Below are 52,335 nucleotides of genomic sequence, written 5' to 3' on the forward strand. Positions count from 1 at the left end.
TATCGGTCATGGGCGCTGTAAAATTCCAGATGCGACCACGGTGAATCCCACGCATGCTCGCAACGACACCGTCCCGATGCCTGATCGTAATTTTTGCCGTGACCACCGACTGTATGGCTTGCGCCGCCAGCAATTCACGGCTGTTCACGAATTCGAATTTGGCAGGAACCTTGACCCAGCGATCTTGCCAGCCTTGAATCATTTCCCCGCTTTCGGGGTCCTGAACCAGCACTGGCTCCTGAATGATGATTCGATGCCGCAGTAGGCCAGCTCGCATAATCAAGCCTCCGGAAGCGCGGCACCGTAGAAGTTTCTGCAGGTGAAAAGCAGGCTTTCAACAGACAGTGGGACCTGCGCCGTAATGGTGCCGGTCACCACTGCTTCGCGATTCGCGAACCAATGCGCGACCAGCATAAGAACTGCCTGGATCATGCGAGCCGGCACCTTATCCGGCGTGTCGATCAACGGGTCATCGCAAGTGAACAAGCAGTAATCCAACGCAGCCTGGCAGTACTGACGAAGCAGCAGGTCGTGATCCTCATGATCGATCTCGCACTGAAGGCGCAACGTTTCAATCTGGACCACGGCCAGCGCATCTATCGCCACCATTTCAGCTCTCCTTTTTCTTCGATTTTGTGGTCGTGGTGGGTACCGTTTCAGATGCCTGCTCATCCTCGACCACTTCTGCCAACTCCATCCCGACCAAAGCTTCGGCGTATTCGTCCTTCACTTCACGAACTTCGAACTGGTCGAAGTTTCCGGCGTGGTAGTGCGAGAACTGCCGCAGTGCGCGAATTTTAATCATCGTGAAACCGGGGCAGTTGCCTGCCCCGTCTCCTGGTTATGGTGCGGTTGCGAATGGACCGGTGATGATTGCAGTTGGACGGTAGTGAGCCAGCGCCAAGCGCTCTTCGCAGAGTATGGTGAGCATGTTCTTGACGAAGTTGTCACGGTCTTCACGGCTGACTTCAACGGTTGCGTCCATGCGATCCCATACCTGGGATGCCAGATCGAAACCGCCGACGGTGAATGTGCCCAGCGCCTGCGCCTTGGTCGCGACCACCGGCAAGCCCCACATCACTTTGGCAGCGAACGCAGCCGGTCCGCCGAAAATGTAGCGGCCGTTCTCATCCTTTAGCAGCGCGATGGCGTGCCAATCGCGCGGATTGAGAATGATGCCAGAGGCTTCAAACTCGGATTCGCTGGTCTGGAAGATTGCGTGAGCGATCTTGTCGGCACGGGTGTCACCAGTGACGTTCAGGGCGGCGTCGTACGCAGTGGCTACCTTGTTCAGGCCGGTCAGGTTGTCGCCGGTACCGTCACCGTTCAGCAGCTGACCTTCTTCGACCAGGGCGAGGCCGAACAGCAGACGGTTGTTCACGTAAGATTCGAGCATCGGCGCATCATCCATCACCTGGCGCGACGCCTGGATCCAGTGAGCAATGGTTTTGACGTTCGCCGTTTCCTTGGTGAAAGTCAGGTTCGACTCAGGCTTCAGAGTGCCCTCCGCCACCGGCGCCGCGCTGTTGGTGAACACATTCTCGCGAACATACTCGAGCGAGTTGGAACTGATGCGACCTTGGGCCAACAGGTCGCGGATGGTCAGCCGACGCAGGCCTGGCATCAGGATGCCTGCGTTGCGTTGCGGCTCGATCAGAGCGCCAGCCGAACCCGCACCACTGCCGAGTTGTTTGTTGAAGCTCTTGACGTCCACCTTGCCCGAGGACTTGCCGTCCCAGGACTTTTGCAGGTCGAGCGCAGTCTGCTCGGCAAACGACTTTTTGGCGTCAGGATTGTCCAGGTTGCCGGAAGCCAGCTTCTGCTCCAGATCGAACAGTCGAGTGCCGGATTTGGTTAGCTCTTCTTGAACGGTTTGGAGATCGGCCTGCAGCTTTTTGCTAACAGCGCCGGTCTCGGTGATTTCCTTTTTCTGCGCATCGAACAGTTGAGTCATGTTCGACTGCGCGTCTTCGATTGCCTTTTGGATCTGGGCCAATTCGGACATGGGTTATTTTCCTACAGTTGGGAAGGACTTAAGGCGATCCAGGATCGCGGTGATTTCGCCACCTTCGGAATCGCTCCGAACTGCGGACTTGATGCGGGCGATTAATGCCTGCGCTTCGGACTTGGAGAGGCCGGCCGATTCCCTCAACCAGCTTTCCGCGTCGCGGATGCTTTCGATGGCATCCATGCTCTTGAGCGTGGATACCGTGGCCTGCTCGTTCGCAGGGAACGTGCAGACGCTGATCTCGCTGAGGCGGGAGACATTCGTGAACGAGTAGCCGGTGGCAATTTGTGAGAAATCACCCTTGGCTGCTGAGAACCCGACAGACATCCCGCCGACTGTTCCATGAATCATTGCGGCCTTTAGAGCCTCAGACTGAGGATTGCCGGGCGTGAGTTCACCTTTCACGTGAAGGCCGGTGCTGTCTTCGGAGAGGCCAAGCCATTTGCCCACTGGGATCTCGTTTCGACGGTGATTAAAAAACATCGCCACAGCCCGTGACTGACTTTTCAGGGTATTTGCGAAAGCCCCAGGCTGAATAATGTCGCCGTCGCTATCGGTGATACCAAACACACTGGCGTAGCCCTCGAAAACACCTTGGGCGCCACCATCGGCAAACTTGATTGCGGCCTGCTCAAAGGCCAGTGTCTTGCAGATACTCGGCATTTCAGCCTCCAAAAAAACTAAACCCCGCTGGGTGCGGGGTTCGTTTGGCCAAGTTGGGTAAGCGGCACGTTCTGAGACTGCCGGGTGGCGACATCGCCGCCTGGGAGCGGCGGTCTGTTATCAATACGGCGGCCTTCGTTGATGGTCAGAAGACCCGTATCGACTTGTGTCTTCATGTAGTTGGCGCGAGCGGTCGAGTCACCGCTCAACAGACCAGCACGATTGTGCTCGGCGTGGATGCGACCCACGTCGGCTGGTTTTACGAGCCAGCGCTGAATGCTGGTCTCCCAAATCTCGAGGTATGGGTCGAGGGTGTACTGCAGAAACCCGAGATTCTGCTGCTCAATGCCAGAGCCCCAACTGGTGGACTTTTCAACGTCGCCCACCAAGTGAGGAGGCACGCCGAAAAAGCGGGCCAGTTCGCTGACCTGAAATTTTCTGGCGGCCATTGTTTCGGCATCTTGGGGACTCACACCGATTGCCTGGGTGGTGAATCCGCCTTCGAGAATCCACAGCCGCTTCCTGACCGGGCCGCCGGAGATCTCCTTGAAATTCTCCTCAAGCTGCGCACGCTGATCCTTGCTGAGAATCTTGCCGTCAGTCATGAGGAGCTGAGGTGACTTCGCGCCATTGGCGTAGAAGTCCCGCTGCTGGTCTTCCATGGCCACCGCGACACCGGCGGTCTTTGCGCCAAAGGCAATGGGCGACAGACCGACCAGGCCATTAAAGCCAAACCCCTTCAGGTGAAAAATGTCGCTCTGCTTGAAATCGGCGTACTCGCTGTCGCGGCGATATCTATAAACAATGCGCTTGCCTTCCAGCCGTACGTCCATGTTGACCGACATCAGCGGAACAAGGCTGATGATGTCCCCGGTAGAGTTGCGTTCGATCAGTGCATAGGCATTGCCGTAGTAGCAAAGCTGCATGGTCATGGCCACGCGAAAATCGAATGCTGTCATGAATTGGTTGGGGCTGTACCGAAGCAATCGAGCAAGCGGGTTATCCAGCCCGACTTTTGTTCTGTCATCACCTTTGGTCTCAAAAACATCCAGCGGCAGGCACGCGGTTACGCTGGAGATCAGTCGGACACAGGCAAAAACTGTTGAGATTTGAAGCGAGCGCTCATCGTTTACCACCGACTCTCCAACCACCCCGGAGGCTGAAACAGGACCGGTTTGCGATCCTTTTTCTGGAGTGACAAGCCGGCCGCCGACGAAGAAGCTCGCCATACGCGCCCAAAACGGGCTACGGGTGCGCAGGTCAATGCTGTAGTCGGTATCTGCCATCACATGCTCAATGGTTTGTTGAGGAAGGCATCAGCGCTGTCTACGTTGCACAGCAACATCGCCCGATTGACGCCCATGAGCGTGGCCACAGCGCCGTCGATTTTCTTCGCCGCCTTTTCCTTTCGAGGGAAGACGTTTTCGTTTGCGTCAGGTTTCGCGGTGACGTTGCCGAGCATCCAGGTGAGGATCGGGTTTCCGTCGTGGTGGAAACGACCGTTGAGGATCGCCCCGTTCATTTCCTTCATTGCCGGCGAGAAGGTCTTCGTGGTTTTGGGGATTTTCACAGGCGTGTGCCCTGCCCCTTCAAAGTCCTGGGCGATCTGAAACGCGCCCCATTCGTCGTGCGGAATCTCGGTGAGGGATACATTTTTGGCATCTGCCAGCAGATCGTCGCGCACCTGGTTGAAGCTCACCTCGGCGCCGTCGTGCGAAGTCAAAAGCCCCATGTTCACCCACTTCTGGTAGCGCTCTACGACCGACTTCTCGGTGCCGTACTGGATCGTCTGATCCGGCAGGTAGAAGCGCGGCGCCACGCTGTAGTAGTGCAGCACGCCGTCGATCACGCGGTAGAACAGGTTGATGCGGGCACACATGTCGGTCTTCGACGCCAGGTCGAGGCACATCAGGCATTCGCTGCCTTCGAAATCTTCCATGGCCAGCCCCGGATCAGCGCAGTCGCGCCAGGCTTCCATGTTGAAATACACCTCGCGGGCCGACACCCAGACGTTCAGGTGCTTCGTTTTGAAGGTGTTCTGGAAGCTGGCGTTCTTGATTGCCTTCTGTTGCTGGCTGATCAAGTAGTCTTCGTAAACCGATACCCCCATGTTCGGGTTGGCCTTGGCCATGACCTTGGGGTCGGTCCAGTCATCACCCTCGTCGATCGTCCAGACCCAGCCGAACAACTCGTCATCCGGGACGGTGCCCTCGAGCATTTCCACCACACGGCCGCGCATGTCGTAGCACGGGCCTTCGATGTTGCTCCCGGCGGTGGTGATGATGAACATCAGCGGTTGCCGGCGGGCGCCCATGCCCGTGAGCATGGTTTCGTAGAGCGCCGCGCTGTCATGCTCGTGATATTCGTCCACGATCGCGCAGCTCGGCGATGCGCCGTCACCCGGGTTACCGATGACGACCTCAAACCGCGCGCCATCTTCCGGCCGGCTCATGTTCGAGGCGTTGACCTCGATGCCAGCGGCCTCGATCAGCATCGGCGAGCGCTTCACCATCAACCTGGCCGGGCGGAATACCTCCCATGCCTGTTTCTCAGTGGTGGCGCCGCTGTAGATCTCGGCGCCGAACTCGTTGTCCGCGACGAACATGCCGATGCCTACTGCGGCGGCAATCACGCTTTTGCCGTTCTTGCGAGGCACTTCCCAGTAGCTTTCGCGGAACCGACGTAGACCAGACTTCTTTTTGACCCAACCGAACGTCGCGGCCAGGCCAAACTTCTGCCAAGGCTCCAGGGTGATGAGCTGACGCTTAAATGCCCACTCCCCTTTTACGTGCGGCATCAGCTGCGCGAGCGCCAGTTTCTTCTCGGCTTTCTTCGGATCGAACTTGTACGGGAACCCGGCCGACTTGCTTTTGACCAGGTCGTCCAGGTGCCGCTGGCAGGCGAGCTGCACAAATCGGCATGCGGGTTTCCGGCCTCGCACAACATCCCGCGCCCAGCGGTTCGCCGCCTCGACGTTGGGGTGCTTGTAGGCCATGGTTATCCGTTGAGAAGTGCTGAAAATTCGTTGGTGCCGGCCGGCTTTTTACCGCCCGTGAGACGGGATCGGCTCGACGGGTCGAGGCCGAGCAGTGAGCCGAACGTGACCATTTGCGCCATGGCCTCCTTTGCGGCGGTCAGGGCAGGGTTTTTGATGGGTGAGCCCATCGCTGACTGAACGACAATCCCGAACTCAGTTACCGATTTCTGAGCAGCCCGCCAGTTTGCATAGGCCGTGCAAAATGCCTCGACGTTATGCAGATCGGTTACACACAAAACCTTCTCAGCCAGGAGCGACGGAACAACCCTTGACCACATTTCTTGCGAGTTGGGACATAGCCACTCTGGGGGTTCAATTTTGTTAACGAGCGCAAAATCCGGCTCGTTCTTGTTGAGTTTTCGTTTGCCGGGATTACCGGCCAACTCCTTGCTGGCCGTGGGTTTGGGGCGACGGCCGGACCGCCCCTTTACCCCCGGCATCGGCGAGACTCCTAAATTTCATTTTTCGCGGTCGTGTGAATGAGACCTCAGCGCGGTCAGAGAGGCGAAAGGCCCAGACTTCTGTCCCACCCCCCTATCGATGGGGCCAGATCGATAGATTTCGCCATTTTTCGTGCATTCCGCATGAATTCCGGTCCTTTTTGACCTCATATGAGAATCATTCGCACAGATTCGACTCTCGGGCGGTCTTTTCTTTGTGGCAGTCGTGGTTGATGGCCTGAAGATTGCCCGGGTCGTCGGTGCCACCGTTCGCCTTGCCGATGACGTGGTCGACCTCGGTCGCTTCCCGCACTCGACCGAGGCTGGAGCAGACAGAGCACTGGCATATGTAGTGGTCACGCTTGAGGATCGAGGCGCGAAGGCGCTGCCATGCCGCACCGTACCCGCGCGAGGTTGTGCTGCCTGCCCTTCTCTCTCTGACCCAGGCACCGCGCTGTGTCGCGTGGTCATCGCAGAACCCCTGTTCGCCCTTCGACTTGACCAAGTTGGGGCAGCGTGTGGCTCTACAGGGTCTGGCTGCCATCGTTCTTACCCTCGGGTTGATTCGGTGGCGCTGGTCTGATCAGGCTCTTGGCCCGATCGATTGCTTCCTGCGTCCACTTGATCGCCCGAGCACGTCGAGCAGTGCAGCCTGTACATGCCATCAGTCCATCCTCTCGACAGTCACGGTACCGCGTAAGCGACGGGTGTAGACCTCGCCACGTCTGCGAGCGATACGGACAGAACACGGCAATACCCAGCGATGTGTCACACCAGACAACGCGCTCGATCTCATTGCCGTTGATGTAGACACGACGCTTACCGCGACCGTCATTGAAGTGGTGAAAACTATCGGGGCGGGCCATCACTCAGTGCGCCGAGGCAGCTTGAAGTCGGCAAAGCGATCAGCCAAGTCAGCGATCTTCTTGACGCCGAGGAAGCCAATGAACACACCGGCGGCGGTAGCGAAGTTCTGCGGCAGACCGAAGTACTCCAGCAGTGGGATCAGGCCAATGGTGATCAGCGTGCAGAGCGAGGCCTCAAGCAGCGCCTGTCGCCGCGTGCCGCCGCCGTAGATGATTCGCAAAGCACCCACCACGAATGACAGTGCGCCGGCATAGATCGTCGGCGCGTGCTGGCCCAGCCACGCGAGAACGAGCAGCCAGGTGTCTGGTTTGTCGGGCATGTTTGGCATCTCGGGTTCCTCCCTTTCGGGGAGTGAAATAGGTTCGGCTTCAGCGATGGGTGTGGTGTAGCCGAAAATGAAAAAGCCCCGGCAAATGCCAGGGCTTTGGTATTTCTTGGCGTCTTACGCGCGTGCTTCGCACCCTGGACGCGATGTATCGATGACCAAGTCGCCTTCAACACGGAAGCCGATCATCCCGAACAAGAAGGAATGGTTCAGCTGACTCATAACAACATCAGTCAGGCCTACTGCGCAGGTATCCTGCTGGATTGCGTTATCCATTGCCGTCTTCATGTTTGGGATGCCTGTAGGGAAGATAATTACCGGATAATTATCCTCGCCAGTCACGCGCTTGCCCTTTACAAATTTTGAGGCGTTGATGTTGTAGTTCTTGGTGCTCGCGACGGTCATGTCAGCAACACGAAGAGTACAGCCCGAGGTAGCAACGGCGGCAAGAAGTAGTGCAATGGCGGCTTTTTTCATGAGTTCCTCCTAAATTAGGGCGGGAATATATCAATTAGCCACTATTACAAACAGAAATTTCCCCACAAAAAAGCCCAGCAATTAACTGGGCCTCGGGTGTCGTCCCTCATAACGCGCAAGATCGACATGATAGGGGCAATTTATGATCATTCCGCCACTACGTCAAGCAGCGTCTATGAAAATTTCTTCCCGGTCGAATATCTCGGTTGCATGGATTACTGCGGCCTCTTCCAACGACTCAAGGCGCTTTGCGATGCCGGTTTTCCACCGCCGGCGCGTCGACTCTGGCTTGCCTTCCATGTCCCAGGTATTCATGTCATAGAATTCGGCCGGCAGCACGATCATATCGGTAGAGCGCTTACCAGTTTGGACGCCCTTCAGCTTTGGGATGGCCCACGCAGTGAGTGCCTTGTAGATGAACAATTGCGGCGCTGGGGAAACCATGCGGGCCACCAGCCGGCCGATGGCGGCAACCTTTTTGGCCTTGTGTGTCGAGTACTTAGCGACGAGTACATCCCACTGAACTGGCTCAAGCTGACGATGCAGCAGCGCGTAGAGGCAGCAGTCATAGTCGAACTTGTCGCGCACCGATAACGAACTGCCGGTGCCGCCTTGGCGAAGGTCAGCGTCGATCAGCTTCTGCCAGCTCTGCTTGGTGCTGTTGTCGATGTTGTCTGCGGCCAATACCCGGACAAGTGTGCTCATCACGTCTTTATAGATGCCCATGGTTTCCCCTCAATCCCCAGTGAAGTTGGTGCCGCCAGCGCCGCGGCGGTTATTCCGTTCGTACTGCGCGGTAGGTCCACACGTCAGCGGCTCGCGCTTCAATAGTTCGACCCGGTGTTCGGCGGCCTGGAGCCGGATGCTCAGCTGAGTAACCAGCACCTCCAGCGGAAGCGCATCGCCGGTATCAGCCGACACCCAGCCGGAGGCGTTGCATTGGACGCAGGCCAAGTCGTGAAAGACGCCCTTCACAACCGCCTTGCCCTTGCAGATCAGGCACTGAGCCAGGTCGAGTTGATCAACCTTGAAGACGGGTCCATGAGTCTTTTTATCCATTATTAAACCTCGCCATTAACAAATTGTGGAACCACCTTGCAGGCCTCGTCGTTCGTGGCTTGCAGGCTGTTTTGCGAATCTTCATATCTAACGCCTGTCTGCTCGTGAATCGCATTGAAGCCACGGCCATCTAACCAGTCGTGCCACTTCACCAACGCCAGTCGACGCTGCTCAGTGGCCTGGGTGTTGATGTAGGTGGAGGCGATCTTGCCCAGCGAATGATTGAGGAGCATCTCGCCGATGTGGCCGTCGATGCCGAGGTCTGTCCAGGCAGTGCGGGCCACCTTGCGCAAGTCGTGGCTGGTCCATTCGCCCATGCCCAGCCGGGTGAATACGGCACTCGCTTGATTGTCACTGAGCGCCAGGCCACGGCGTGACGGGAACAGGTACGCGCCTTGATAGCCGGCGGCCAACTGGGCATCGCGGTAGCGACGCAGCAGCGCGCATACCTGGTCGGTCAGTGGCAGCCGGTGCTCGGTGCGGGTCTTGGTGTGCTCAGCTGGGATGAACCACTCACGCTCGGGTAGCGTGATGTCGGCCCAGCGCGTCATGCGGGTTTCGCCAATGCGCGTCCCGTGGCAGAGCATCATCAGGGCCAGCATGGCGTCTCCCGGTGCTGTATCGAAACGCTCGATAAGCAGGCTAAGTACGTCCGGGATCTGGACACCACGCAGGCGAGCGGCCTTGGGCACGATGCGGGCGGTGGTGAAGTCGGCGAACTTCATGCCGGCCATGGGATTCGTCGGGATCAGGTCCAGCTTGTGCGCCTGGCGGAATGCGGCGGACAACAGGCGGTAGAGTTGCTGTACATAGGACAGCGACAGGATGGCTTGCAGTGGCCACATCAGCATCTGGTCGAGGCTCTGGGCACTCACGTCGCGAATCGGCAAATCAGCGAGACGTGGCTTGAGGTGGCAGGCGATCGCAGTCTTGCCGCCGGCTTTACGCTTGTCCGACAGCGACCGGTCACGGGACATGCGGTCACCGTACCAGTCGAGCAGATCGCCGACGGTGGTCCACGCCTCGATGGCGGCGCTCGCGTTCGGCTTGAGCACCAGGCGCTGACGCAGCTCGGGTAGCACGGCCAGCACCGCATTGGCCTTGAGGTCGGGATACCCGGCGATCCGCCGCCACGAACGATTCACCACCAGATACCAGGAGCCGCGCCCCCTCCCCTCGCTGAATCGAAAATAGAGACCGGGGTGCCGAGGATCACGCAGCGTATGCACTGATGAATCAGCGGCCTGCCGGCGAATTTCGGCGTCGGAGAGGTTGACGACGGCGGTGCTCATGCAGCCACCACTGTAGGAGTTAGCCGAAGGTAGGCGCGGATCTGCTCCATCGCATCGAAGTGACCACGGCAGGCCACAGCGAGATACCCCTGCTCGTTCAGTTTGCGGATGCGCTCGTGCTGTCTGGCCGAGATGGCGGCATCGTTCGGCGGTGTTGCCTTGAATTCGATGTATAGGCCGAAGAATCCACCGCGCGCCATGGTCAGCACCAGGTCAGGGATACCGGCCACCACACCTTGCTGCTTCAACTTCGCGGCCACCGACTTGAGGCGATGCCCACCGTTCGGGACGTGATAAATCAGGTCAGCAACTTCAGGCATACGGAGGCGCAGTTCAGCCATCAATGCCGCTTGCTCAAGGCCCTCGCGGTCGACTGGCTTGGCTCGCGTTATCCTGGTCTTGAAAAGTTTCATAGCCGCAGGCTTCACTTTCGGTCACCTCGCGCTATTCGGTGCCGGCGGTCCAAACGGCGGAAAGCTTCGAGGATGCCACCGCTGGCAATCAACATCAGTGCAACCAAGGCAGTAATCATGCAGCCCCCTTGACGGTAAGTATTCCGGCCCGGATCAAGGCCTCATGTGTTTCGGCGATCGGACGCGGCATGTCCTGCCAATCGATGTCGCCGGCGGCGCGGCCGTCGATGACGTCATGGCAGGCGCTGCACGCGTACACCGCGACAGTGTCGAATCCCTTCATACCCATTCCCTTCTGCCCGCATGGCAGGTGAGCGAGCACCGTCGTGGCTGGGTCGAAGTTGCAAGCACCGGGCGTGCGGACGGTGCATTCCTGGCCGTTGGCCGAGGCGCGGAGCTTCTTCGAGGTCACGCGCATACCAGCTCCCCGGTGATGACGTCGATCACCTCGAAATGCTGTGGCCACATAGCGCGGCCGAACTGAAACGCGAGCACCTGGTGTTCGAACAGTGCGACGGCGCGATCGGGCTTGTCGGTGAGATCCCACTTGTAGCCGCAGCAGTGCACGGCGAAGCGATAGTCGAGTGCGTTGGTCGGAGCAAGACGGGAGTCAGCCACGGTAGCCTCTCAACTTGGCGCGCAGTTGCGCCAGCGCACCCTTCCCAACCTCAGGGGTGACCTTCGCTTCCGCTCGCGCCGCCAGCGCTTTGGGCATCGACTGAAGCGGTAAACCGGCCAGCAAGCGGCGGATGGTGATGGTGTAATTACGGTCGAAAAGCTTAAGGCTGAGCGCCGTGTCGAGTTTGTTCAGGCTCTCGAAGCCGCACTCCTTGGCTGTGTGCCATACCGCGTCGTGCGACCACTTGCCCTGCCCCGCCATACCAGGATGTGCGTTACGGCATGCTTCCCGATGCGCGGCCACAAGTGGTGGCAAGCCCAGCATTTCTGGGGTTGGCTTGCACCATTCGATGAACTGACCCGGGCTTGGGATGAAATCGCCCGGTTGCTTTCGAACTTGGGTCATTCCGAAATCGATCTGGCCCTGAGTGCAGATACCTTCCTCGAGGAACGCCTGAAACCATTGGCGCTTCGATGCTTGGTAGGTTTCCCTATCCGGCCATGCCTGCCGCCACGCCGAGCGAATGGAGCGCAGCTCTTTGAACAGCTCGTTGATGGCAGTCACCAGCGTGTGGTGGGTTTCATTTGCGACCGGCGCCGCGTCGCCCGCGGCGATGAACTCTCCCGATTTGGCTTTCGTCCATAGGTCTTGGGCAATCACCGATACGGTCTTCATGACTTCACCCCGTTCTGCCAGTCGGTGTCGTCATCGTCGAAGTCGGAGGCCGGCGCTTGCTTCGGCTTGAACTGCTTCACATTCGAGGCAGCGGCCCGGGCTTTGTCGTTGTTGACCCACTTGACCAACATGCCAACCCATTCGGCCTGGGTGTTCACCTGGTGTTGAGGCTCGTAGTGAGCAGTGAATGCGACACGGACTTCTTCGGTGAACAGTTCGAGCGCCAAGCCGCGGTGCAAAGCGTAGGTTTTCAGTAGTGTTTCATCCGGCACCCAGTCGAGGGTCATTTCGCTGGGCATGCGAGGATCGACCGGAGCCAGCGCAGAGAGAGGTTCTTTATTCTTCTCTACATCTTCTTTAGGTAACGCACCGCTAACGTTCGCAGCGTTACTTTTACCGTTACTCGCCTTGTGGTTTGCAACACGCTTTGCCGTGAGAAGCCTGTTTTTAGCGGTCTTCCCGTTGTGACGGTCGAAGTGCGGAAGGCTGATCACGCCGTCGAGTTCGATCATCCAAGCGACCGACTTCATGTGCTCACAGAAACCGATAACGCCGACGAGACGATCGAGTAACTTTTTGCTAACGCTCGGAGCGTTACCATTTTCGGTTTGCTGGTCGAACCAACCCCACACGCGCATCAGCTTGCCGACGACAGCGTCAGGATCGATATCGGCCAGGTCGGCGATCTGGCAGACCTCAGGCTTATCCAGGGTGGTGAGTTCGAATTTGATCCAGTCGCCGGCCATTACGCGGCCTCCTGCAGTAGTTCAGCGAGACGTGTAAGGCCTTTCGGCGTGACCAATGGATCGAAGGCCGCGCGCTCAACGCCGGTTTCAGGATCAGCCTTCAAGGAAGTGACTTTGTGAATCATGTAGCCGGACGTGATGCGCGGCTGGTAGGCGGTCCACCGGCCAGAGCCGTGGCGCCGAAAAATCCAGCGGTGTTGTTCCAGCCAGGCGAAGAGCTTCGACGGCTGGACCTGCAGGTGCTTGGCGGCGTCAGTTATGCAGATCGCACCGCCAGCGGCCGCCAGTCGCTTAATGGCCGCGACCTTCGGCGCCTGATCGAGGATGACCAAACGAAGCGACTGGTTGTCTTTGGCTTGGTCAGCAGCTGCCTGCAATGCTTCGGCGTATGTGGCAGGAATTTGAAACTGACCTACTTGGGCTTCCAGTTCCTGCCAACGGTCAATGATCCGCGCTCGCAGCTCTACGCTGTAGCCCGAGACCACCACGAGGGTATCGCGCTGAGACAGCAGAAACTCGCGGTAGACCTGGCCATTTTGCGGATGGACATAGGGGGTGTCGTTTGAAGAAACGACACCCTTTGCAACTAAGCCACGGATGGTTTTCATCACGTTGTCGTGTGAGCTGCCAGTCAGTTCGGCAATCTCACGTGACGACATGGTGTGCCACGACACGTTTTGCGATTGCCCTAAAAGTGTTGCGACATGACGGGTATTGCCGGGGGTGATCTGGTTGTGCATAATCATCTCCACAAAGTTTTGCCGCTGTTGAAAAAGCCGACCTCGTACGTCGGCTTTTTTGTGTCTGAAATTCAGGCGGCCTTGACCGAGCTTTCCAGCTCCGCAAGGCTCTCCCGGACGTGAGTTATTTCCGTGAGAATTTCGGACTTCTCACTGGTGGATACATGGCTGTCATCCAGCGCTTCGTGAATGGCGATAGTCAGGTCAGCAACTTCCTTGCCCACATGGATGAGCGATGTCGTCAACGCTTTTGGCGCCGGCGCTACCTTAGGGGTGACCTCAAAACCGAACTGATCAGCCAGGGTCATCAATGGGCGCATGTCACCGGTGTGCAGCAGGATCCCGAACAGATGCTCGATGGTCAGGTGATGAGCCGCGTTGTCAGGATTCGAGCGCTGCAGCAAGCTCACGTGTGCCATGCACATTTTCCCGGCCAGCTCCTCTGCCCCGCTTTCCTTGACGGTGGTGTGGCAAGCCCTCAAGAAATCTTCCATTCGTAAAACCTCAAATTTGTTTCCGTGGTGCCCTTGTGGGGCTTGGGCGATTATTTAGTCAGCTCGTTAGGCGGCAGAGTCGTCGAGCGCCTGGGCCGGGTCGTCTTCCCGTCGAGCGACCAGTGCGCCGCGCGACTCTTTTTCCAGAACGCATTGCATTGGGTAGGAAAATCCGCCCGAGGTACGGCACTGCGATACCCGACTACCAGTCACGCGAAGAGCGTCACCAATAGCGCGGCCGGTGCCGAAATGTTTCAGGGCTTCGTCGTAGGTCATGGGGCTTGTCTCCATTGTCTGCGTCGAGTTTAGAGTTCTTAACAATACAAGGCAAGTTATCTAAACTATGAAATGTTTAGAATCCTAAATATGGAATTCAAAGATCGCGTTACCGCGCGCATGAGAAAGCTGAACCTCAGCGCTACAGACATCAGCAAACTGACAGGCGTATCCAAGTCGACGGTAAGCTTTTGGGTGTCGGGGACTAATGGAGCAAAGGGGAAAAACCTTCTTGCGCTGGCTAAAGCGCTGGAGTGCTCTCCTGATTGGCTTTCAGAAGGAACAGGCTCACCAGGTGATACCGCATCCTTGGATGGGCCGAAGGCCGGGTCTACCAGTGCCGAGCTGGTGGCTCACATGCTCGCGACAAAGGCTGGCAAGAATCTGTCTGACAAAGCTCGGGAGATGGTGCTTGCGGCAGCAGCCGAGGCCGACAGCCCTGCTGTCACTGGTCAGCAACATCTGCCAGGAAATTACGCAGTGCTCCGACCAACCAACGATGAGATTCTGATTCCTCAGTACGATATCCGCGCGGCCATGGGTCATGGCCAGGTTCCCCCGGAGTACAACGAGGCGGTTCGGAATCTAGTCGTGCGTGAGGAAATATTGCGAGAGAAGGGCGTAATTTATACCGCCGCCAGTGCGCTAGCCATGATCACAGGCTGGGGCCAGTCGATGGAGGGGACGATCAACGACAAAGACTTAGTGATCGTTGATCGAGGCATCAAAGATTTCATTGGGGAAGGAATCTACCTTCTCACTTGGCACCAAGAGCTATACATCAAACGAGTCATGCGCTTGGACGAAGATCATTACCGACTGATCTCGGACAACCAACATTACGAGAACCAGACGGCGCGGATAGACGACGTGACAATTCACGCTAAAGTGCTGCTGATCTGGAATGCGAGGAAGGCTTAACTTGGCGGATTACATATTCTTCACTCTCCGTTGCCGCCGACCAAAATTCAGTGAAGATTCTCCGATCAAGCCGTCATTTTCTCAGCCTAATGCTGATTTAAGCCAAATTTCCCTGGAATAGGTATGGAACGCCAATTTTTTTCCTCGGGTGCTAGCACCAACCACACGACCGCTCGCTCCTTAAATTTGCAGCTAGCAGTGCAACTGAATTATAGTTGCAGACGCAGTGCGGGAGCCATCATATGAGCAGGCTTCAAAAGCTCAGAGACGATTTTTCTCGCAAGCCGCCACCCAAGGATTTTTCCTGGGATGATCTTGTCAGACTTCTCAAGGGGTATGGCTACACTGAACATGAGGGCAGCGGGTCTCGTAAACGGTTCGTAAGCAGGACCCAGCACAAGATATCTCTTCACAAACGACATCCTGATAGCACTCTGCTGGAATATCAGATTGAGCTGGTAAAAGAAGCTCTTATATCGCAAGGGCATATGACATGAGCAAACAGATTCTTGAGCACAATGGATTTCAGGGATCGATGGAGTTTTCGTTGGAAAACAACATCTTGTATGGAAAGATCTTACACATCGAGGATTTGGTCACTTTCGAAGCGGACACCCCACAAGGACTTCGCGAGTCGTTCATCGAGGCAGTTGATGATTACGTCGATATGTGTCGCGATCTCGGCGTGGAGCCAAATAAGCCATTCTCTGGAACTTTCAACGTCCGAATTGGCCGTGAGTTGCATCGAGAGGTTGCTAGGCACGCTGCACGCGAGGGCAAAGGTCTTAACGATTTCGTAAAAGACGCCATCGAGTGTCACGTTCACGGTCGGCATCAGGAAGTTCATCACCATTATCCCAATCATCAGGACTACGAGGGATCTTTCACCCTGCACGAGCGTAGGCCGACCCAGAAGGTTTCTATGAGATTGGTGAAATGAACCTATATGACGTACGCCTGGAGGGCGTGAAGCTCGAGGAAATACGTGGCATTCCTTACGATGACAACGGGGACGATAACTATGACGCCCGGTTTCAGGTAGCAGTTATCACCCCCGTCAAAGATCTCAAACCTCACGACCCTGTTGAGGTGAGAGTGAAGCTGCAAACATCCCAAAACGATGATGCACCATTCTTTGAACTCAGCCTCATCGGGAAATTTCAAGTAATGACACCTGGGGGCGCTGAGGCGCTGGCTAGTCCAGAAGCGAACTATGAGCTTGGGTCGTTGCTCTATCCCTATTTGCGCAGCATCGCAAAACCCTTACTAGAAGCAATGGGGGCGAATCCGGTCGATTTTCCTTTTGCCCCTCCCCCAGCGCCTCCAAAAAAGAAACCCGCACCTCGAAGAAAGAAGACTTTGGCTGCTCCATGATGCCGAATCCGAAAGCCCGCTATAGCGGGCTTTTTTACACTTCAGAAAGGCGCTAGGTCCTCTAGCGTTAAGAACTCCTCATGCGCCTCGACCTGAGGGTCGTTCTCTGATGATACCTCCCACTTCAACGTAACCGACTCGTCGTCGTTGAATGTCATATCTATGCCGTCCGTCTCGGATAGCAACCCCATAACCTCGTCCCACTCCCTGTCCCCGTCTGTATCTAATCGATGGATTGTGACCCACCGCTGGTCCTGTGCGACGGGGTGATTGATCATCGACGAAACCCGCAGGCCAAGCCGCTCGATACCACTAATTTCCTGACGTACTACCGGTTTAGCCTGTTTCTTAGCCATGCCCTGCCCTCCTGTTCAATGCTGTATATCCATACAGTTTAGACGCAGCATAGCCTGTAGTTTCCTAAACCGTAAGTCTTGACGTGGCGATTCCATACCGGTATTCGGCCGAGCTTTTTGTTAAGTTATCTAAAAATAGTGTTGACTCTTTTTGTTTAGTTTTCTAAATTGCATCCATCGCAGCAACACACAGCCACTGCGAAGGGCCACAACCGGCCCACCGCTCTTTAACAGCCAGCGCAACAAACAACAGACCGCATTGCCTCTACCGGCGACCGGCGAGCAGACAGGCCCGAAAGCCTGCCAACGACAGGAACAACCTGGACGGCTGCTCGATGGTGAAATGCCAGAACCGTGTATGCCCAGTAGGCACGAACGACCCGGCAAACAATGCGCCCCGCGAATCCCGGCGGCAGAAGGGAGAGACACCGAATCGAATTAGCGATCCCGATAGCTTCGGCTGGGAACGCCGGACCTCATGCACCCTGCCCCACTCAGTCGGGCATTCAGAGCTGTAGCGTGCATGTTGTAAGGACCTGTGATCCATGGCGAACAGATGCTGTTTGACGCCATGAGGAGGAAGCTCGACGCCCACCCAACGATAGCCAGCCCTGCAATCAGCAGCGGGCAACCGGCGCACTCACCGCTGACGCAACAAGCCCGGTCTGACGCCAGTAGCGAGGCCGGGCACATTCGATTAAAGCCAGTGACCGACGCCAGTAGCGGGTCATGGCGGAAAGCATCACTGAAGCTCGTTCACCGAGCGGGCTTTGGGATGACAACCGAGGGAAACAGATATGAAATTTGAAAAAGAAATGGTGGTGATTGCCCCGTTGGACCTGCCGAACAGCAGGGACCAACAGCCGACTATGGCGGATCTTAAAAAAGTCTCACCAGGTGCACCGATAAGAAACTTCGATAGTGGTCCGGCCGTTCCAAGTCGAGATTGGCGCTACCATCAACATATTGATCCTAACCTCAAAGAACCGGATCGTTAACAAAACCTATCTGGCGCTCCAGGCGTATCGGGCTGTTGGTCAAGATTTCTGTATCAACACGCCAAGCTCCATCCGCCCCTATGCGCACCTGAGGTGTATTGGCCCAATAGTCCTTGGCCTGCCCCTCATGCAGCTCCATGAAAGATATCTGTTGTTGAAGGGTGTGATCTTGAAACATAGAAAAATCACCCCGATGAATCTTCGCGTCCTGATTGACGATCGATGCCTCATAGATAACGCCAGACGTATTGATGTAATGCCCAAACCTCCGGGCATACTCATGACTTTCGAAAAGGAAGCACGCCTCAAATCGAGACACTTTTTCAGGGTGGTATTGGTTTCTGACGCTCTCGAAAATCAGCTCTCTGGCCAAGTTAAGAAAATGACCTTCCGGACCTCTCGGACCAACTGAGTAAGCCTTCAAGTTTCGACCGAAATTTCCTGGCAGTACAACAGTTCCTTCTCCAAGCATGGTGGGAGCAATATGAAAATACTTTGTCATAGGTTGTTCTCGCAGTCGTAGGGACCGCGAGATTACCACGGCCCGGCGTGGGTAAATATCCGGGCACCTATTTCTGCCAGAACGCCAGCGCCGCGACAGCCTGTCGTTAACTGCCCGATCCTCTCCATGAGAGCGCATCGGGGTGTGATCTGTGAGACGCGGCCGCTGAAACCCAAGCGCCTAGATGGATGCGCCGAAACGCGGAAACGGGGCGCTCAACACCAGATCACATGCGGATGATTCTGCACCGCGCAAGCGGCCCCCTGCATCCAGTAGGACCGGAAACAAATTGCACCTAACCGGAATAGTTTTTCCACTCCCCCACAGAGGGCGACCGCCATGAAATAGACCATGACCCAACATCGCTGCATCTGTGAAAGGCCCGAACGTCCAACGGGCCTTTCTTTTTCCCCGCCTTTATCCGTCAGCACTCTCCCCTGCGCCCAACGGCAACCAGCAGGAGGGCCGAGTGCTGACGAATACACGCAACCCCACACCGAGGAATCAGCCATGCACCCACTGATCCAACAACGCCGGGATGTCCTCGGCGCACTGATGGTTCGCAGCCAGATGGCCCGCGAAGAGTTCGCCCGCCGCGTCAACCTGCTGATGCCTGAGCAGCCGGTGCGCTATCAGGTAAAGAACGTCGGTCCGAAGGCGTACCACATCATCGACCTGTTCACAGGCAAGACCTGCGGCTTTCGCTTCGAACACGTGTCCGCCGTCGACTACGCCATCCAGCTTGAGGAAAAGGCCAACCGCCTGCCCGGAGGTGCGCAGTGATCGGCGTACCAATGCCCAACACGCGGGACTCGATCATCGCGAACCTGAACCAGCAACTGGATCACTACTTCGGCGCCGGCAAGGCGGTGCAAGAAATTGCCCCAGGCGTGACCGGCGAGAAGGACGCCATGTTTGGCACTTCCCACAGCAACAAGCTGCGGATCGAGCGCAACAAGCTCGCGCCACGGCTCAAGGAACTGGCCGACGCCGGCAAGACCGTCATCGAATCAGCCAAAGAGATGGGGATGGAAACCAAGCGCGCCAGGCTCATTGCCCGCGAGAACAACATCAAGTTCCCGGGACCACCGTGAGACGCATCAGCAACCAGGTGCGACAGCGCCGACGACAGACATGGCTGGATCTACCAGCCCACGGAATTGAAGAGGCAGGCCATGGCCAAGAGCAACGTGGATATTCAGAAGGACAAGCGGGCCAAGGAGAAGGTATTGCTCGACCGGATCGGTGCCGAGAAGCGCACGTTGATTGTGTCGAAGGCACTGGCTGATGCACTTCAGGTACTGGGCGAACGTCACGACTTCGAGGAATGGCAGGAGACGGTATCGACCTTCCTGATAAACCTCGCCGCTGCGCCCGCAGAAGATACCGCCCGCTTCGCCAACATGTCGCGACCTGAAATCGTTATTACAGAAAAACAGTCGCGACAGCTTAAAAAATCGCCAAAAACGGCGTAGATGTCTGAGCGATATGGTGGTCACTCCGTCACTCAGACGACCAATCAGAACGTGGAAATATTTCTGCAGGGATCGAACTAAATCCTACCGCCCGAGAAAGATATAGTCGGTGAAATCCATCATAAAGCTGATACGGATAAGGGCTTTGAGGACCTTCGTTTTCTAAAACGCGGATATGCTCAATCAGGCTTCCATTCTGAAACCCTCGAGAATGGATATGCCCCTGGCAGGATCAAAAAAAGGTCTACGAGCTCGCGTTACCGGGGCGATTGATGTCAGCTCAAGCAGCGCAATTTTTTCGTTTGATCGATCAAACTTGTAGTGGGCTTGATCCGGCACAAAACTGCCAGCACCGTTTTCAATGATGAATTTCTTCGCCTCTTCTACTTCATTCATCCCCGCCTCCTGATCTCGAATCTCAATATACCAACCGCTATGTACTGTCTCATCCGGTCACGGAGGGCGGTGCCCGACTGGAGAAATCCATGAGCCACAACTGCGCATACGTCCGGCAGCACTATCAGGTGCCCGCCGAAATCGGCCACCGCGTGATCGCCTACGGAAAGCCCGGCGTCATCTTGGCCGACCGCGGTCACTACATCGGCGTGGTGCTGGACGAAGACCCGAAGAAGCGGATCAGCAACTACCACCCCACACACGAAATGCAGTACGGCGAGATGGCCGAGTCACTTCCGCTGAAGGAGTGGCAGGTCATCACCGTCGGTGCTACGACTGGTTCGACGTTGTGCACGATATTGGAGATGCACGCCGCTACGTTGAGCATGTCTGGGCGGCCACCAGAAGTCAGGCCAAATACCAAGCATTTCAGCGCTTGGAAGATTGCTTTGATAGCGCCAAGGCCATGTGCTTCTTCAAGGTTCGGCGTGCTTAAGCCGCACCCAGTGGCAACAAATCACCAAATCCCCAAACGGCTGTTCCCGTCAAAATCATTGCTACTGATAATCGCAAACAATATCCAATCTGCGTTCTGTATTTAAGGGCGGCATACATATAGGTCGGCCCAGCAAGTCCGCCAGGATACAGAGCGCCCGCCATATCTCTCGCCTTTAGATCAGCAAGAAATGCCATACCCGCCATTACGGCGCCCGACCTTGAAATCCAAATACTGGGCTTTTCAAGGAAATGGCAAAGAAACACCGCAACTAAAGGTGTAAGCACAGCGAGCAGCGTGTAGGTAACAAATTTCCAGCGAGCCTTCAGTATCGCCCGCTCATAAGGACAATCAACTTTTTCGTCCATACATCTCCCTAATAAACAAGCTGCCGCTGACCCAACATAAATACCCCACTTCAACGAATCACGCCAGCCAGCGAGGACCGGACTATGATGCTCGATAAGGAATATCTGACTTAATAACCGATATTTCATGCTCTATGCTGCCACCATCAGCCACATAATTTTGCAACAGCGACGAAACAAGCGCGCGCATCGAAGTATAAGCGAGATCCTGATCTCTCATCGGCCCAATGTGAACTGCCTTCACACACTCCAACGAGAAATTCGCAATCGTGTATGGAATTAATAGATTGCCCCTCTGACGAAATTTTAGATCCTTGCTAGGTATTGACAAATCAACTACAGATCTAACTTCTCGCTCTTCATAAAAGCTTTCGTTTTTGAATATCGAAGCTGTTCTGACGAGATCATAAAGAAAGTCGAGAGAGTCTGGCCCGGCAGCGCCATCATATAAATTGAAATCTGCAGCGAGCCCGTGAATGGATTGAGAAACCATATCCTCCGCGACTTCCATTTTTCTAGCTCGATCGTACACACAATCAAACAGTTTGAGCTCCGAGCTAAGCGCTCCTCTATCAAACTCTATAGCGTAACTGCCATAAGCCCGCCACTGACTAAGCTGGTTCCCCGCCTCACTAAATGAGCATACAAGGGTTGGCTCATCATCAATCCAAACAGACACATGATCATCAAAAGAAGTAATCAATAAATTTACTGCTTGGTCAAAATGTGCGTCAGAATTTTTGAGGTTTTTTAGTTCCTTGTGGAGCGCATCCAAGATAAATACAACACCATCATTCATCTCCTGAGCATCATTCAGAAACCTTAAGTCAGTAAGCCATAGTTCGCAATTTTCTAAGATCGCTTTCACAGCCCCAACATCCGTGTAGTGGAAAAGACTTCCCGACATTTTCCTGCCCCAACCTTGTATTGATCCGTGAATATAACGCCGAGGTTTCCCAATGCCCACAGAAAACAAACCGGTCGAGCCAGGCTTTGACCTGAACACTCCAGATGGCGGACGCGGTTACATCGCCCACCTGTTCAAGACCGTGCTCAAGCGTCACGACTACCGCCAGTACATCAATGAGCTTCTGGCCGGCGACTTCGCGTGCACATTGGCGCAGCACCTCGAGGCGTCGAAGGCTCGCGAGCACGCCCTGCAGCTGCGCCTGAACGCAGCGGATGAGGCCCTCGACAAAGCAGATGACGATTTTTCCCTGCTTAGCCTGGAAGCTGGCCATCGGATGGATCTGCTGGAGGGGTTGTTACGCAGAACCCTGGACTACTACACCGAGTCATGCTTCCCAGAGGATCTGCTTGCGGAGTTCCAGGCGGCACTCAAGCCAGCAGAGGCGGAGCGGTACCACGAAATCCCCAGCACGTGCGGCCAGCGACTAAACCAGCTCGCCAATGAGGGTGAATAAGCCATGAACAAACCAACAACGAAAGAACTGGCCGAGGCCGTGAAGGCTCAGAACAAGCTGGCCAGCGAAAACGTGCAGAGCCATACCCAACAGGCCAAGTTTCACCAGGAGCAGGCCGAGTATTGGCAGCGTCAGGCAGATGCAGCACAGACACTGAGCTTTCGTCTGAGCACGGAAGCAATGAAAGAAGCAGACGCCGCCAAACAGCAGTAACTCCCTCCCCCTTCAAAGTCAGCAGTATCCCGGCTGGAGCACATCTGTACTCCAGCCCTAGAAAATCTTAACGCCGTCTCGAAAATCCTAATATCCGGCGCTCTCACTCAAAATTCATTAACCAACTCAAAGTCAGCCGCTATAGCGGCAAGGACGAAGTCATGCCTGAAGAAAAGATAACTTTCGTGAATGGCGAGCCGGCCAAGTGCGACTGCCAAATGAATTTCAGCTCCGGCGGCGGCGAATACTCCGACGCGCTCTATGTGATGCCATGCGCCACACACAGCCCTAAACCTTTCGGCCCCATTGAAGTAAAGCGCGATGAAAATGGCTATTGGTCTCACCCGGGCATCCCAGACTTCGGCGGTGACGAAGACCCGGCAAAGTACATAGCCTGGGCTGACTCGCAGAAGCTGGAACGCAAAGGCTGGCACATGCTTGACGGACTCGACGGTCCCCCCTACGAGAACGGTGAAGCACATTGCAATGGCTGGGAACCAGAGTCGCCGGGACCTGAGTGGTTCCTGATGGGGATCTTCGACACTGAATACGGCCCCTATGTGAACTGGGCGCGGCGCATTTCGCAGCAGGTGGCGCCATGATCTTCGCCCCGCTCTACATGCTCTGGCTCATCTACAAGGGGCCGCGGCGATAGACGCCATTTGCGACGACCAAGGCCGCCCAGCTTGCAGACTTAACGGCCTGCGGATGCTAGACCCGGCGATCTTCCAGCATCAGCTCTTCGCCTCCGCCGACTCCACGAACGCTGCGGTGAACGGCGGGGCATCAGCCGCTTAGAGATGTATGCCCCGCCCCACCGCCGGCCAGCGCGCCAATGTCATCGCCAACCACATCGAATCACACAACAGTTCGTCAATCTGGCAGCGGGAAACCCATGCGGAAATGAATTTGGAGTGCATTCAGATCGAGGCCTATCAGAATAGGAGATCGCCGTAGCCCCAAATTATCGTACCAATCGCAGCGCACAACAAATTTACGATTCGCCATCCCTCAAACCGCCGCAAGCAAATTTTTTTCATTTTCTTGTCGAGCCTTCCTATGCCTTCACTGAGTTGAGACTCATTAAATAATGCAAGGACGGTAATTACAGCTCCTGAACGGGTAAACCAAGTACCTGGATTTCCCCCAAAGGGCACAAGATAACAAAAAACACCCCAAAAAAAAGACACCAGCACGCCTGCACACGCAAGTCGAAATTTGAATCTAATTCCGGCTGCTTTCCTTTCAACCTCTGCCATTTAAAACTCCGAGAATTCAGGCGGGGCCGAAAAATAACCTTTTTTGATATTACTTAGCCACTTTTTTCAGAGCGATAGCGGACGATCTGAGGTGAATAACCTTGGCGCTACGAAATCATCCTGAACGAAACCAAAGTGCCTGCGCTGCTTTTTCCCCCATACGAGATTCGATAAAACAGCCGATCTCAATATCACGACCAATCACTCTTTTCAGCCTGCCGATGAACGGCGGGTGAGGACTCGCTATGCGCAAAGTAAATCGCGTGGTCGAGGATCCAGCTGCGAGATATGGCTTTCGCTGGGATCCGTCCACGTACGAAGAGGCCGAACGGTTGACCGGTTTCCGCCTGGATCGACGAGTCAACTATCTGATCATGCGCGAAGGTCACGTCGAGCAGATACAGACCTGCACCGTCGACTGCAGCGGATGCTCCTGTGATTGCGGAGATGGTTATGGCTGCTCCCACGAGGCAAGCGGCTGCTCCGAATGCGGACACACAGGGAAGCGACGAATGACGTTTGGCTTCCCAGCCAGAACACCTGAGCAGCGGAAGTCAGACCTGCAGCTCAACCGCCTATAAAACCACCTTCTGCCGCCACGCGTGGCATGGAGCATCCAATGAAAAAAGAACTGATCAAGATCAGCGAGTTTCAGCGCCGGCGCTGGGGCGAAAACGGCACACCGCAATGCCCGCAAGCCATCCGTAACCACATCCGTAACGGCGTGGTGCCCGGCGAGCAGATCGGGAAACTCTGGTACGTTGACTGGACCGCATTCAACCGCTCGAACGGAAACGACCTGGTGGCGATGGTATTGAAAGGAGCTGCATGATGGCACCACGGCCGCGCAATACTGCGAATAAGAGCCTTCCGCAGAACCTGTACTTCGATGCGCGGCGCTCGACCTATCGCTACCGGCGGCCCACCGACGGGAAGTGGTTCCAGTTCGGTACTGACCGCATCAAAGCGATCGACGCGGCGAAACAGTTGAACCTAGAGTTTATGCGCGGTGCCGACCTGGTCGGTTCCGTGCTGTCCGCCTCATCCGAATCATTCGCCACCTTCCTCGACAAGTACGAAGCCGACGTGTTGCCGCCGCGCGAGCTGGCCAAGGGCACGCTCGGTCTGTACGCGGTGCACTTCAGGCGCTTCCGTAAGCAGTTCGAGGGTAAGGCGGTCGACCAGATATCGATCCGCATGGTTGCGGAAATGCTGGACGCTCTGACCCCACGCACGGCAAACCAGTGTCGTGCGCTGTTGACCGACATCTTCAACCACGCAGCGGCCAAGGGCTTGTGCCCGGACAACCCTGCTGCGAGCACGATTAATCGCATCGAGAAGAAACTGCGTAAGCGCCACACCGTCGAGGGGCTGAAGGCCATCCGGGAAAAGTCGCCAGCCTGGCTGCAGAACGCCATCGACTTGGCCCTGATTACCGCGCAGCGCCGGACAGACATCTTAGACATGAGGTTCGACGGAGTTCGGGAAGGTCATTTGTACGTGGTGCAGAAGAAGACGGCCAAGGCCAGTGACGCTGCGTGGATTCGTTTTCGGGTGACACCAGAGCTGCAGGCGGTCATCAGCCGGTGCCGCGACGATGTCGTCTCGCCCTACCTGGTGCACCGCAAACCGGATCGCCTGAAACAGAAGCAGGCGCAGACCAAGGACCACTGGACGAAGGTTGAAGAGAGATATTTGACTCGAGCGTTCAAGGACGCCCGGGAGGCGGCTGAATGCTACAAGGGCTGGAAGGAAGAAGAGATGCCGGGCTTCCATGAAGTGCGGGCGCTGTCGCTACACCTGTACAAGAAAGCCGGAAAGGATGGGCAGAAAATTGCTGGGCATGCGAGCGAGGGCATGACCAAAAACTACCAGCGCGACCACGAGGAAATCGTCTGGTCCGAGGCGATTCCAGACCTGAACATTAGCGAAATCACCGGGTAGTTTTGCGCCAGTTTTGCGCGGGTTTTGCGCAGACACAAAAAAGCCGATCCATCTGATCAGCTTAAGCGTCTGATTTTACTCAGGAAATATGGTCGGGACGGAGTGATTCGAACACTCGACCCCTAGCACCCCATGCTAGTGCGCTACCGGACTGCGCTACGCCCCGACTAGGCGTGAAACCTGTTCCTCTCCTCGAGGAACGCTCAAGAATATATCGCAAGCTTTTGAAAACTGGAAGTATTTAAAAGCAGGAATTTATTTCTTGAGTACAACCAGCACGTCTTCCAATTCAGCGATCATCTGCCGAATCATTTGCTTGTATTGAGTAGTGTCGTCTTTGGCTTCATCGCCGGACAAACGCAAGCGTGCGCCGCCGATGGTGAACCCCTGATCGTAAAGAAGCGCGCGGATCTGCCGGATCATCAGCACGTCTTGTCGCTGATAATACCGGCGGTTTCCGCGGCGTTTCACGGGGTTGAGTTGAGGAAACTCCTGCTCCCAATAGCGCAGCACGTGCGGTTTTACGGCACACAGCTCGCTGACTTCACCAATGGTGAAGTAGCGTTTGCCTGGGATGACGGGTAGCTCGTCGTTATGACTTGGTTCCAGCATAAGCCTCAACTCGGGCCTTCAACTTCTGCCCTGGACGAAAGGTGACCACACGGCGAGCCGTGATCGGGATTTCTTCACCCGTTTTCGGATTGCGGCCAGGCCGCTGGCGTTTGTCCCGAAGGTCGAAATTGCCGAAACCGGACAATTTGACTTGTTCGTTGTCTTCAAGAGCGTGCCTGATTTCCTCAAAAAACAGTTCGACCAATTCCTTGGCCTCCCGTTTATTCAGGCCCAGCTCTTCATACAGACGTTCCGCCATCTCAGCTTTCGTCAGAGCCCCCATACGTCACTTCCTTAACGTGGCGTTCAACCTTTGTTCGAGCGAGGTGAGGATGTTTTGCGTCGCGGTATTCACCTCATCGTCATTAAGAGTGCGCGATGGATGCTGCCAGGTCAAGCCAACTGCAAGGCTTTTTCTATGCGGATCAATACCTTTACCCTGATACACGTCAAATAGCCTGAGGTCTGTCAGCCATTCACCTGCATTTTCACGGATTACGTCCAGTACGGCACTGGCTGCAACGCCTGTATCGGCCAGCAGGGCCAGGTCACGACGCACTTCAGGAAAGCGCGATAACTCCTGGAATTTAGGCATTTTGCCCAACGCCACTTCGGCCAGAACCAGCTCGAAAACGAAGACCGGACGGTCGAGACCGAGGGTTTTCGATAGTTCAGGGTGGATTGCGCCGACGAAACCGACCAAGCGGCCTTCACGCTCGATGCGTGCGGTTTGACCCGGGTGCAACGCAGGGTGTTTGCCCGGCACAAACGTGAACGAGTCCAGTGCACCGGCGAAGCCCAGCACCGCTTCCACGTCGGCTTTGACGTCGAAGAAGTCCACGACATCGCGACCTTGCGCCCAACCTTCCGGCAGACGGCTACCGCAAACAACGCCCGCCAGCATCGGCTCTTGCTTCAGGCCTTCCAACTGACCGACGAAGCGCAGGCCGCTTTCGAACAGACGGACGCGATCCTGTTGACGGTTCAGGTTGTGCTGAAGTGCCTTCACCAGACCCGGCCACAAGGACGAGCGCATGGCCGCCATGTCGTTAGAAATCGGGTTGGCCAGTAACAGCGGTTCAACACCCGGATTAAACAACTCGAACTGTTTCGGATCGATGAAGCTGTAGGTGATCGCTTCCTGGTAACCCCGAGCCACCAGCAGACGGCGAAGTTCAGGCAGATCGCTACGGGCTTCAGCCTTGGCTTGCGGCGCCAGACGGGCTTGTGGGTAGCGAACCGGCAGACGGTTGTAACCGTACAGACGGGCCAGCTCTTCGATCAGGTCAACTTCCAGGCTGATATCGAAGCGATGGCTTGGCACTTCTACGCGCCACTGCCCTGCCCCATCGGCCGAAACGGCCAGACCCAAAGCGTTGAGCAGACGCTCGACTTCGGCCGAATCCATTTCCATGCCCAGCATCTGGGTGATGCGTTGCGCACGCAGCGTAACCGGCGCGATTTTTGGCAGATGCTGCTCGCTCACGGTTTCGATGATCGGGCCGGCTTCGCCGCCAGTGATTTCCAGCAGCAGGCCAGTGGCGCGCTCCATGGCTTCGCGGGCCAGTTGCCAGTCCACGCCACGCTCGTAGCGGTGCGAAGCGTCGGTGTGCAGACCATAGGAACGCGCCTTGCCAGCGACAGCAATCTGATCGAAGAACGCGCTTTCCAGGAAGATGTCGCGAGTGGTCGCGGTGTTGACGCCACTGTGCTCGCCACCCATCACGCCGGCGATTGCCAGGGCACGAGTGTGGTCGGCGATCACCAGCGTATCGCTGCGCAGACTGACTTCCTGACCGTCGAGCAGCACCAGCTTCTCGCCTTCTTCGGCCATGCGTACGCGGATGCCGCCGTTGATTTCGGCGAGATCAAACGCGTGCAGCGGCTGACCCAGCTCCAGCATCACGTAGTTGGTGATGTCGACGGCAGCGTCGATGCTGCGCACGTCAGCACGACGCAGGCGCTCGACCATCCACAACGGGGTCGGTTTGGACAGGTCGACGTTACGGATCACACGACCCAGGTAACGTGGGCAGGCGGCAGGCGCCAGCACTTCAACCGAACGCACTTCGTCGTGCGCGGCTGGAACGACAGCAACGACCGGGCGGGTGACTTCAGCGGCGTACAGCGCGCCGACTTCGCGAGCCAGACCGGCCAGGGACAGGCAGTCGCCTCGGTTCGGGGTCAAGTCGACCTCGATGCTGGCGTCGTCCAGGTTCAGGTATTCGCGAATGTCCTGACCGACCGGCGCATCGGCCGGCAATTCCATCAGACCATCGTTGCCTTCACCGACTTGTAGCTCGGCTTGCGAGCACAGCATGCCGTTGGACTCAACGCCACGCAGCTTGGCTTTCTTGATTTTGAAGTCGCCTGGCAGCTCGGCACCGATCATGGCGAACGGGATCTTCAGGCCCGGGCGCACGTTTGGCGCGCCGCATACTACCTGGAAGGTCTCCGAGCCATTGCTGACCTGGCAAACACGCAGCTTGTCAGCGTCCGGGTGCTGCTCGGTGCTCAGCACCTCGCCCACGACCACGCCACTGAACTCACCGGCGGCCGGCGTAACGCTATCGACCTCAAGACCGGCCATCGACAGACGAGCAACCAGCTCGTCGCGACTTACCTGCGGGCTTACCCAGCCACGCAGCCATTGTTCACTGAATTTCATCCTGCTCTCCTAAGAATTCGTTACGACTAGCGAAATTGCGCGAGGAACCGCAAGTCGTTGTCGAAGAACAGACGCAAGTCGTTCACGCCGTAACGCAGCATGGCCAGACGCTCAACGCCCATGCCGAAGGCAAAGCCCGAAAACTCTTCCGGGTCGATCCCGGACATACGCAGCACGTTCGGATGAACCATGCCGCAGCCCATGACTTCCAGCCAGCCAGTCTGCTTGCAGACACGGCAGCCTTTACCGCTGCACATCACGCATTCCATGTCGACTTCGGCGGATGGCTCGGTGAACGGGAAGTACGAAGGACGAAAACGCACGGCCAGTTCTTTTTCAAAGAACACCCGCAGGAACTCTTCGATGGTCCCTTTCAGGTCGGCGAAATTGATGTCGCGATCGACCAGCAGGCCTTCGACCTGGTGGAACATCGGCGAGTGGGTAATATCGGAGTCGCTACGGTACACACGGCCTGGGCAGACGATGCGGATCGGCGGCTGTTTCGATTCCATGGTGCGGACCTGTACCGGCGAGGTATGGGTGCGCAGCAGCATGTTCGCATTGAAATAGAAAGTGTCATGCATCGACCGGGCCGGGTGATGGCCTGGGATGTTGAGCGCTTCGAAGTTGTGGTAGTCGTCTTCGACCTCAGGGCCTTCGGCAATGCCGTAGCCAATGTGAGTGAAGAACTGTTCGATACGTTCCAGAGTGCGGGTAACCGGATGCAGACCACCCGAGGTCTGGCCACGGCCAGGCAGGGTCACGTCAATGGACTCGGCAGACAGTTTGGCGGCCAGGTCGGCCTCTTCAAACAGCGCCTTGCGGGCATTGAGAACCTCTGTGACACGCTCCTTGGCAACGTTGATCAGCGCACCGACTTGCGGACGCTCTTCTGCCGGCAAATTCCCCAGGGTCTTCATCACCTGAGTCAATTCACCCTTTTTGCCAAGGTAGTGAACCCGGATTTGCTCCAGGGCATTGATATCTTCAGCGCTTTGCACAGCCTCTAGTGCTTGAGAGACGAGCGCATCCAGGTTTTCCATGTACAGACTCCAGATACAAAATAGGGGAAGAGCTTGAAGGCTCTTCCCCTATTTATGACGTTTAACACCTGGCCCCACAGAGGTGAGGCCGGGTGACTGTCGGGGGTACTTAAGCCAAGGTGGCTTTAGCTTTCTCGACAATCGCAGCAAACGCCGCTTTTTCGTTCACTGCCAGATCAGCCAGAACCTTACGGTCGATCTCGATGGACGCTTTTTTCAGGCCGGCGATGAAACGGCTGTAGGACAGGCCGTTGATACGTGCACCAGCGTTGATACGAGCGATCCACAGAGCGCGGAACTGACGTTTTTTCTGACGACGGTCACGGTAGGCGTATTGGCCTGCCTTGATTACCGCTTGCTTGGCAACACGGAATACGCGCGAGCGAGCGCCGTAGTAGCCTTTAGCAAGTTTCAGAATTTTTTTGTGACGTTTACGGGCAATGACGCCACGCTTTACACGAGCCATGAGTTACTTCCTCTATTCTTGACTAAATTAACGAAGGCGCAGCATGCGCTCGACTTTTGCCACGTCACACGGTGCCAGCAAGCTGCTACCGCGCAGTTGACGCTTACGCTTGGTCGACATTTTAGTCAGGATGTGGCTCTTGAAAGCGTGCTTGTGCTTGATACCGTTAGCAGTTTTCAAAAACCGCTTAGCAGCACCACTTTTAGTTTTCATTTTTGGCATGTTCGGATACTCCGCATTCAGTTGATAAACATAATCAGAAGGCCTGCCGTGCCCTATTGATTACTTCTTCTTTTTCGGGGCGATGACCATGATCAGCTGGCGTCCTTCCATCTTAGGATGCTGTTCGACCGAACCGTACTCGAGCAAGTCACCTTCAACTCGCTTGAGGAGTTCCATCCCCAGCTCCTGGTGGGCCATCTCACGGCCGCGGAATCGCAAGGATACCTTGGCCCTGTCCCCATCACTCAGGAAACGTACCAGGTTGCGCAGTTTTACCTGGTAATCCCCTTCCTCCGTCCCTGGACGAAACTTGATTTCTTTAACCTGGATCTGCTTCTGGTTTTTCTTGGCAGCGGCAATCTGCTTCTTCTTTTCGAAGATCGATTTGCCGTAGTCCATCAGTTTGCAAACAGGGGGTACTGCATCGGCGGAAATCTCCACCAGATCCAGCTTGGCCTCTTCAGCCTTAAGAAGCGCGTCTTCAATTGACACAATCCCAAGCTGTTCACCTTCAGCCCCAATTAACCGAACCTCGCGTGCCGAGATATTCTCGTTGATCGGGGCTTTCGGTGCAGCTCGTTTATCTTGTCTCATTTCACGCTTAATAGTAATTACTCCGAATCTGGGCGACCACGCCGGGAAACCGCTTGCGCGAGAAACTCAGCGAACTGGGCGACGGGCATCGAGCCCAGGTCAGCACCTTCACGAGTACGCACAGCGACAGTCTGCATCTCGACTTCCCGATCTCCGATAACCAAGAGATAAGGAACCTTGAGCAAAGTATGCTCGCGGATTTTAAAGCCGATCTTTTCATTTCTCAAGTCAGACTTGGCACGAAATCCGCTTTCGTTGAGGGTTTTTTCGACCTCAGCGGCGAAATCAGCCTGTTTATCAGTGATATTCATGATCACTGCCTGGGTCGGAGCCAGCCACGCAGGGAATGCACCCTCGTAGTGCTCGATCAGGATTCCGACGAAACGTTCGAAGGATCCAAGGATCGCCCGGTGCAACATAACCGGTTGCTTGCGACTGTTGTCTTCGGAGACGTATTCGGCTCCCAGACGGACAGGCAGGTTAAAATCGAGCTGAAGGGTACCACACTGCCAGACACGGCCGAGGCAATCTTTCAGCGAGAATTCGATCTTCGGACCGTAGAACGCACCTTCGCCTGGCTGCAAATCGTACGGCAGACCAGCGTTATCAAGGGCTGCAGCCAATGCAGCTTCAGCGCGATCCCACAATTCGTCGGAACCAACGCGTTTTTCCGGACGAGTGGACAGCTTCATCTCGACGTCTTTAAAGCCGAAGTCGGCATAAACGTCCATGGTCAGCTTGATAAACGCTGCGGATTCGGCCTGCATCTGCTCTTCGGTGCAGAAGATGTGGGCGTCGTCCTGAGTAAATGCACGCACACGCATGATGCCGTGCAACGCACCCGATGGTTCGTTACGGTGACAGGCACCGAACTCGGCCAGGCGCATTGGCAGTTCGCGGTAGCTCTTCAGGCCTTGATTGAACACCTGCACGTGGCAAGGGCAGTTCATCGGCTTGATCACGTAGTCGCGGTTTTCCGACTGAGTGGTGAACATGTTGTCGGCGTAGTTGGCCCAGTGCCCGGATTTCTCCCACAGGCTGCGGTCAACGACTTGCGGAGTCTTGATCTCCAGATAGCCATTGTCGCGCTGAACCTTGCGCATGTACTGCTCAAGCACTTGATACAGTGTCCAGCCATTCGGGTGCCAGAACACCATGCCCGGCGACTCTTCCTGGGTATGGAAAAGGCCCAGGCGCTTGCCGATCTTGCGGTGATCGCGCTTTTCAGCTTCTTCGATGCGCTGGATGTAAGTCGCCAGCTGCTTCTTGTCAGCCCAAGCGGTGCCGTAAACGCGCTGCAATTGCTCGTTCTTGGCATCGCCACGCCAGTAGGCGCCGGACAACTTGGTCAGCTTGAAGGATTTCAGGAAGCGCGTGTTCGGCACGTGCGGACCACGGCACATGTCGACGTATTCTTCGTGATAGTACAGGCCCATGGCCTGCTCGTTCGGCATGTCTTCGACCAGGCGCAACTTGTAGTCTTCGCCGCGAGCCTTGAACACTTCGATCACTTCGGCGCGCGGAGTGACTTTCTTGATCACGTCGTAATCTTTTTCGATCAGCTGCTGCATGCGCTGTTCGATGGCCGCCAGGTCGTCCGGCGTAAAAGGACGTTCGAAGGCGATGTCGTAATAGAAGCCTTCGTCGATGACCGGACCAATGACCATTTTAGCGGTCGGGTACAGCTGCTTGACCGCATGGCCAACCAGGTGGGCGCAAGAGTGGCGAATGATCTCCAGCCCCTCTTCATCCTTTGGCGTAATGATTTGCAGCGTGGAATCGCTGTCGATGATGTCGCTGGCGTCGACCAGCTTGCCATTGACCTTGCCGGCTACGGTGGCTTTGGCCAGACCGGCACCAATGGATGCGGCGACCTCGGCTACGGAAACCGGGTGATCGAATGAACGTTGACTGCCGTCGGGAAGAGTAATAGTTGGCATGGCGCCTCCTCTCCTAGTGGTGACCCCTACCAAAGGTCACGTGGGTTGGGATGAGCCAGTACAAGATCCGGTCCAGGCCATTCAATAACGAACGCCTGCCTTACAGCGGCAGGAGCCTTGCGGCCAACCGGAAAACCGAACCAGAGTGACTGGGATTCAAATCAGGGTTATTCGTGCGTCTGCCGCTACCGGGACTGAAGGTCATCCGGAGCTTGCAAAAGCACGAGCGAAGAATCCTAGCACAGATGAACGGTCATCGACGCTCAAGGATGCGGACTATGAATATTTCTGCGTTTTTGCGGCGCACAGTGAACTTGAGATATACGCACTGCCTCAAATAGGCTGAGAATTGCCACAGAATTATCGACCCGAAGGAGTTCCAGTCATGCGTCTTATCCGTCTTATCGCCCTTGCCGCCCCGCTGGCCATGCTGTTGCCGCTGAGCGCACAGGCTGCTTGGCCAGCCGGCGTGAAAACCAAATATATGCAAGATTGTACGATCGCTGCCAGCAAGAGCGTGAACCCGTCTGAAGCCCAGAAGCACTGTGCGTGCGGCGCCGATGTCCTGGAGAAGAAATTCACCACGCAGGAAATCTCGCAGCTGATGGATCCTAACAACCCTCCAACACAAGCATTGGGTCAGCGGGCACTGCAAGAAATCTCGGTGTGCAAAACCCAGAAATAGGCTATCGAGGCGCTGATTTGGAGTGTTTCGAACAGCAAAAACAGGCAAAAAACCACTGATTTGTATTATTTACGCAGCTTTTACGGCTTTTTTTAATCCCCTTTTTTTAAGCGCAAAGCCGCTTAAACCGGGGCTTTCAGCCATGCAAGGCTGCGAAAAATACGCAATATGAGAGCAAACAATCCCTCCGGGGGGCTCCCAAACCGAACATTTCGACTATGATAGTCCCGTGTGCCCAGTTGGCCTGAGCAGCACAGTACTACTGAAAATATATGTTTCTTGGAGATACACCATGTCTAATCGCCAAACCGGCACCGTTAAATGGTTCAACGATGAAAAAGGCTTCGGCTTCATCACTCCTCAAGGTGGCGGTGACGACCTGTTCGTACACTTCAAAGCTATCGAAAGCGACGGTTTCAAAAGCCTGAAAGAAGGCCAAACCGTTTCCTTCGTGGCTGAGAAAGGCCAAAAGGGTATGCAAGCTGCTCAAGTTCGCCCAGAGTAATTTCCAGGCGCACTAAAAAAACCCCGTCCATGTGACGGGGTTTTTTATGGGTGAAACAAAAGGCTGAGGTCAGCCGCAGTTAATGTGAGTGACTACCCGATTGGCATCGGTGTTCAAATTCAGGCGATCGGAACGATACTCCAGAGTCACCATATCGGCAGGCATCAGGAAACGGGCATTCTGTGCACCTGCACCGGTACGCGCCTGCTCCAGCAGTTCGGGCGAAGCGGCTTTACCCACGGTGAATTCGGCTGCCTTTGCATCACAACGGCTGTGGCCAGTGTCAGCCGTCGTAACAGGGTCTGTTGCCGATTTCGAAGTCGTACTGCTGCAACCGGCCAGCAGAGTGACGGCGAGCAAAGTACCCAATGACGCGAGCTTCCAAGGCATGAAGCCTCCTTTTATCCAATAGTTAAGCTGAGATCTTGCGACCGCCAATCTGTCGTTTGGTTTCAAGGTGAATGCCATCACCCTGCCCTCGATCCGGACCAGCGGCGAGTTTGCCTGAGCATCGCCGGCGCTTCATCACTCAATCGTGACTGAATATGAACAACACTCAATAGACGTCGATGTAGTCGAACGGCGGATTCGGCCAGTTCTCTTTCAACGCATTGAAGATCTGCATGACCCAGACCTCATCACTGGCCGCGACCAATCCTACATAACCGGAACCCTTGGCCCACGTCTCCAGACGAAACAGCAGCCCATTGATATCGGTCCCGCCGACGATGCCTGACGAAATGTAGGCAATGCCGACCTTGGTCACCCGCAATTGGGTGTGTTCATCGTCACTGGCGCAGGCCAGCAACTGACGCACCGCCTCAAGCGTTAAACCGTCAGGAGTGTTCAAATCGATCTGCACAGCGCGATCCTTGATAAATCGTTAAAGCCCAAGTGTCGCATAGCCCTCCCCTCATGCCTAAGTCGGAGTGCCAAACGTCGCGCAAAATGGTTAACTCGACATTCAGACCTTCCCGACTGCACGAGCGCCATCATGACCACCGTAAGCATCGACGCCGACATCAAAGCCAAGTGGCCAGAAGGCCATAGCTCTTACAGCCCTGGCAGTGCGGAGGAGTTGGCGATCATCAGTATCGATATCCTGGTCAAGGAACTGGGAACCGAAGCTGCCCAGACATTCATCAAACAGATATTCGAGAAATATCCGGCAGGGCTTAAAGGCGCAGCGGATACCGAAAGGGAGTAAAACCCACAGGCTGGCACCTGCGGGCTTGCCGATTACTTCAGACGAGCCAGGCGCTGGGTCAGCAAGTCGAAGAATCCCTGGGCGTCGCCGCTTTCAACCCAGAAGGCATTTTTGGGTGCCTTCAGGCCGTCATGCCAGTCGACAATGGTTTGACCAAAGGTCGGACCTTCGCGACTATCAACCACCACGTTGACCGAACGACCGCTGAACAGCTCCGGTTTCAGCAGATAAGCGATGACCGTGGCGTCATGCACAGGCCCACCCGGCATACCGTAGTGCTCCATGTCGCCCTTGATGTATTCATTGAGAATATCGCCTACCAGCTTGCTGGCATTGTTGTTCAGTGCAGCAATTTGCTTCAGGCGCATATCGCTGGTGAGGATCTTGTGGGTCACGTCCAACGGCAGGTAGGTCAGCTTCACACCACTGTTGAGCACCACCTCAGCCGCCTGCGGGTCAGCGAACAGGTTGAACTCGGCCACCGGGGTGATGTTGCCACCATTGAAATGCGCCCCACCCATGACGACCACTTCCTTGATGCCCTGAACGATTCCAGGCTCCTGGATGAGTGCCAGCGCCAGGTTGGTCTGTGGCCCCAGCATGGCGATAGTGATGCTGTGAGGCTTGGCAGCCTTCAAGGTGTCGATCAGGTAATTGACCGCATTCCCCTTGGCCAGGCCCTTCTTGGGTTCGTGAACCGCGACGCCCGACAAGCCTTCCGTGCCATGAATGTCCTCGGCATAGATCGGCGTGCGCATCAACGGTTTCGGTGCGCCCGCATAAACCGGCACCTCTTCGCGCCCGGCCCACTCGCGAGCCAGCCGCGCATTACGCGAGGTTTTGTCCAGGCGTACATTGCCGGCAACGGTGGTCAACGCGCGAATATTCAGTTCTTCGGGCGATGCCAGGGCGAATAGCAAGGCAACCACGTCGTCGGCACCTGGGTCAGTGTCGATGATCAAGTCGATTCTTTCCGCCGCTTGGGCGTTTGTTGCGCTAATCAGGGACAAAAGCAGCAGACTCCGGAGCAGGTGGTGCAGTTTCTGAGCATAGCGGTACATGGCGCACTCCTTGTGCGTGGAACAGCAGAGCGACAACAGAGAACTAAAACGTTACCCCCGCCACCAACACAATGTTGCAGTAGGGCTGGCATTCGCCTGTACGAACAATCGCCCGCGCCTGTCGGCAGAGGACTTTGAATTGATCATGGCTGAGCAGCTCACGCTGACCCAGCACACCGTCGGCATCCAACTCATCCAGCGTCGTCAACGCCGACGGCTTTTTGTCCAGGATCTCCTTGGCGAGTACATGGCTTTCAACTTGCATTTCGCTGAGCACGACTTTCAAGGTGCTGACGAAATCGGGTATGCCTTGGGTCAGGGCCAGGTCAATCAATTCAACGCCTGGAGGCACGGGTAGACCGGCATCGCCAATCACCACTATGTCGCCATGACCAAGGGATGCGATTAGCCGCGACAGGGCAACGTTAAGCAAAGGTGTCTTTTTCATGGTGCTTTAAAGGCCAGAACATCGGACAAGGTAGGAATCGAAGGTTGCGCGCCAGCACGGGTGACCGACAGCGCGGCGGCGATCTGGCCGAAACGGATGGCCTGGGCTTCGCTCTCGCCGGCTGCCAGGGCCGCGGCAAAACCACCGACAAAGGTGTCGCCTGCCGCCGTGGTGTCGACAGCCTTCACTTTCGGCGCCGGGAAATGCTCGAAGCTTTTGCCGTTGGCAAAAAGTGACCCTTGGGCGCCGAGGGTAATGATCACCTTGCCGGCGCCCATACCGATCAACCGAGTTGCGGCAGTTTCGGCGGCTTCCAGAGAGTCCACTGGCACTCCACTCAGGGCCGCAGCTTCGCTTTCGTTGGGAATCAGGTAATCGATGGACGCATACCAATCCGCCGGCAATGGGTGACTGGCCGGTGCCGGATTGAGAATCACGATCTTGCCCAGCGCACGGCCACGCTTGAGCGCGTGGCCGACGGTGGCATCCGGCACTTCCAGCTGACAGATAATCACGTCCGCGGCCTGCAATACCGAGTCGAAACGATCGATGACCTCTGATGTCAGCGCACCGTTGGCACCGGCGACGATCACGATTGCGTTCTGGCTGTTGTCATCGACCACGATCAATGCCACGCCACTTGAGCCATCAACCGTGCTGACCGCCTGACAATCGATCTGCTCGGCCAACAGCGCCCCCCGCAGTTCTTCGCCATAGGCATCGCTGCCTACGCAACCGACCATCGATACCTGCGCACCCAGCCTTGCGGCGGCGACCGCCTGATTCGCGCCCTTGCCTCCGTGAACCGTCGCAAACGACTCGCCGATCAGCGTTTCACCACCACGTGGCAACCTGGGTGCGCGAGTCACCAGGTCCATGTTCATGCTGCCTATTACCACTACTTTCGCTGGCATACGTCCCTACCCATCAATTCTGTTTCAGCGCTGCTTTTGGTTTACCGGCAATCTCTTTTCAACGGAACTGGGCGAACACGCCGGCCAGAGGCGCAGTCGACTCCCGCAGGACAATACTGGGCGTCACAATCCTTTGATCGATGGCCCTATCCGGTGTGGCGATCCGCCTTAACAGTACTGCCGCCGCCATTTCCCCCAGCTGCAGGATCGATTGGCCAACCGTGGTCAGCGCCGGATAGACATAACGGCTCATCTGGATATCGTCGAATCCGATCACCGACAGCTCGGTCGGCACACGAATATTGCGCTCGGCGGCGGCCCGCAGCACGCCGATGCCGATCATGTCATTGCCGGCAAAAATAGCGCTGGGCGGGTTCTTTTCCAGCAGGATTGCGGCGGCGCTGTAACCGCCGGTGCTGGTAAAGTCGCTTTCCAGCATGCGTTCGCGTGGCACTTCGACACCCGCCTCCTTCAACGCTCGGCAATAACCGGACAGACGCATCTGCGCCACGCTGGTAGTTGCCGGACCGCCAATGGTCGCGATATCCCGATGCCCCAACTCCAGAAGGTGACGGGTCGCCAGATAAGCGCCATATTCGTGATCGATTCGCACCAGGTCGGCATTCACGCCATCCAGTCCACGGTCGACGATTACCATCGGCGTGCGCACGCCAGCCAGGCCTTCTGCCAGCCCTGCGTCGCCACCGGCCGATGCCACGATCAGCCCGTCGATACGTTTCTCAAGCAACACGCGCAGGTAGCTGCGCTGCTTGTCCGGGTTGTCGTCGGAGTTACAGAGGATCACGCAGTAGCCGTGACGCTCGCAGTAATCCTCAATGCCGCGAGCCAGCTCCGCGAAGTAAGGGTTGAGGCTGTTAGGCACCAGCAAACCAATGGTGGCCGTGGTTTTGGCTTTTAACGAACGGGCTACGGCGCTGGGCACGTAGTCGAGGCTTTTGATGGCCGCCTCGACCTTGATCCGCACTTCTTCACTGACCGGCCGGGTCTTGTTCACCACGTGGGAAACCGTGGTATAGGAAATTCCCGCGAGGGCCGCTACATCCTTGATTGTTGCCATGACTCAGGTCCGCCGGCTTGCGCGTTGACTGCGATAAGTATCAAGCACCACCGCCACCACGATCACCGCGCCGGTGATGATGCGTTTGGTCGGTTCGGTCGCGCCGATCTGCGCCAGACCGGCTGCCAATACAGAAATGATCAAGACGCCGAAGAAGGTGCTGATGACCGAGCCACGACCGCCCATCAAACTCGTGCCGCCAATCACCACAGCGGCGATCACTTGCAGCTCCAGACCGGAACCGGCATTCGGATCCGCCGCTTCCAGGCGAGAAATCTGAAACAGCGCAGCAATACCGGCCAGCAACCCCATCAGACTGAACACCAGGATCTTGTAGGGCTTTGGATTAATCCCGGCCAGGCGCACCGCCTCTTCGTTGGTGCCAATACCAATCAGGTAGCGACCGAACACCGTCCGGGTCAATACGGCCTGGGCAATGAAGATGATCAGCAAGGCAATAATGAACGAGGGCGAAATACCGAACGCGATCGGGTTGGACAGCCACGCAAAGGCATCACCGATATAGGCCGTGCGTGAACCGGTCATCTGATACGCCACGCCGCGAGCCATTTCCAGCACGCCGAGGGACACGATGAAAGAGGGAATCCGCCACGCCACCGTGATCGAACCGGTAAGGGTGCCGGCCAATGCAGCTACGGCCATGCCTAACAGCGCTGCGGGCAATACGCTCCAGCCCCAGCCAAGTATCGCCACACTGACCGTCGACGCCGCGAGTGCCAATACCGAGCCCACCGACAGGTCGATACCGCCGATGATCAACACGAACGTCATGCCGACCGCCAGGACCATCAAATCCGGAATCTGGTTGGCCAGGGTGCTGAAGGTGTCGTAAGACAGGAAGTGGCTGCTCAGTACCGAGAACAGCGCGACCATCGCCAGCAAGGCACTGGCCAGGCCCAGATAAGTGCCGAGGCCGTAAAAATTGCCACTATGTTTGCCAGCAAGCGTTGCAGTTTTCATGGGAAATCCCTAGGTGCTGCTTCATTGAGCAGCGCATCACGTTTTTGGTAGCCGGCGAAAGCGGCGGCCAGCAAATCATCCTGCGTCCAGCTATCGCGCTCGAAGGTGTCGATCAAACGCCCTGCCGACAGCACGCCGATCCGGTCGCAGATCAACATCAGTTCACGCAAGTCACTGGACACCACCACCAGCGCTTTGCCCTGGCGGGTAAGCTCACCGAGCAGTGCATAGATGTCGAACTTGGCACCCACGTCGATGCCGCGAGTCGGCTCGTCAAACAGCAGCACCGAGCAATCGCGCTCCAGCCAGCGCCCGATCACGACTTTCTGCTGGTTGCCGCCGGACAGTTCCGACACACGTTGCGTCGGACTGGAACTGCGGATGTGCATGGCGTCGATCTGACGCTGAGCCAGGGCCATCTCGTCAGCGTTGTTGACGAAGCCACCACTGGAAATCACCGGCATGTTGCCCAACGCAATGTTGGCACTGATCGATTGGCTCAACAGCAAGCCTTCACCCTTGCGGTCTTCGGTGATCAGAGCGATGCCATGAGCGACCGCGTCGGCCGGTGAACGAATACTCACCACTTGAGCCGGTGAACCCAGCGCGACCGTGCCGCTGTCTGGTACATCGGCGCCGAAAATCAGGCGTAGCAACTCGGTGCGCCCCGCTCCGATCAATCCTGAAATCCCGAAAATCTCCCCGGCGCGCACTTCGAAAGACACGCCGCGGACCTTGTCGGAGCGGGTCAGTCCTTTGACCGTCAATGCCGGAGCACCCATCTTGCGCAGGCCCATGTCGATGTGTTCGCCGAGCTCGCGACCGACCATCAATGTCACCAGTTGCTCACTGTTGTAATCGGCCATCGGCTCGACACAGACCAGATGGCCGTCGCGCAGTACCGCAATGCGTTGAGCGACCCGCGCGAGTTCTTCGAGGCGGTGTGAGATATAGATGATCGAGACGCCACGAGCTTGCAGGCGAGTGATCTGCTCGAACAGCATCTCGACTTCACGGGCCGTCAGCATCGCGGTGGGTTCGTCGAGGATCAGCACATGGCAATCGCCAATCAGGTTGCGGGCGATTTCAACCATTTGCTGGTGACCGATGCCCAGCTCACTGACCAGGGTATCCGGGTCGATCGCGTCGAGCCCGACCTGAGCCATGGCCTCGATTGCGGCCTTGCGCAGTTGCTTGCGGTTGATCCAGCCACCCTTGCTCGGCAAATTGTCGAGAAACAGGTTTTCCGCCACCGACAGGGTCGGCAACAGGTTAAGTTCCTGCATGACCATGCGGACGCCCAGGTCTTCTGCCTGGGTCCGGCTGCCGGGGCGGTAATCCTGCCCCTGAAACTGCATGTGGCCGGTGGTCGGCGTGACCAGGCCGCCTATGATTTTCGACAGCGTGCTTTTGCCGGCACCGTTCTCGCCGGTCAGGGCGAGCACTTCGCCGCGCATGAGCGTCAGGTCGATGCCGGTCAGGACCGGTTGGGCGTAAGTCTTACCGATACCGCTGACCGAGAGGACAGCGTTCGGGGCGCAAACTGACATAAAAAACTCTCCATGTGCTCGCCCGGACGGGCAAGCACCTTGTGTCGCCAGAAGGACTACTTGGTCACCAGTTCGACCGGAGTTTCGATGACGCCGTTGGTGCCGCTATCGACCTTTTCACCTTTGATGATTTTCAGCGCAGTCTCGATGCCGAATACGGCTTGCTTAGCTGCAAACTGGTCAGCGGTGGCCAGAATGCGGCCATCCTTGAGCATCGGCTTGATGGCGTTGATGTTGTCGTAGCCGACCACTTGCACCTTGCCCGCCTTGCCCGCCGCGCGCACGGCAGAAACGACCCCGAGGGCCATGCTGTCGTTGCCGGCCAACAGGGCCTTGATGTTCGGGTATTCGCTCAGCATCGAAGCGGCGACTTTATTACCCTTGTCGATTTCCCAGTCGCCAGACTGAACGGACACGACCTTGATTTGCGCAGCCTCCATTGCGTCCTTGAAGCCAGCGGTGCGGGCCTGTGCGTTGGTGGTGGTGGAAACACCTTCGATAATGCCCACTTCATCCCCGGCCTTCAGCTGCCTGGCCAAGTAGTCACCCACCAGACGCGCGCCTTTGCGGTTATCCGGGCCTACGAACGGGACGGTGAGGTTTTTGCTTTTGACGACACCTGGGTCCAGCTGGTTATCAATGTTGATCACCGTGATGCCGGCATCGACGGCTTTCTTGATCACCGGCACCATGGCCTTGGAGTCAGCCGGTGCGATGACCAGCGCATTCACCTTGGATACGATCATCTGCTCGACAATACGGATCTGGTTAGCGGTGTCTGTTTCGTCCTTGATGCCGTTGGAAATCAGTTCGAATTCGTCGGAGTGGTCTTTCTGGTAAGCCTTGGCGCCATCTTCCATGGTCAGGAAGAACTCGTTGGCCAGCGATTTCATGACCAGCGCGACTTTGGGTTTTTCAGGCGTATCGGCGAAGGCCGAAGAGACAGGCAACGCGGCGGATACGGCAGCCAGCATAGCGACAGCGAGAAGACGTCCAGCGAATGGCAGCTTCATGGGTTCACTCCGATCTTATGATTATTATGAGCAACGCTTGCAATGGCATAGGTTTCATCGGGTTGCCGATGGATTGAGCCACTGACAGAGCCGCGCAAACGTTTGCGTAGACCAAACTATGCGAACCCGGCCGACATTTGTCAACGACCGGAAAATTTCGTTTTGCGTTTAAACGGTCAAAAAACTGGACACTACGCGGTGGTGTTGATCAGGCCGCCCGAACTGGAATTCTTGACCAACTCCTTGACCAGACTGCCAGTTACTTGTGCCAGCGCGGCGTTGGTTTCGGCGATCTGCGACTGTATCGACATCACAGCGGTTGCCTTGGCTTCCGGTGTCGGATAGGACGCGACTTGAGCCGCCGCGAGCTGCTGCTGTTGCTCGCGAAGTTGCTTTTGAAGCTCTTGCATACGCTTGAGCAGCATCTTCACCGCAATACTTTGATTGCTACTGGTCTCGGATGTCGCTGCGTCTTGAGCGCCACCACCTGACTTGACCCTGTTATTGCCACTCTGGTCCTTGCCCGGCAAAGGCGCCCCTGCCTCCGACGTCCCATCACTCACGGTGCCGACAGTCGCGGGCGACTTGCCACCGATCGTGATTGCAGCGGCATTAGGAAAACCGACGATTAACGACATGTGAACTCCCTTTAAAAAAAGATCCTTTAAGGAAGCATCGACCTGCGCCCGGATTTCTTTAGCACGGATTTACGATATTACAAGACGACTAGTTCAACAGAAGCTGTAGTCCTTTTCGGAGAGCCGAACGCAAATGCAATACATATTCGGAAACCCGGACAACAGCCTGTTTAAACAGTAGCCGACGAAACGCTAATTATTTATATAAATCAAAGCGTTAGAGATTATTTTCGATACCAGACATGACTGGTACGGATCCTGCTCCTTCTCACTCACCCCAAGCGTTCAGATCGTCCTGGGGCGTATCTAGATGAACCTGCATCAGCACTGTCTCACTACTAGAGAGAAAAATAATGACATCTGCTTTCAAGACCTTCGTTCCGGGCGCTTTGGCCCTGCTGCTCCTCCTGCCTACTGCCCTTCAGGCAAAAGAAGTCGAAACCAAACAAAAACTGGCGAACGTGGTGATCCTGGCTACCGGTGGCACCATCGCCGGCGCGGGTGCCAGCGCCGCCAACAGTGCAACCTATCAAGCGGCGAAAGTCGGCATCGACCAATTGATCGCCGGTGTTCCGCAACTGAGTCAATTGGCTAACGTTCGTGGCGAACAGGTTATGCAGATTGCGTCCGAAAGCATCACCAACGACAACCTGCTGCAACTGGGTCGTCGTGTGGCTGAACTGGCCGACAGCAAGGACGTCGATGGCATCGTCATCACTCACGGCACCGACACTCTGGAAGAAACCGCCTACTTCCTGAACCTGGTGGAAAAAACCGACAAGCCGATCGTCGTCGTGGGCTCGATGCGCCCAGGCACCGCAATGTCGGCTGACGGCATGCTGAACCTGTACAACGCCGTGGCCGTGGCCAGCAGCCAGGATGCACGCGGCAAAGGCGTGCTGGTGACCATGAACGATGAAATCCAGTCGGGGCGTGATGTCAGCAAAATGATCAACATCAAGACCGAGGCGTTTAAAAGTGCCTGGGGCCCGCTCGGCATGGTGGTCGAAGGCAAATCCTACTGGTTCCGCCTGCCGGCCAAGCGTCACACCATGGATTCGGAATTCGACATCAAGAACATCAAGAGCCTGCCAGACGTCGAAATCGCTTACTCCTACGGCAATGTCAGCGACACCGCCTACAAAGCGCTGGCTCAGTCAGGCGCCAAAGCCATCATCCACGCTGGCACCGGCAATGGCTCGGTCTCTTCGCGGGTCGTTCCAGCGCTGCAAGCCCTGCGCAAGGATGGCGTGCAAATCATTCGCTCTTCCCACGTCAACGCCGGTGGTTTCGTACTGCGTAACGCCGAACAGCCTGACGATAAGTACGACTGGGTCGTCGCGCATGACCTGAACCCACAGAAAGCTCGCATCCTGGCGATGGTCGCACTGACCAAGACCAACGACAGCAAAGAGCTGCAACGGATGTTCTGGGAATACTGATTCACCCTCGCCCCGGTCGACTCCGACCGGGCTCCGCGGTTACCACTCGCCAGCCTTGGTGAGTGGTTCGCGCCTTTCATCTGGCAACAACACATCTTTCTTCCTACACAAAACGGAAAAAACAGATGTCAGAGGATTTTCTGGAAGTTTAAGCAGTTGCGAAAATGCTTACAGTTAAATACTGTATGCACGTACAGCTTAATAAGGATAATCCCGTGACATCCACCCCTGTCTCTGCTGGCACCTATGAACGCATGGGCCTGCGCGTTCAGAAAATCATCAATTCCCCCTCCGCTCAGAAAGCCAAAGCCGCACTGATCTTTCGTCTGCCGGACGAACCCGTGGATGAGTGGGAACAGTTGCTCGAAGAAATCGATGAGAACGACAACGTAACCCTCGCCTATCGCGACGATGGCGGTGTGCAGATTTTCTGGGTTGTGCCGACGGAAGATTGAATCAATGAGCGCCCGTTGTTTTGCTTTGCTGTTTCTGTTCTTCGCCATGGGCGCACAGGCCGATGCCCCACGCACCTTCGACGAAGCCAAGAAAGTCGCCTGGAAGCTGTATGCGCCGCAATCCACCGAGTTTTACTGCGGGTGCAAGTACACCGGCAACAAGGTGAACCTGTCGGCCTGCGGCTATGTGCCGCGCAAAAATGCCAAGCGTGCCTCCCGCATTGAGTGGGAACACATTGTCCCGGCCTGGCAGATTGGCCATCAGCGTCAATGCTGGCAAGCAGGCGGGCGCAAGAACTGCACGCGCTACGACCCGGTCTATCAAAAGGCCGAGGCCGACCTGCATAACCTGGTGCCGAGCATCGGTGAGGTTAATGGCGATCGCAATAACTTCAGTTTCGGTTGGCTACCGGTGCAGTCGGGTCAATATGGCTCATGCCTGACCCAGGTCGACTTCAAGGCGAAGAAGGTCATGCCCCGCCCTTCCATTCGCGGCATGATCGCCCGGACTTACTTCTACATGAGCAAGCAGTACGGCTTGAGCTTGTCGAAACAGGATCGCCAACTGTACGAAGCGTGGAACAAGACCTATCCGGTACAAGCCTGGGAGCGTCAGCGTAATCAGAGCGTGGCGTGCGTCATGGGACGCGGCAACGATTTTGTCGGCCCGGTGAACATGAAAGCCTGCGGTTGAACACTCGCTGAAAACACAAAGGCCTCGGGCGTGATACCCGAGGCCTTTGTTCGTTTCGAATCGCCGTCTTTATTGGAGCACCTACTGGACAGCAGGATGCTCGAGGACCAGCAATTGAATGTTCTGTTTCTTCGCCCGTACGAGCGCTGCGTCGACCTCTGACTGTTTGGCCTCGGCCTCGGCTTTCGAATTGAATGGCCCCATCAGGATGCGAGACTTGCCATTCTCCATGACAACGTTGGAAATGAAGCTGTGTTCGATCAACCAGCCGCTCAGGTCGCTGACCGCCTGTGTGGTTTCGCCTCGCACCTCGAGATCCCATTGCGGCCCGGTTGTTGCTGCCGTCGATGCCGATGTTGAAACGATCGCCGGTTTCGGCTTTTGAGCGTCTACACCCTTGCCCTCACCGCATCCCGCCAACGCCAGTACCGCGATTACCAAGACCATTTTGCGCACAACGCGTCCCTCTGAATGCTTAAAGCAACGATTTTATCATTCATGAATACTTCCCGAGTGCCGCAAAATCGGCTCAAAACAACGAGAATGATGGTTGCGGCCTCTGTATAGTTACGCCTTGGGAATTAATGCAGCATCTGCACGTCAGAAAGAGGCACCCAAACCGTGAGACTTCGCACTAATCTATACATACCACCGACCTCTGCACTGTTCGAATCAGGTGCCCTACAAAGCAATCAAGGAGAAGACCATGCTGATACTCACCCGCAAAGTCGGTGAAAGCATAAACATAGGTGACGATATTACGATCACCATTCTGGGCGTTAGCGGCCAACAAGTCAGGATTGGCATCAACGCTCCGAAAGACGTTGCAGTGCACCGCGAAGAAATTTATCAACGTATTCAGGCCGGTCTGACCGCTCCGGACAAGCCACAAACTCCCTGAATCCTGTTGCAGTCAGTAGCCAGCCCGTTCGCTTTGGAATCAAGGCTGGCTAAAGATTCAAGCGCTGCATCGCCCTTCATTTCTGTGTCTCTGTGCCCCGAGAGATCACGGCCTTCTTTGTGATGCCGTCAGTTTTCCGAAGCCGAGACTACCAACAAGCCTCAGGTGATGGTCAGACGTTTCGGGTTAACTCCGAGACTAACCAAACACGACTCCACGCGCCATGCCTGTGGCCGCCACCATGATTAGCAACACCAGCAACGCTTCGGCATGACTGATCCGCGCGAACAGCTTCGTACGACCGGCATCTATAGCGGCACCCCGCCCCAGCGCCATCCGCCATTTGATCAGCGCCACCATCGGTGCAACCTCAAGCAACAGAACGAAGATGAACAGCGCCATCTTCAGATGGAACAATGGCTGATGAAGATAGTAATCAGCGCCCTTTTCGTACCCACCAAAAGCGCGCATCCCGCCAGTGACCAGGAGAATGACTGCAGAGATCCCCCACAGGTTATCTGCGATCAATACGCTGCGAGCGTCTCCAACCCCCACAGCCAAACGCCGAAACGCTGTGCCGCGAGTGAGCACTGCCCAAAAGCCCAGGGCAAAAGCCAATAGGTGAACTGCCGCAAGAAACCAGTGGACCAGCATCGAGATACTCCTGTCAGAACGAAGTTGAGCCAGCCTGTCAGTAGTAGCCCATAAAGGAAGGCTTGTATCGCCAAGGGGTAACGTTTCGCACCGTCTAGACTCCACACCAGTGCTGAAGACTCCTCAAAGCACTAGCCCCCCAACTGCAGTCACTCCACGCAACCAACCTGAGTACACAAGATCATGTGTAAATCATGTGATTCAAACCCTCTTCAACACGCGAGTGGTCGTCGTAGATTCCTCCGGCTTGCCGGACTCGGCGCCAGCGCGCTGTTACTGGCCAGTGCGCTGCCCGACAACATCATCCAGGCGGCAGAGAAAACGGCCCCACCCCCGAAACCCCAAAACTCAATCAGCCCTGAAATGGCCCTCAAAAGGCTTATGGAGGGGAATGGACGGTATGTTACCGGCACCTCCAAGGCACACAATTTCATGGATGAGCGAGAAGCCCTGGTCTCCGGTCAGAACCCGTTCGTCGCGGTACTGAGTTGCTCCGACTCTCGCATCGCCCCTGAGTACGCTTTTGACACGGCTCGAGGCGATCTTTTCGCCATACGCGTCGCTGGCAACTTCGTCACCGATGAGGGGCTGGCCAGCCTCGAATACGCTGTTGCAGTGCTCGGGGCACCCCTGATCCTCGTACTCGGTCATGAGAGTTGCGGCGCTATTAGTGCAGGAATAAAGGCCGTCAAAGATCACACCGTTTTCCCTGGACAGATCCCAAAACTGACTGACGCACTCAAGCCAGCGATCGAAAAAGTGCTTCATGAGCCGGGGAATCTCATGGAAAACGCGACCGCACAAAATGTCAAAGACGCGGTCAAGCGCCTTGAAAATGCCTCACCACTGCTGACTGATGCGCTCGACAAAGGAACATTGAAAATAGTGGGGGGCGTCTATCGCCTGGCGACCGGCAAAGTAGAGTTGATTGCCTGACTCAAAGGATCTCTTCATCAGGAAATTCGGCATCGCGCCGAGCCCCAGATGCAAAGAGCCCAGCGCGATGGCTGGGCTCTGGCCCTTTCAATCAACAGGTTCTGCGTCATGATTTGAGCCCCTCAACGGGCGCTGCACTGAAACCAGAGAAATAGCAGCGTAGGGAGTCAGTCGCTCAGGCACTCATGACGCAAGTCGGCCAAACGGTCAATTGCGTCCAACCATCGCTTATACTGACGCACCCACTCGGGGCCGCACGCCGTACCGCTATGCAGCATATCGCTCACGACACGGTACGCTTCCCGGTACTCTGCCTGCGCCTCTTGGGATTTCCTTAACAACTCTTCAGTATTTTTAATGAAGCGGTCTCCTGATTCGGCAGCCTCCACCGCCCGACGCAAACAGCGCAAGACAATAGAAATACGAATTCGCCAAACTGAGGCATTGCACCCAATGCGATGGTAAAGAGCCTCGGTCAGACAAACGAAGAAATCATACCGGCGCAAATTCTTTCGATGTGTAAGTGGTTTCCTGAGACCGATAAGGAAATTTACCTACTTGCCGTGGGCCACGCAGAGCATTCATCAAGCGAACGCTCGCGGTGCTCATGCCCCCGGAGTGATTAACCTTTTACGACAAGCATCAATGTGAGGCCCCTGCCTCACTTACGAAAAAAGACCGGCCAACTAAGGCATTGCCCTATAGACAGCGGATTCCCAGAGGCTTATTTTCGCTCCCCCGCAGGGACGCATCACAACCACTCACGCCCAGGGCAACCGAATGGTGCGTTATCTAGCCTTCATCGTCATAGCTATAATCATTTCGACTCTTGGTCTGGCGCTGTATGGCTGGTATCGCCACCTTCGAGACGACGATGACATTTTTTAGCCTGCACTCTATTTGTTTGCAACCACTAGCCCGTCACAAGTTCGCGCCTTTCAGACCAAAACTTGGGTTGTTTAGTTTGAAATGAGCACAGGAATTAACAGGATCAATATCCACACGAACCCGGCTAATGGCGGCGGTGGAACTCCATTTCGGTATCGTACGAATATCAATCGCCTGTTGCCCAGTGCGATATGAGAATCTCGCACTGTGCTCTTCGTCGTAGGATGACTTCCCATCCTCAAGCCAAAATAGTTGCATCGGCACGGATGACGAACCATCAGAGCAAGTCAGTTCTACACGGAGGTACTGCGCATCTGACTGGGTGACCTTGTTCGACAGTGCGAAATCGACAAAGGCGTCACTTCCATTAATTTGGTATTCGTTCTCGGAAGGGCTCCGTATCAGATCATTTGCCTCTACGGGCATAGAAGTCCGAACTTCCTGAAAAACGCCGTCTGCAGGCATAAAGCCCATCGGAGGAGCGGCAAACCATGGGCTTCTCGAATCACGTTCGACGACAGTGAAAAAAACGTAATCCGGCTTCCATTCTTCGATCAGTTGCCGAAAACGCCCCGTTGGATTCAGTGCCTCTGCCCAATGGAGTTGAAGCACTTCGCTAAACGTTGCAGCCATCAAAGGTGACAAATCGGTTCCGAAAGAATCTCGTAACCAAAGAACCTTCTTGTTATTAAGCGCCCCCACGGACTTAACCAGAAGCGGCTTGTTGGGTGCGCTAACTGGCAGGTTGCCACCCTGGTGAAGGACTTGCTTGGTATCAAAATCAGACTGCGTCGTTTCTATGGGTAGACTTGACGCATTAATCGTCGGGTCATCGTCAGAAAGACTCGCTGTGAGCCGAAGAAATTTGGCCAAATCGCCCCCGCCTCGCGGTTTGATTCCGGTTAACTCATACGCCTTTTCAGGTGGCCATTGAAGCTCCGGAGCAGCTTCCCCGACTTGCTGAGCAAAGGCACGGAACGCGACTCCAGCACCCATGGAATTCCAGTGTGTATCCGTCTTGTAGTAGAGGGCCTCAAGGTGAGTCTCTTTGGCTGCCAGCAAAGGAGACCTAAGATCAATGTAGTGCCCCCCACCCACTCCTGCGAGCAGGGCATCAGCGAAGTCAGGTAACGCTGGCTTGGCCCAATCCGGCATATGTTCTGGATAGATTGTGCCTTTGTTCGGCGCAATCATGATTTTGAAAACTTTCACTCCCTTGTTGGCAAGATAAACATCCCACGCTTGTGTGGCTGCTCCGATTTGTTTGCCCAGAATAATGTCATCATCCGTCGGAAGACTTCGATCAACGGATATAGTTTTCGCATACAAATCGCCCAGGTAAAGCCAACCATCTTTACCAATGATCACTTGCTTCGGATCTGTGCTGATTCCCAGCGGATAAAGAAGTCTTGCTGCCCATCTTGAGGCGAAATCCACGTTGTAAAGGTAGGATTTTTCCTTCCATTTGATTGCCTCACGATTCGGTGCAATAAGGATGTTGATTACGGGAACGACCAGTAAACTCAACAACGCCGTGAGCAAAACAAGGAGTACGCTACGTTTCATAATGAGTGCGATCAAAAATTGAAGTAAAGGAATATGGAGCTAGTTGCCGCCAGCGTAAAGCACATCGCCACCGAAAACAGAGCAACCCCGTAAATCAGCTTCCCCCTCCCAATGGTTCCGCTTGCCATCTCCATCGAGTTCTTTTGAGCAATTATCACAAACGCAACGGTGATTGCCAGATACGTGGGTAATTGTCCGATAAAGCTGGAAGGCATCAGTCTCAACAGAACATCTGATAACCATCCTCCCCAAGCGAGGTCTGACGTTTGAATCGAGGGCGCTGCATGGCCAAACGCGGAGCGAATGTCGATCATCCCCCTGAGTACGCGCAATGCATCACCCGGTGTCCTGGCACGGAAAAACACCCATGTGACGTTCACGAATATGAAGGTCATGATCCACCCGAGAATGGGTGGCATTGGGTTGCGCAACCGCGTCCAAAAGCGATGGATTACCAGGGCGCCCCCATGCATGGCACCCCAAATCACAAACATCCAAGTCGCACCATGCCATAGGCCGCCGAGTACGAATGTGGCGAAGAGATTAAAGTAGGTACGATATTCCCCCGAGCGATTCCCACCCAATGGTATGTAAAGATAATCGCGAAGAAAATTGCTGAGCGTAATGTGCCACCGCCGCCAAAAATCTTGAATATTTAATGCCTTGTAGGGCGAGTTAAAATTTATTGGCAACCAGATATTGAATAGCAGCGAAGCGCCGATCGCCATGTCGCAATATCCACTGAAATCGAAGTAAAGCTGGAAGGTGTAGGACAGACTTGTTGCCCAGGCAGCAAAAAAACCAAGTGTCTGACCGCCGTCAAATCCAGCAGTCGCCCAGATAGCAAAGCTGTCAGCAATTACAACCTTCTTGAACAGCCCGATAGCAAATATGAACAAGCCTTTCAGGATATTTGGGTATCTACGGGTTAGCGTCCAGCGTGAGGCAAACTGCGGCATTATCTGCCGATGATGAACGATCGGTCCTGCAATAAGATGCGGAAAAAATGTCACGAACAGCGAATAGTTCAACAAGTCATATTCGGCCGTCTCTCCTCGATAGCTATCCACCAGATAAACGATTTGGGTGAAGGTAAAAAAGCTAATCGCCAGTGGCAGGAGGATATGTGGGAGCGCGTAGCTCGTACCCAAAACGACATTGATGTTGCCAAGCAGGAAGTCGGTGTATTTAAAATACCCGAGCAACAGTAAATTGGCCACAATGCCCGTTGCAAGCACCACCTTTCTATTGACCCCGTGGTGCGGCTTCTTTGTCTCGCGAAGAGATTGCTCATGCGCCTGAGCAAGCCCTGTACCG

The 52,335-nt window shown here is 55.9% G+C and carries 71 protein-coding genes, 1 tRNA gene and 1 pseudogene (2 of these 73 cut by a window edge); 22 read left to right on the top strand and 51 right to left on the bottom strand.

Annotated features, from left to right (window positions below; translation table 11 throughout):
* The 22 genes from AC1MDT_RS12250 to AC1MDT_RS12355 all read right to left on the bottom strand — a co-directional run.
* Positions 1-277, bottom strand: partial view of a phage head closure protein gene (locus AC1MDT_RS12250; RefSeq protein WP_480422253.1) — the 5' portion only. Its footprint begins 59 nt before the window's first position; the window shows 277 of its 336 coding nt (coding positions 1-277); its start codon is at positions 275-277; its stop codon lies beyond the left edge, outside the window.
* Between the two features lie 2 nt (positions 278-279).
* Complete coding sequence (locus tag AC1MDT_RS12255; protein WP_480422254.1) at positions 280-609, bottom strand: head-tail connector protein; 330 nt, start codon at positions 607-609, stop codon at positions 280-282.
* Between the two features lies 1 nt (position 610).
* Positions 611-805, bottom strand: coding sequence for a hypothetical protein (locus AC1MDT_RS12260; protein WP_480422255.1), 195 nt, complete (start codon positions 803-805; stop codon positions 611-613).
* 36 nt (positions 806-841) lie between these two features.
* Positions 842-2,005, bottom strand: coding sequence for a phage major capsid protein (locus AC1MDT_RS12265; protein ID WP_480422256.1), 1,164 nt, complete (start codon positions 2,003-2,005; stop codon positions 842-844).
* A gap of 3 nt (positions 2,006-2,008) precedes the next feature.
* Entirely contained in the window at positions 2,009-2,671 is a 663-nt protein-coding gene (locus tag AC1MDT_RS12270) for an HK97 family phage prohead protease (RefSeq protein WP_480422257.1), read from the bottom strand.
* 17 nt (positions 2,672-2,688) lie between these two features.
* Positions 2,689-3,957 carry a phage portal protein gene (locus AC1MDT_RS12275; protein WP_480422258.1) on the bottom strand — a complete coding sequence of 423 codons (1,269 nt, stop codon included), beginning with the start codon at positions 3,955-3,957 and terminating at the stop codon, positions 2,689-2,691.
* Positions 3,957-5,666 carry a terminase large subunit gene (locus AC1MDT_RS12280; protein ID WP_480422259.1) on the bottom strand — a complete coding sequence of 570 codons (1,710 nt, stop codon included), beginning with the start codon at positions 5,664-5,666 and terminating at the stop codon, positions 3,957-3,959. Before AC1MDT_RS12280 ends, AC1MDT_RS12275 begins: the two co-directional genes overlap by 1 nt.
* Positions 5,667-5,668: 2 nt before the next feature.
* On the bottom strand, positions 5,669-6,148 hold the full coding sequence (locus tag AC1MDT_RS12285) for a phage terminase small subunit P27 family (protein WP_480422260.1): 480 nt from the start codon (positions 6,146-6,148) through the stop codon (positions 5,669-5,671).
* Between the two features lie 178 nt (positions 6,149-6,326).
* Positions 6,327-6,692 (bottom strand): HNH endonuclease, encoded by a 366-nt coding sequence (locus AC1MDT_RS12290; protein ID WP_480422261.1) that lies wholly within the window; start codon positions 6,690-6,692, stop codon positions 6,327-6,329.
* Positions 6,693-7,013: 321 nt separating this feature from the next.
* Positions 7,014-7,343 (bottom strand): phage holin, lambda family, encoded by a 330-nt coding sequence (locus AC1MDT_RS12295; protein ID WP_480422262.1) that lies wholly within the window; start codon positions 7,341-7,343, stop codon positions 7,014-7,016.
* Between the two features lie 114 nt (positions 7,344-7,457).
* Positions 7,458-7,817, bottom strand: coding sequence for a hypothetical protein (locus AC1MDT_RS12300; protein WP_480422263.1), 360 nt, complete (start codon positions 7,815-7,817; stop codon positions 7,458-7,460).
* A gap of 162 nt (positions 7,818-7,979) precedes the next feature.
* A complete protein-coding gene (locus tag AC1MDT_RS12305; RefSeq protein WP_480422264.1) occupies positions 7,980-8,543 on the bottom strand; it encodes a hypothetical protein in 564 nt (187 codons plus the stop codon).
* A 9-nt stretch (positions 8,544-8,552) separates the two neighbouring features.
* Complete coding sequence (locus AC1MDT_RS12310; protein ID WP_480422265.1) at positions 8,553-8,876, bottom strand: hypothetical protein; 324 nt, start codon at positions 8,874-8,876, stop codon at positions 8,553-8,555.
* Between the two features lie 2 nt (positions 8,877-8,878).
* A complete protein-coding gene (locus AC1MDT_RS12315; protein WP_480422266.1) occupies positions 8,879-10,168 on the bottom strand; it encodes a tyrosine-type recombinase/integrase in 1,290 nt (429 codons plus the stop codon).
* Positions 10,165-10,596, bottom strand: a complete 432-nt coding sequence (locus AC1MDT_RS12320; protein WP_480422267.1) for a VRR-NUC domain-containing protein — start codon at positions 10,594-10,596, stop codon at positions 10,165-10,167. The genes AC1MDT_RS12315 and AC1MDT_RS12320 overlap by 4 nt, the downstream gene beginning before the upstream one ends.
* 100 nt (positions 10,597-10,696) lie before the next feature.
* Complete coding sequence (locus AC1MDT_RS12325) at positions 10,697-10,999, bottom strand: nuclease domain-containing protein (RefSeq protein ID WP_480422268.1); 303 nt, start codon at positions 10,997-10,999, stop codon at positions 10,697-10,699.
* On the bottom strand, positions 10,990-11,199 hold the full coding sequence (locus tag AC1MDT_RS12330) for a hypothetical protein (RefSeq protein ID WP_480422269.1): 210 nt from the start codon (positions 11,197-11,199) through the stop codon (positions 10,990-10,992). The genes AC1MDT_RS12325 and AC1MDT_RS12330 overlap by 10 nt, the downstream gene beginning before the upstream one ends.
* Complete coding sequence (locus AC1MDT_RS12335; protein WP_480422270.1) at positions 11,192-11,875, bottom strand: replication protein P; 684 nt, start codon at positions 11,873-11,875, stop codon at positions 11,192-11,194. The genes AC1MDT_RS12330 and AC1MDT_RS12335 overlap by 8 nt, the downstream gene beginning before the upstream one ends.
* The gene (locus AC1MDT_RS12340; protein WP_480422271.1) at positions 11,872-12,621 is read right to left on the bottom strand and encodes a DnaT-like ssDNA-binding domain-containing protein; all 750 of its coding nucleotides are present in this window, start codon (positions 12,619-12,621) and stop codon (positions 11,872-11,874) included. The genes AC1MDT_RS12335 and AC1MDT_RS12340 overlap by 4 nt, the downstream gene beginning before the upstream one ends.
* Positions 12,621-13,280: a phage antirepressor KilAC domain-containing protein gene (locus AC1MDT_RS12345; RefSeq protein WP_480422773.1), complete on the bottom strand. Its 660-nt coding sequence runs from the start codon at positions 13,278-13,280 to the stop codon at positions 12,621-12,623. Before AC1MDT_RS12345 ends, AC1MDT_RS12340 begins: the two co-directional genes overlap by 1 nt.
* A gap of 152 nt (positions 13,281-13,432) precedes the next feature.
* Complete coding sequence (locus AC1MDT_RS12350; protein WP_480422272.1) at positions 13,433-13,855, bottom strand: phage regulatory CII family protein; 423 nt, start codon at positions 13,853-13,855, stop codon at positions 13,433-13,435.
* A 66-nt stretch (positions 13,856-13,921) separates the two neighbouring features.
* Positions 13,922-14,131, bottom strand: coding sequence for a hypothetical protein (locus AC1MDT_RS12355; protein WP_480422273.1), 210 nt, complete (start codon positions 14,129-14,131; stop codon positions 13,922-13,924).
* Positions 14,132-14,221: 90 nt separating this feature from the next.
* Between AC1MDT_RS12355 and AC1MDT_RS12360 the strand changes: the two genes are divergently transcribed.
* From AC1MDT_RS12360 to AC1MDT_RS12375, 4 genes are all read left to right on the top strand, one after another.
* Positions 14,222-15,052: a S24 family peptidase gene (locus tag AC1MDT_RS12360; protein WP_480422274.1), complete on the top strand. Its 831-nt coding sequence runs from the start codon at positions 14,222-14,224 to the stop codon at positions 15,050-15,052.
* Between the two features lie 242 nt (positions 15,053-15,294).
* Positions 15,295-15,549 (top strand): type II toxin-antitoxin system HicA family toxin, encoded by a 255-nt coding sequence (locus AC1MDT_RS12365; RefSeq protein WP_480422275.1) that lies wholly within the window; start codon positions 15,295-15,297, stop codon positions 15,547-15,549.
* Positions 15,546-15,992 carry a type II toxin-antitoxin system HicB family antitoxin gene (locus AC1MDT_RS12370; protein ID WP_480422276.1) on the top strand — a complete coding sequence of 149 codons (447 nt, stop codon included), beginning with the start codon at positions 15,546-15,548 and terminating at the stop codon, positions 15,990-15,992. The genes AC1MDT_RS12365 and AC1MDT_RS12370 overlap by 4 nt, the downstream gene beginning before the upstream one ends.
* The gene (locus AC1MDT_RS12375; RefSeq protein WP_480422277.1) at positions 15,989-16,426 is read left to right on the top strand and encodes a hypothetical protein; all 438 of its coding nucleotides are present in this window, start codon (positions 15,989-15,991) and stop codon (positions 16,424-16,426) included. Before AC1MDT_RS12370 ends, AC1MDT_RS12375 begins: the two co-directional genes overlap by 4 nt.
* Positions 16,427-16,467: 41 nt before the next feature.
* Here the strand turns inward: AC1MDT_RS12375 and AC1MDT_RS12380 are convergent, their stop codons facing one another.
* On the bottom strand, positions 16,468-16,782 hold the full coding sequence (locus AC1MDT_RS12380) for a DUF1654 domain-containing protein (protein WP_480422278.1): 315 nt from the start codon (positions 16,780-16,782) through the stop codon (positions 16,468-16,470).
* A 797-nt stretch (positions 16,783-17,579) separates the two neighbouring features.
* On the opposite strand from AC1MDT_RS12380, the gene AC1MDT_RS12385 reads away from it, so the two are divergent.
* Positions 17,580-17,780, top strand: a complete 201-nt coding sequence (locus AC1MDT_RS12385) for a hypothetical protein (protein ID WP_436273629.1) — start codon at positions 17,580-17,582, stop codon at positions 17,778-17,780.
* Here AC1MDT_RS12385 and AC1MDT_RS12390 read toward each other — a convergent pair.
* Positions 17,761-18,282, bottom strand: a complete 522-nt coding sequence (locus tag AC1MDT_RS12390; RefSeq protein ID WP_480422279.1) for a hypothetical protein — start codon at positions 18,280-18,282, stop codon at positions 17,761-17,763. The two genes, AC1MDT_RS12385 and AC1MDT_RS12390, sit on opposite strands and share 20 nt — an antisense overlap.
* Positions 18,283-18,792: 510 nt before the next feature.
* Between AC1MDT_RS12390 and AC1MDT_RS12395 the strand changes: the two genes are divergently transcribed.
* From AC1MDT_RS12395 to AC1MDT_RS12405, 3 genes are all read left to right on the top strand, one after another.
* Positions 18,793-19,065, top strand: a complete 273-nt coding sequence (locus tag AC1MDT_RS12395; protein ID WP_480422280.1) for a hypothetical protein — start codon at positions 18,793-18,795, stop codon at positions 19,063-19,065.
* Positions 19,062-19,376 (top strand): hypothetical protein, encoded by a 315-nt coding sequence (locus tag AC1MDT_RS12400; protein WP_480422281.1) that lies wholly within the window; start codon positions 19,062-19,064, stop codon positions 19,374-19,376. Before AC1MDT_RS12395 ends, AC1MDT_RS12400 begins: the two co-directional genes overlap by 4 nt.
* 81 nt (positions 19,377-19,457) lie before the next feature.
* Positions 19,458-19,757: a hypothetical protein gene (locus tag AC1MDT_RS12405; protein ID WP_480422282.1), complete on the top strand. Its 300-nt coding sequence runs from the start codon at positions 19,458-19,460 to the stop codon at positions 19,755-19,757.
* A gap of 183 nt (positions 19,758-19,940) precedes the next feature.
* On the opposite strand, the gene AC1MDT_RS12410 is transcribed toward AC1MDT_RS12405, so the two are convergent.
* A complete protein-coding gene (locus tag AC1MDT_RS12410) occupies positions 19,941-20,153 on the bottom strand; it encodes a hypothetical protein (RefSeq protein ID WP_480422283.1) in 213 nt (70 codons plus the stop codon).
* Positions 20,154-20,242: 89 nt separating this feature from the next.
* Here AC1MDT_RS12410 and AC1MDT_RS12415 point away from each other — a divergent pair.
* Positions 20,243-20,649, top strand: a pseudogene (locus AC1MDT_RS12415) (hypothetical protein).
* Here AC1MDT_RS12415 and AC1MDT_RS12420 read toward each other — a convergent pair.
* Together AC1MDT_RS12420 and AC1MDT_RS12425 are read right to left on the bottom strand one after the other, a co-directional pair.
* The gene (locus tag AC1MDT_RS12420; RefSeq protein ID WP_480422284.1) at positions 20,646-21,017 is read right to left on the bottom strand and encodes a hypothetical protein; all 372 of its coding nucleotides are present in this window, start codon (positions 21,015-21,017) and stop codon (positions 20,646-20,648) included. The pseudogene AC1MDT_RS12415 and the gene AC1MDT_RS12420 sit on opposite strands and share 4 nt — an antisense overlap.
* A gap of 82 nt (positions 21,018-21,099) precedes the next feature.
* Positions 21,100-21,924 (bottom strand): DUF2971 domain-containing protein, encoded by an 825-nt coding sequence (locus AC1MDT_RS12425; RefSeq protein ID WP_480422285.1) that lies wholly within the window; start codon positions 21,922-21,924, stop codon positions 21,100-21,102.
* A gap of 52 nt (positions 21,925-21,976) precedes the next feature.
* Here AC1MDT_RS12425 and AC1MDT_RS12430 point away from each other — a divergent pair, with 52 nt between their 5' ends.
* The 3 genes from AC1MDT_RS12430 (at position 21,977) to AC1MDT_RS12440 (ending at position 23,256) form a co-directional block, all read left to right on the top strand.
* Entirely contained in the window at positions 21,977-22,441 is a 465-nt protein-coding gene (locus AC1MDT_RS12430; RefSeq protein ID WP_480422286.1) for a hypothetical protein, read from the top strand.
* Between the two features lie 3 nt (positions 22,442-22,444).
* Positions 22,445-22,654 carry a hypothetical protein gene (locus AC1MDT_RS12435; protein ID WP_480422287.1) on the top strand — a complete coding sequence of 70 codons (210 nt, stop codon included), beginning with the start codon at positions 22,445-22,447 and terminating at the stop codon, positions 22,652-22,654.
* 161 nt (positions 22,655-22,815) lie between these two features.
* Positions 22,816-23,256 (top strand): hypothetical protein, encoded by a 441-nt coding sequence (locus AC1MDT_RS12440; protein ID WP_480422288.1) that lies wholly within the window; start codon positions 22,816-22,818, stop codon positions 23,254-23,256.
* Between the two features lie 333 nt (positions 23,257-23,589).
* On the opposite strand, the gene AC1MDT_RS12445 is transcribed toward AC1MDT_RS12440, so the two are convergent.
* A complete protein-coding gene (locus tag AC1MDT_RS12445) occupies positions 23,590-23,913 on the bottom strand; it encodes a hypothetical protein (RefSeq protein ID WP_480422289.1) in 324 nt (107 codons plus the stop codon).
* Between the two features lie 619 nt (positions 23,914-24,532).
* Here AC1MDT_RS12445 and AC1MDT_RS12450 point away from each other — a divergent pair.
* On the top strand, positions 24,533-24,745 hold the full coding sequence (locus tag AC1MDT_RS12450) for a hypothetical protein (protein WP_480422290.1): 213 nt from the start codon (positions 24,533-24,535) through the stop codon (positions 24,743-24,745).
* Complete coding sequence (locus tag AC1MDT_RS12455; protein ID WP_480422775.1) at positions 24,745-25,857, top strand: phage integrase Arm DNA-binding domain-containing protein; 1,113 nt, start codon at positions 24,745-24,747, stop codon at positions 25,855-25,857. The genes AC1MDT_RS12450 and AC1MDT_RS12455 overlap by 1 nt, the downstream gene beginning before the upstream one ends.
* An 89-nt stretch (positions 25,858-25,946) precedes the next feature.
* On the opposite strand, the gene AC1MDT_RS12460 is transcribed toward AC1MDT_RS12455, so the two are convergent.
* The 9 genes from AC1MDT_RS12460 to thrS all read right to left on the bottom strand — a co-directional run bounded on the left by AC1MDT_RS12460 (position 25,947) and on the right by thrS (position 33,402).
* A tRNA-Pro gene (locus AC1MDT_RS12460) sits at positions 25,947-26,023 on the bottom strand.
* An 89-nt stretch (positions 26,024-26,112) separates the two neighbouring features.
* Positions 26,113-26,469 (bottom strand): MerR family transcriptional regulator, encoded by a 357-nt coding sequence (locus tag AC1MDT_RS12465; protein ID WP_003179985.1) that lies wholly within the window; start codon positions 26,467-26,469, stop codon positions 26,113-26,115.
* Complete coding sequence (ihfA, locus tag AC1MDT_RS12470; RefSeq protein ID WP_002553164.1) at positions 26,450-26,752, bottom strand: integration host factor subunit alpha; 303 nt, start codon at positions 26,750-26,752, stop codon at positions 26,450-26,452. The genes AC1MDT_RS12465 and ihfA overlap by 20 nt, the downstream gene beginning before the upstream one ends.
* Positions 26,753-26,755: 3 nt before the next feature.
* Positions 26,756-29,137 (bottom strand): phenylalanine--tRNA ligase subunit beta, encoded by a 2,382-nt coding sequence (pheT, locus tag AC1MDT_RS12475; protein WP_480422291.1) that lies wholly within the window; start codon positions 29,135-29,137, stop codon positions 26,756-26,758.
* Positions 29,138-29,163: 26 nt separating this feature from the next.
* Positions 29,164-30,180: a phenylalanine--tRNA ligase subunit alpha gene (pheS, locus tag AC1MDT_RS12480; protein ID WP_007905876.1), complete on the bottom strand. Its 1,017-nt coding sequence runs from the start codon at positions 30,178-30,180 to the stop codon at positions 29,164-29,166.
* Positions 30,181-30,289: 109 nt separating this feature from the next.
* The gene (rplT, locus tag AC1MDT_RS12485; RefSeq protein WP_007905879.1) at positions 30,290-30,646 is read right to left on the bottom strand and encodes a 50S ribosomal protein L20; all 357 of its coding nucleotides are present in this window, start codon (positions 30,644-30,646) and stop codon (positions 30,290-30,292) included.
* 27 nt (positions 30,647-30,673) lie between these two features.
* Positions 30,674-30,868, bottom strand: coding sequence for a 50S ribosomal protein L35 (gene rpmI / locus AC1MDT_RS12490; RefSeq protein ID WP_008145659.1), 195 nt, complete (start codon positions 30,866-30,868; stop codon positions 30,674-30,676).
* Positions 30,869-30,928: 60 nt separating this feature from the next.
* The gene (infC, locus tag AC1MDT_RS12495) at positions 30,929-31,480 is read right to left on the bottom strand and encodes a translation initiation factor IF-3 (protein WP_169857083.1); all 552 of its coding nucleotides are present in this window, start codon (positions 31,478-31,480) and stop codon (positions 30,929-30,931) included.
* The gene (gene thrS, locus AC1MDT_RS12500; protein WP_480422292.1) at positions 31,480-33,402 is read right to left on the bottom strand and encodes a threonine--tRNA ligase; all 1,923 of its coding nucleotides are present in this window, start codon (positions 33,400-33,402) and stop codon (positions 31,480-31,482) included. The genes infC and thrS overlap by 1 nt, the downstream gene beginning before the upstream one ends.
* Before the next feature lie 385 nt (positions 33,403-33,787).
* On the opposite strand from thrS, the gene AC1MDT_RS12505 reads away from it, so the two are divergent.
* Positions 33,788-34,087 (top strand): hypothetical protein, encoded by a 300-nt coding sequence (locus AC1MDT_RS12505; RefSeq protein ID WP_480422293.1) that lies wholly within the window; start codon positions 33,788-33,790, stop codon positions 34,085-34,087.
* 292 nt (positions 34,088-34,379) lie between these two features.
* Positions 34,380-34,592 carry a cold-shock protein gene (locus AC1MDT_RS12510; protein WP_003179963.1) on the top strand — a complete coding sequence of 71 codons (213 nt, stop codon included), beginning with the start codon at positions 34,380-34,382 and terminating at the stop codon, positions 34,590-34,592.
* A gap of 69 nt (positions 34,593-34,661) precedes the next feature.
* Here AC1MDT_RS12510 and AC1MDT_RS12515 read toward each other — a convergent pair whose 3' ends face one another.
* The gene (locus AC1MDT_RS12515; RefSeq protein WP_480422294.1) at positions 34,662-34,982 is read right to left on the bottom strand and encodes an I78 family peptidase inhibitor; all 321 of its coding nucleotides are present in this window, start codon (positions 34,980-34,982) and stop codon (positions 34,662-34,664) included.
* Between the two features lie 166 nt (positions 34,983-35,148).
* Complete coding sequence (locus AC1MDT_RS12520) at positions 35,149-35,454, bottom strand: hypothetical protein (protein WP_480422295.1); 306 nt, start codon at positions 35,452-35,454, stop codon at positions 35,149-35,151.
* A 132-nt stretch (positions 35,455-35,586) separates the two neighbouring features.
* On the opposite strand from AC1MDT_RS12520, the gene AC1MDT_RS12525 reads away from it, so the two are divergent.
* On the top strand, positions 35,587-35,799 hold the full coding sequence (locus tag AC1MDT_RS12525) for a hypothetical protein (protein WP_480422296.1): 213 nt from the start codon (positions 35,587-35,589) through the stop codon (positions 35,797-35,799).
* A 32-nt stretch (positions 35,800-35,831) separates the two neighbouring features.
* On the opposite strand, the gene AC1MDT_RS12530 is transcribed toward AC1MDT_RS12525, so the two are convergent.
* The 8 genes from AC1MDT_RS12530 to AC1MDT_RS12565 all read right to left on the bottom strand — a co-directional run bounded on the left by AC1MDT_RS12530 (position 35,832) and on the right by AC1MDT_RS12565 (position 43,482).
* Positions 35,832-36,860 (bottom strand): nucleoside hydrolase, encoded by a 1,029-nt coding sequence (locus AC1MDT_RS12530; protein WP_480422297.1) that lies wholly within the window; start codon positions 36,858-36,860, stop codon positions 35,832-35,834.
* 43 nt (positions 36,861-36,903) lie between these two features.
* Positions 36,904-37,308, bottom strand: a complete 405-nt coding sequence (gene rbsD / locus AC1MDT_RS12535) for a D-ribose pyranase (protein WP_480422298.1) — start codon at positions 37,306-37,308, stop codon at positions 36,904-36,906.
* Positions 37,305-38,222, bottom strand: a complete 918-nt coding sequence (rbsK, locus tag AC1MDT_RS12540) for a ribokinase (protein WP_480422299.1) — start codon at positions 38,220-38,222, stop codon at positions 37,305-37,307. The genes rbsD and rbsK overlap by 4 nt, the downstream gene beginning before the upstream one ends.
* 58 nt (positions 38,223-38,280) lie before the next feature.
* Positions 38,281-39,300: a LacI family DNA-binding transcriptional regulator gene (locus tag AC1MDT_RS12545; protein WP_480422300.1), complete on the bottom strand. Its 1,020-nt coding sequence runs from the start codon at positions 39,298-39,300 to the stop codon at positions 38,281-38,283.
* A gap of 3 nt (positions 39,301-39,303) precedes the next feature.
* On the bottom strand, positions 39,304-40,281 hold the full coding sequence (locus tag AC1MDT_RS12550; protein WP_480422301.1) for an ABC transporter permease: 978 nt from the start codon (positions 40,279-40,281) through the stop codon (positions 39,304-39,306).
* Entirely contained in the window at positions 40,278-41,831 is a 1,554-nt protein-coding gene (locus AC1MDT_RS12555) for a sugar ABC transporter ATP-binding protein (protein WP_480422302.1), read from the bottom strand. The genes AC1MDT_RS12550 and AC1MDT_RS12555 overlap by 4 nt, the downstream gene beginning before the upstream one ends.
* Before the next feature lie 56 nt (positions 41,832-41,887).
* Entirely contained in the window at positions 41,888-42,844 is a 957-nt protein-coding gene (locus AC1MDT_RS12560) for a substrate-binding domain-containing protein (RefSeq protein ID WP_480422303.1), read from the bottom strand.
* A 191-nt stretch (positions 42,845-43,035) separates the two neighbouring features.
* Entirely contained in the window at positions 43,036-43,482 is a 447-nt protein-coding gene (locus tag AC1MDT_RS12565) for a hypothetical protein (RefSeq protein WP_480422304.1), read from the bottom strand.
* 353 nt (positions 43,483-43,835) lie between these two features.
* On the opposite strand from AC1MDT_RS12565, the gene AC1MDT_RS12570 reads away from it, so the two are divergent.
* From AC1MDT_RS12570 to AC1MDT_RS12580, 3 genes are all read left to right on the top strand, one after another.
* Positions 43,836-44,924: an asparaginase gene (locus AC1MDT_RS12570; protein WP_480422305.1), complete on the top strand. Its 1,089-nt coding sequence runs from the start codon at positions 43,836-43,838 to the stop codon at positions 44,922-44,924.
* Positions 44,925-45,088: 164 nt separating this feature from the next.
* The gene (locus AC1MDT_RS12575) at positions 45,089-45,379 is read left to right on the top strand and encodes a DUF1654 domain-containing protein (RefSeq protein ID WP_480422306.1); all 291 of its coding nucleotides are present in this window, start codon (positions 45,089-45,091) and stop codon (positions 45,377-45,379) included.
* A gap of 4 nt (positions 45,380-45,383) precedes the next feature.
* A complete protein-coding gene (locus AC1MDT_RS12580) occupies positions 45,384-46,073 on the top strand; it encodes an endonuclease (protein WP_480422307.1) in 690 nt (229 codons plus the stop codon).
* Positions 46,074-46,154: 81 nt separating this feature from the next.
* Here AC1MDT_RS12580 and AC1MDT_RS12585 read toward each other — a convergent pair whose 3' ends face one another.
* Positions 46,155-46,529 (bottom strand): SPOR domain-containing protein, encoded by a 375-nt coding sequence (locus tag AC1MDT_RS12585; protein WP_480422308.1) that lies wholly within the window; start codon positions 46,527-46,529, stop codon positions 46,155-46,157.
* Between the two features lie 250 nt (positions 46,530-46,779).
* On the opposite strand from AC1MDT_RS12585, the gene csrA reads away from it, so the two are divergent.
* Complete coding sequence (gene csrA / locus AC1MDT_RS12590; protein ID WP_007938114.1) at positions 46,780-46,974, top strand: carbon storage regulator CsrA; 195 nt, start codon at positions 46,780-46,782, stop codon at positions 46,972-46,974.
* A gap of 198 nt (positions 46,975-47,172) precedes the next feature.
* On the opposite strand, the gene AC1MDT_RS12595 is transcribed toward csrA, so the two are convergent.
* A complete protein-coding gene (locus AC1MDT_RS12595; protein WP_480422309.1) occupies positions 47,173-47,628 on the bottom strand; it encodes a DUF2214 family protein in 456 nt (151 codons plus the stop codon).
* A gap of 183 nt (positions 47,629-47,811) precedes the next feature.
* On the opposite strand from AC1MDT_RS12595, the gene AC1MDT_RS12600 reads away from it, so the two are divergent.
* On the top strand, positions 47,812-48,564 hold the full coding sequence (locus AC1MDT_RS12600) for a carbonic anhydrase (protein ID WP_480422310.1): 753 nt from the start codon (positions 47,812-47,814) through the stop codon (positions 48,562-48,564).
* A gap of 921 nt (positions 48,565-49,485) precedes the next feature.
* On the opposite strand, the gene AC1MDT_RS12605 is transcribed toward AC1MDT_RS12600, so the two are convergent.
* Both AC1MDT_RS12605 and AC1MDT_RS12610 read right to left on the bottom strand, forming a co-directional pair.
* Positions 49,486-51,018: an alginate O-acetyltransferase AlgX-related protein gene (locus AC1MDT_RS12605; RefSeq protein WP_480422311.1), complete on the bottom strand. Its 1,533-nt coding sequence runs from the start codon at positions 51,016-51,018 to the stop codon at positions 49,486-49,488.
* An 11-nt stretch (positions 51,019-51,029) separates the two neighbouring features.
* Positions 51,030-52,335: the 3' portion of an MBOAT family O-acyltransferase gene (locus AC1MDT_RS12610; RefSeq protein ID WP_480422312.1), read on the bottom strand. 194 nt of this gene lie beyond the right edge of the window; 1,306 of the gene's 1,500 nt are visible here — the last part of the coding sequence; its start codon lies off the right edge, out of view; it ends in the stop codon at positions 51,030-51,032.

This window comes from Pseudomonas sp. ASL7 (assembly GCF_056680375.1).

What these genes read in the sequence shown, in the direction of transcription:
- AC1MDT_RS12255 (WP_480422254.1), bottom strand. Translation starts at nt 609, where the DNA reads ATGGTGGCGATAGATGCGCTGGCCGTGGTCCAGATTGAAACGTTGCGC.
- AC1MDT_RS12260 (WP_480422255.1), bottom strand. Translation starts at nt 805, where the DNA reads ATGATTAAAATTCGCGCACTGCGGCAGTTCTCGCACTACCACGCCGGA.
- AC1MDT_RS12265 (WP_480422256.1), bottom strand. Translation starts at nt 2,005, where the DNA reads ATGTCCGAATTGGCCCAGATCCAAAAGGCAATCGAAGACGCGCAGTCG.
- AC1MDT_RS12270 (WP_480422257.1), bottom strand. Translation starts at nt 2,671, where the DNA reads ATGCCGAGTATCTGCAAGACACTGGCCTTTGAGCAGGCCGCAATCAAG.
- AC1MDT_RS12275 (WP_480422258.1), bottom strand. Translation starts at nt 3,957, where the DNA reads ATGGCAGATACCGACTACAGCATTGACCTGCGCACCCGTAGCCCGTTT.
- AC1MDT_RS12280 (WP_480422259.1), bottom strand. Translation starts at nt 5,666, where the DNA reads ATGGCCTACAAGCACCCCAACGTCGAGGCGGCGAACCGCTGGGCGCGG.
- AC1MDT_RS12285 (WP_480422260.1), bottom strand. Translation starts at nt 6,148, where the DNA reads ATGCCGGGGGTAAAGGGGCGGTCCGGCCGTCGCCCCAAACCCACGGCC.
- AC1MDT_RS12290 (WP_480422261.1), bottom strand. Translation starts at nt 6,692, where the DNA reads ATGGCAGCCAGACCCTGTAGAGCCACACGCTGCCCCAACTTGGTCAAG.
- AC1MDT_RS12295 (WP_480422262.1), bottom strand. Translation starts at nt 7,343, where the DNA reads ATGCCAAACATGCCCGACAAACCAGACACCTGGCTGCTCGTTCTCGCG.
- AC1MDT_RS12300 (WP_480422263.1), bottom strand. Translation starts at nt 7,817, where the DNA reads ATGAAAAAAGCCGCCATTGCACTACTTCTTGCCGCCGTTGCTACCTCG.
- AC1MDT_RS12305 (WP_480422264.1), bottom strand. Translation starts at nt 8,543, where the DNA reads ATGGGCATCTATAAAGACGTGATGAGCACACTTGTCCGGGTATTGGCC.
- AC1MDT_RS12310 (WP_480422265.1), bottom strand. Translation starts at nt 8,876, where the DNA reads ATGGATAAAAAGACTCATGGACCCGTCTTCAAGGTTGATCAACTCGAC.
- AC1MDT_RS12315 (WP_480422266.1), bottom strand. Translation starts at nt 10,168, where the DNA reads ATGAGCACCGCCGTCGTCAACCTCTCCGACGCCGAAATTCGCCGGCAG.
- AC1MDT_RS12325 (WP_480422268.1), bottom strand. Translation starts at nt 10,999, where the DNA reads ATGCGCGTGACCTCGAAGAAGCTCCGCGCCTCGGCCAACGGCCAGGAA.
- AC1MDT_RS12335 (WP_480422270.1), bottom strand. Translation starts at nt 11,875, where the DNA reads ATGAAGACCGTATCGGTGATTGCCCAAGACCTATGGACGAAAGCCAAA.
- AC1MDT_RS12340 (WP_480422271.1), bottom strand. Translation starts at nt 12,621, where the DNA reads ATGGCCGGCGACTGGATCAAATTCGAACTCACCACCCTGGATAAGCCT.
- AC1MDT_RS12345 (WP_480422773.1), bottom strand. Translation starts at nt 13,280, where the DNA reads ATGTCGTCACGTGAGATTGCCGAACTGACTGGCAGCTCACACGACAAC.
- AC1MDT_RS12350 (WP_480422272.1), bottom strand. Translation starts at nt 13,855, where the DNA reads ATGGAAGATTTCTTGAGGGCTTGCCACACCACCGTCAAGGAAAGCGGG.
- AC1MDT_RS12355 (WP_480422273.1), bottom strand. Translation starts at nt 14,131, where the DNA reads ATGACCTACGACGAAGCCCTGAAACATTTCGGCACCGGCCGCGCTATT.
- AC1MDT_RS12360 (WP_480422274.1), top strand. Translation starts at nt 14,222, where the DNA reads ATGGAATTCAAAGATCGCGTTACCGCGCGCATGAGAAAGCTGAACCTC.
- AC1MDT_RS12365 (WP_480422275.1), top strand. Translation starts at nt 15,295, where the DNA reads ATGAGCAGGCTTCAAAAGCTCAGAGACGATTTTTCTCGCAAGCCGCCA.
- AC1MDT_RS12370 (WP_480422276.1), top strand. Translation starts at nt 15,546, where the DNA reads ATGAGCAAACAGATTCTTGAGCACAATGGATTTCAGGGATCGATGGAG.
- AC1MDT_RS12375 (WP_480422277.1), top strand. Translation starts at nt 15,989, where the DNA reads ATGAACCTATATGACGTACGCCTGGAGGGCGTGAAGCTCGAGGAAATA.
- AC1MDT_RS12380 (WP_480422278.1), bottom strand. Translation starts at nt 16,782, where the DNA reads ATGGCTAAGAAACAGGCTAAACCGGTAGTACGTCAGGAAATTAGTGGT.
- AC1MDT_RS12385 (WP_436273629.1), top strand. Translation starts at nt 17,580, where the DNA reads ATGAAATTTGAAAAAGAAATGGTGGTGATTGCCCCGTTGGACCTGCCG.
- AC1MDT_RS12390 (WP_480422279.1), bottom strand. Translation starts at nt 18,282, where the DNA reads ATGACAAAGTATTTTCATATTGCTCCCACCATGCTTGGAGAAGGAACT.
- AC1MDT_RS12395 (WP_480422280.1), top strand. Translation starts at nt 18,793, where the DNA reads ATGCACCCACTGATCCAACAACGCCGGGATGTCCTCGGCGCACTGATG.
- AC1MDT_RS12405 (WP_480422282.1), top strand. Translation starts at nt 19,458, where the DNA reads ATGGCCAAGAGCAACGTGGATATTCAGAAGGACAAGCGGGCCAAGGAG.
- AC1MDT_RS12410 (WP_480422283.1), bottom strand. Translation starts at nt 20,153, where the DNA reads ATGAATGAAGTAGAAGAGGCGAAGAAATTCATCATTGAAAACGGTGCT.
- AC1MDT_RS12420 (WP_480422284.1), bottom strand. Translation starts at nt 21,017, where the DNA reads ATGGACGAAAAAGTTGATTGTCCTTATGAGCGGGCGATACTGAAGGCT.
- AC1MDT_RS12425 (WP_480422285.1), bottom strand. Translation starts at nt 21,924, where the DNA reads ATGTCGGGAAGTCTTTTCCACTACACGGATGTTGGGGCTGTGAAAGCG.
- AC1MDT_RS12430 (WP_480422286.1), top strand. Translation starts at nt 21,977, where the DNA reads ATGCCCACAGAAAACAAACCGGTCGAGCCAGGCTTTGACCTGAACACT.
- AC1MDT_RS12435 (WP_480422287.1), top strand. Translation starts at nt 22,445, where the DNA reads ATGAACAAACCAACAACGAAAGAACTGGCCGAGGCCGTGAAGGCTCAG.
- AC1MDT_RS12440 (WP_480422288.1), top strand. Translation starts at nt 22,816, where the DNA reads ATGCCTGAAGAAAAGATAACTTTCGTGAATGGCGAGCCGGCCAAGTGC.
- AC1MDT_RS12445 (WP_480422289.1), bottom strand. Translation starts at nt 23,913, where the DNA reads ATGGCAGAGGTTGAAAGGAAAGCAGCCGGAATTAGATTCAAATTTCGA.
- AC1MDT_RS12450 (WP_480422290.1), top strand. Translation starts at nt 24,533, where the DNA reads ATGAAAAAAGAACTGATCAAGATCAGCGAGTTTCAGCGCCGGCGCTGG.
- AC1MDT_RS12455 (WP_480422775.1), top strand. Translation starts at nt 24,745, where the DNA reads ATGGCACCACGGCCGCGCAATACTGCGAATAAGAGCCTTCCGCAGAAC.
- AC1MDT_RS12465 (WP_003179985.1), bottom strand. Translation starts at nt 26,469, where the DNA reads ATGCTGGAACCAAGTCATAACGACGAGCTACCCGTCATCCCAGGCAAA.
- ihfA (WP_002553164.1), bottom strand. Translation starts at nt 26,752, where the DNA reads ATGGGGGCTCTGACGAAAGCTGAGATGGCGGAACGTCTGTATGAAGAG.
- pheT (WP_480422291.1), bottom strand. Translation starts at nt 29,137, where the DNA reads ATGAAATTCAGTGAACAATGGCTGCGTGGCTGGGTAAGCCCGCAGGTA.
- pheS (WP_007905876.1), bottom strand. Translation starts at nt 30,180, where the DNA reads ATGGAAAACCTGGATGCGCTCGTCTCTCAAGCACTAGAGGCTGTGCAA.
- rplT (WP_007905879.1), bottom strand. Translation starts at nt 30,646, where the DNA reads ATGGCTCGTGTAAAGCGTGGCGTCATTGCCCGTAAACGTCACAAAAAA.
- rpmI (WP_008145659.1), bottom strand. Translation starts at nt 30,868, where the DNA reads ATGCCAAAAATGAAAACTAAAAGTGGTGCTGCTAAGCGGTTTTTGAAA.
- thrS (WP_480422292.1), bottom strand. Translation starts at nt 33,402, where the DNA reads ATGCCAACTATTACTCTTCCCGACGGCAGTCAACGTTCATTCGATCAC.
- AC1MDT_RS12505 (WP_480422293.1), top strand. Translation starts at nt 33,788, where the DNA reads ATGCGTCTTATCCGTCTTATCGCCCTTGCCGCCCCGCTGGCCATGCTG.
- AC1MDT_RS12510 (WP_003179963.1), top strand. Translation starts at nt 34,380, where the DNA reads ATGTCTAATCGCCAAACCGGCACCGTTAAATGGTTCAACGATGAAAAA.
- AC1MDT_RS12515 (WP_480422294.1), bottom strand. Translation starts at nt 34,982, where the DNA reads ATGCCTTGGAAGCTCGCGTCATTGGGTACTTTGCTCGCCGTCACTCTG.
- AC1MDT_RS12525 (WP_480422296.1), top strand. Translation starts at nt 35,587, where the DNA reads ATGACCACCGTAAGCATCGACGCCGACATCAAAGCCAAGTGGCCAGAA.
- AC1MDT_RS12530 (WP_480422297.1), bottom strand. Translation starts at nt 36,860, where the DNA reads ATGTACCGCTATGCTCAGAAACTGCACCACCTGCTCCGGAGTCTGCTG.
- rbsD (WP_480422298.1), bottom strand. Translation starts at nt 37,308, where the DNA reads ATGAAAAAGACACCTTTGCTTAACGTTGCCCTGTCGCGGCTAATCGCA.
- rbsK (WP_480422299.1), bottom strand. Translation starts at nt 38,222, where the DNA reads ATGCCAGCGAAAGTAGTGGTAATAGGCAGCATGAACATGGACCTGGTG.
- AC1MDT_RS12545 (WP_480422300.1), bottom strand. Translation starts at nt 39,300, where the DNA reads ATGGCAACAATCAAGGATGTAGCGGCCCTCGCGGGAATTTCCTATACC.
- AC1MDT_RS12550 (WP_480422301.1), bottom strand. Translation starts at nt 40,281, where the DNA reads ATGAAAACTGCAACGCTTGCTGGCAAACATAGTGGCAATTTTTACGGC.
- AC1MDT_RS12555 (WP_480422302.1), bottom strand. Translation starts at nt 41,831, where the DNA reads ATGTCAGTTTGCGCCCCGAACGCTGTCCTCTCGGTCAGCGGTATCGGT.
- AC1MDT_RS12560 (WP_480422303.1), bottom strand. Translation starts at nt 42,844, where the DNA reads ATGAAGCTGCCATTCGCTGGACGTCTTCTCGCTGTCGCTATGCTGGCT.
- AC1MDT_RS12565 (WP_480422304.1), bottom strand. Translation starts at nt 43,482, where the DNA reads ATGTCGTTAATCGTCGGTTTTCCTAATGCCGCTGCAATCACGATCGGT.
- AC1MDT_RS12570 (WP_480422305.1), top strand. Translation starts at nt 43,836, where the DNA reads ATGACATCTGCTTTCAAGACCTTCGTTCCGGGCGCTTTGGCCCTGCTG.
- AC1MDT_RS12575 (WP_480422306.1), top strand. Translation starts at nt 45,089, where the DNA reads ATGCTTACAGTTAAATACTGTATGCACGTACAGCTTAATAAGGATAAT.
- AC1MDT_RS12580 (WP_480422307.1), top strand. Translation starts at nt 45,384, where the DNA reads ATGAGCGCCCGTTGTTTTGCTTTGCTGTTTCTGTTCTTCGCCATGGGC.
- csrA (WP_007938114.1), top strand. Translation starts at nt 46,780, where the DNA reads ATGCTGATACTCACCCGCAAAGTCGGTGAAAGCATAAACATAGGTGAC.
- AC1MDT_RS12595 (WP_480422309.1), bottom strand. Translation starts at nt 47,628, where the DNA reads ATGCTGGTCCACTGGTTTCTTGCGGCAGTTCACCTATTGGCTTTTGCC.
- AC1MDT_RS12600 (WP_480422310.1), top strand. Translation starts at nt 47,812, where the DNA reads ATGTGTAAATCATGTGATTCAAACCCTCTTCAACACGCGAGTGGTCGT.
- AC1MDT_RS12605 (WP_480422311.1), bottom strand. Translation starts at nt 51,018, where the DNA reads ATGAAACGTAGCGTACTCCTTGTTTTGCTCACGGCGTTGTTGAGTTTA.